Origin of the sequence: Blautia caccae, from assembly GCF_040095955.1 — a bacterium.
Lineage (GTDB): Bacteria > Bacillota > Clostridia > Lachnospirales > Lachnospiraceae > Blautia > Blautia celeris.
In genome coordinates this window covers 1-57,671 of the sequence record NZ_JBBMFP010000011.1, presented here as the reverse complement: position 1 = coordinate 57,671, position 57,671 = coordinate 1, and the positions used below count along the sequence as shown (strand labels likewise).

The window sequence follows — 57,671 nt, the reverse complement described above, 5'->3', positions numbered from 1 at the left end:
AGGATCTTATTACAGGAAAAAAGAAAATAGTTGTAACTATTAAGCAGACAATGTCAATTGCAAATAGTTTCCTCTTGAGCAGATACCATATTTCCCAATGGGTATCTGCTCATTTTCTTTTGGAAAAAAGTTTAAGGTAGCACTCCCCCGCATCCTCCCGTTATAATAACCCCATATCGTAAAAAGGAGGAACTACCATGCTGGAACCCAAGAAAAATGCATAGCAGAGGCTATTGCATATTAACAATTTCATATTGAAATAGCCTTTGCAGATCCTGACCTGATAAAACGCGAAAGGAATATGCATATGAGCTATTTAAAAGAGGAGACCTGGACCATACTCCCTGCCTCCTCCTATAAAATCATCAGAAACTGTCCGAAATGCGGCACAAAATCCCTGTTTCAAAGTACCGGGGATTTCCGCATCAACGCCAATGGAAAATGTGTGGATATCTGGCTGATCTACCAGTGCGAAAAGTGCAGGTCCACCTACAATCTGACTGTTTTTGAGCGCATCAGCCCTCAAAAACTGCCCCGGAATCTGTATCAGAAATTCCAGGAAAACAACAGCAGCCTTGCCCTGAAAATCGGCACTGACAAGAAAATATTTGAGAAAAACCGGGCTGTTGTGAGGGAGGATTCTGTCTCTTACACCGTCTCCAAAAAAGAGGCATTTCCCTCTGTCTCCCGGCAAAATCCGACCGAAAACTGCCGGATGATCCATATCCAGAATCCGCATGACCTGAAAATCAGAACTGATAAATTTCTGGCCGAGCAGCTTTCTGTCTCCCGTTCCAAGATCAAACGCCTGTTTACAGAGGGCCTGCTGCGCGGCAGCAATGATGAGAATCTGGAAAAGATTCATCTCCCCCGCAGTCTGACTGTCCTTCTGGATATCGACCTCTGATACCTGACAAAATAATGAAACGGCAGAGAATGTCCTGACAAAAGACATTCCCTGCCGTATTCTTATTTCTTTCCAGTACCCTGAATCATTCATCCTGCATTTTCTGTTGCCGAAGCCGTATCTTTCTCCATCTTCTCAATGGTCCAACCCGTCTGCGCACAGATCAGAGACACAATGGGATTGATAAAATTCAGGAAACAGAACGGTGCATAAATCCCCGTTGTCACCCCAAGGACCCCTGAAAGAAACGCGGCATCTGTCCCCCATGGAACAAAGGGCGCACACAGGGTTCCTGTATCCTCCAAAGCCCTTGACAGATTCTTTGGATGCAGTCCTCTTTCTTTGTAAATATCCTTGAACATCCTCCCCGGAATAATCAGCGCCACATACTGCACGCCAGTGGCAAAATTGGTGAAAATTGTGGATAAAAGGGTTGCCGTTATGACTGTGGAATCCTTCCTGGCATTCTTCAGCGCCCGCTCAATAACTGTATTCACCATACCGCTCTTTTCCACGATACCTGCAAAGGAAAGTGAAATGAGAATGAGGCAGATGATCTCCATCATACTGGTCATGCCGCCCCGATTCAGCAGTTTGTCCACCTCTGCCACTCCTGTCTCAATGGAAAATCCGGAGAAGGCGGAGGAAATCACGGACTGCAGGTCAGCCCCCTGGAAAACCAATGCAAACACACATCCCAGAAATGCCACTGCGATCAGCCCAGGCAGCGCCGGTATCTTTTTGATCACCATGATAATGACCAGCACAGGCGGTATCAGCATGATTGGAGAGACATAGAAAATATCTTTCAACGTTGAGGTATACAGCTCCACCAGGGAGGAATCAAAATTATTCCCCGCGAATTTGATACCTATGATTCCGTACAGGATAAGTGCGATAATAAAGCTCGGCCCTGTGGTGTAGATCATATGGCGGATATGGGTAAAGATATCCGTCCCTGCCATGGCAGGCGCCAGATTGGTAGTATCGGACAGAGGGGACATCTTGTCACCAAAATACGCTCCTGATATAATGGCACCTGCTGTCATACCCGCGGGCACACCCAGCCCGCTGCCGATTCCCATCAGCGCCACACCGATGGTCCCCACTGTGGACCAAGAGCTTCCTGTGGCAGTAGCAATCACCGCACAGATCAGGCAGCTTGCCAGCAGAAAAACCGACGGGGATAAGATTTTCAGTCCGTAGTAGATCATGGTGGGCACGATTCCGCCCAGCAGCCAGACGCCGATGATAACACCAATTGCCAGAAGAATCAGAATCGCCGGTACAGCCGCCTTAATGGTATCCCCGATACCTTCCTGCAGTTCATCCCAGGAATATCCTGAACTCACAGCCACGATTCCAGCCACAATGGCCGCGATGAGCATTGCCACATGGGCAGGCCCCCCAAGACCGATTGTCACTGTCAGAAGTGCCGCAACTACAAATGCAAACACAAACACTGATTTAGAAAATGTCATATTTTTCTGCCGTTCTTTTTTCCCGCCACTCATAATTTTCCTTCTCCTTTTTTCCCTGTATGGAATGTGCTTTCTCTCTCTATCCAATCTGCCGCATCAAAAACGATTCCTTTTACCGCTCTTTCCTTGTACAGCTTTTCCGCCTCTGTTATCTTTAATTTTGATTCCCTGGTCCTGTTGCTTCTTATGCCTCTTATTTTATCAGCCAGCCACGCAGCGGCCTCCTCCCTGCTTTCCTCTGAATTTTCTCCGAGAAGATATGCCTTTTCAAACTCCACGGGCCTTATATCCACCGCCCCAATGAAGCCTTTCATGTCCTTCTTTTCATTATCCTCCTCTTTCCAGGAAATGCACAGGGAAATCTGCGCGATTGTGACCTCTCTTCGGCTTCCCAGCTTTACAAAACAACTTTTTCTTTCCTCCTCCAGGGGAAGCAGAATGGACGTTATAAGCTCATTTCTGCCCAGTAACGTGCACCCGTTTTCCAAAAGAAAAGATTCCGCATCCACACTGCGAATTCCGTTTTCTCCCAGGATCTCTATCTTCCCTCCGTACAGGAAGATACAGGGTATAATGTCACCGGCAGGTGAGGCATTTGCCAGACTGCCGCCCAGCGTTCCCTTGTTGCGTATCTGCTGGGATCCTACCTGACTGCAGGCCATGGCAAGCGCAGTAAAATATTTCCTGATAAAGGGATCTTCCGAAGCCTGGGTATGGGCAGCCATGGCACCGATTTTCAGCCATTCGCCCTGCCTTTCTATGGCTTTCAGTTCTTCCATCCTGCAAAGGCTTAAATACAGATCCGGCTCCTTTTTTCCTGACCTGATTTTCGGCATCAAGTCTGTACCGCCGGCCAGGATCACAGACTTTTCCGTCAGTCTCTGCAGATCCTCTTTCAGCTCACCCCAGCTTTTGGGCTGTAAATACTCTGTGCTCATACTGCACCTCCGTTCCCGCTGGCGGCCGCCTCATGAATGGCCTCCCGGATTTCCCGGTACCCGGAACATCTGCAGATATTTCCGGCAATGGCACGGTTTATCTCCTCCTGAGTGGGGTTGGGGTTATGAAGAAGAAGCGCCTTGGCGGACATTACCATGCCGCTGGTGCAGAATCCGCATTGAACAGCACTTTTTTTGATAAAAGCCTTCTGGATGGCATCCAGCTCACCGTTCTTTTCCAGTCCTTCAATGGTCAGCAGCTCGCTGTCCTCCAACTGTCCGGCAACAGCAAGGCAGGAATGGATGGCCTGTCCGTTTAAGACCACAGTGCAGGCACCGCACTCCCCCTCCCCGCACCCTTCCTTGGTGCCGGTCAGATGCAGATCCTCCCTGATAAAATCCAGAAGCCGTTTTTCCCCCGGAACCTCCATGGTCTTCTGCTCTCCATTTAATACAAAATTCAATCTCATACTGTTTTTCCCTCCAATGCTTCCAGAATGACCGCAGGTGTCAGGGGAAGCCTGGTCAGATTTGTTCCCAGCGCATCGTTGACCGCTGCCACAATGGCAGGCGCCACAGGCACTACCACAACTTCCCCTATGGATTTCGCCCCAAACGGGCCGCTGTTCTCAGGCTCTTCAATCAGCAGAGTCTGGTAGTCAGGCAGGTCACAGGCATTGGCCACCTCATAATTCTTAAAATTCGTTATGAGTGTCTGCCCTGTCACCGGATGTATTTTGATCTCCTCGCAGAGCGCCATTCCCATTCCCTGCTGAATACCGCTTCCAATCTGCCCTCTGCAGAGGTCAGGATTGATGGCTTTGCCAATATCATGTACAGACAGGCAGTGCATAATCTTTGTCATGCCCGTATAGGTGTCCACCTGTACCTCTGTAAAATGAGCTGCTGCCACGCCGGGATTTTCTCCGGCATTGGTGGTATTGGCATAGTAGATATCCTGTCCCATGGTCTGAATGGAATACCGGATGACTTCCGGCAGAGATATCCGCACGGTCTCCTCCATCTCCTTAAAAAACTCACCTGCCCGGTAGCGAAGAAAGCTTTTGCTGCATCCAAGGGCTGCCGCTGCCGTCTCCCTTGCCATTTCCAAAATGTGCTCACAGCACTGCTTCACAGACTGCCCCAGGGAATATACTGTCCTGCTGGCGTAACAGCCGTAATCGTAAAGGCTGTTCTGTGTATCCGCCTCGTTCAGCTCAATCTTCTCCAGACCGATCTCCATAATTTCGGACGCAATCTTCTTCATAGCCATCACAGTTCCGCAGCCGTGGTCATGGATTCCCACATGGATGATCAGGCTGCCGTCCTCCTGGATTCTGGCGGCTGCTGACGCCACATCCACCCTGTAAGGATAAAAGGAGCTGGTGTGAGATGCCAGCGCCATACCGATTCCGTATCGGTATCTTCTCTGTTCCCTGTTTCTTTTTTTACAGGCTTCTTTCCTTTCTTCCCAGCAAAAGACCTCCCGCCCTTTTAACAGACACTCCTGGAAATGGACATTTCCCACCGGAATCTTATGTACCACTTCTGTCTCATAGGGATAAAGGATGTTCTTCAGCCTGAATTCCACAGGGTCCATTCCCATCTCCCTGCACACCATATTCCAGTGGTTCTCTAAGAGCAGTGCCTCCTCACATGATCCCCAGCTTCGGAAACTTCCGTTTATCGGAGTATTGGTACAGACCACCCGGGCGTCAAAATGTATGTTTGGCATACGGTACACCTTTGCTATCTTCTCCCCAATGGTGGACGCATACCCCCTGGATACCGTAAGGTATGCGCCGGCATCCAGGGTACAGGACATGGACAGCCCCTCTATGGTTCCGTCCTTTCTGATCCTGCTCTTCACGGTTCCGTCCAGGCTATGCTTCATCATGGTATTCACAATCTGCTCTTCTCTTGTATACACCAGCTTTACATCTGCCTCCAGCATTCTGGCAGCATACGCGGTCAGCGGCTCCAGCAGTGTCTCCTGTCTGACTCCAAAGGACCCGCCCATGGGCGCCTTGATCACACGTACTCTTGCGTAGGGCATCCCCAGATACTGCGCCACTGTGCTTCTGACGCCAAACACGGACTGGCAGCCCGACCATATGGTGAGCTTGTCCGACGAGGCATCATACGCAGCCCTGCAGGACTGTGTCTCCATAGCCAGATGCGTCATTCTTCCGATATGGGATCTGCTCTCATGGAAGAACTCTCCCCGGGCTGTCTCAAAGTCCCCGTATTCAAAGGAAGGGACCTCATAGACATTTCCATCTCCGTGCAGGGGCAGTGCCTCCAAAGCTGCTGCCTCCTCCACAGATATGGCTGCCGGAAGTTCCTCGTATTCCACTGTGATCAGCTCACATGCTTTTGCTGCCGTCTCCTCCGAATCCGCCACAACTGCCGCCACCCTTTCACCCAGAAAGCGGACATGCCTGTCAAAGAGCTTTTCCTGGTTAGGTACATTTTCCCAGGCTTCCACTCTGCCCCTGTCGTAACAGATATCCGGGGTGTTTTCACAGGAGTACACTGCCGCCACCCCCGGAAGTGCCAGCGCTTTTTCTGCATCCACCCGGCGGATGATCCCGTGGGCAACCGTCCCTGCCTTCAGCCGCATATGGAGCATACCCAAAGACTGCATGTCACTGCAGTATCTGACCCGCCCGGTCACCTTGCCGTAAGCCTGGTCATTTGACAATTCCTTTCCAATTACTTTGTATTTTTCCATTTTTTCCACCGTTTACTGCCTCTCGGATTTTATTTTTTCAAGCATACAGGCACCGTATCAAAAAAATATCAAAAAAGAAGTGTCAAAAAAAATTATTTTAATTGTAATCTTTTGACGCCTAATTTATAATAAGGAATAACATGATAGTAAAGCTTTTGACAGGAGGTATTTTATGAGTCAGCAACTGGCGGTATCCATGCTGGGCAGCCCTTCCATCCTGCTGGACGGGTCTCCCCTTGTTTTTCCCTATCGGCAGGCAGAAGCCATTCTGTATTACCTTTTTCTGAACAAAGCAGTGAATAAATATACCCTTGCTGACCTTATATGGGAGGATAAATGTTCGGAGGAGAAGACGAACTCCAATCTGAGAAATGCCTTTTATATCATCCGGAAGAATCTCGGGAAGGACTTTCTGGTAAAAGAATCCGGGGATATCATCAGGATCAATCCGGCCCTTTTTCCGATGCTGGACACAGACCTGTTTCTGAAGGATGAAGACAATACAGGACTATACAGAGGTGATTTCCTGGAGGGCTTTTACCTGAAAAATAATGTATCCTTCAATGAGTGGGTAACCAACACCCGGCAGGTCTTCAAGGCCCATTACCTGAAAAAACTGCACCGCGCCATCTCCCGGCACTATGATTCCGGAAATTTTGAGCTTTGTGAGTCCCTCTGCCAAAAACAGATGCAGATAAACGAATTCGATGAAACTGCCTACAAATACCTGATGCAGATCTATCTGTCCAGAAAGGAATACACCCAGGCCCTGCACATCTATAACTGTCTGGAATCCCTGCTGGAACAAGAGCTTTTTGAAACTCCCGCAAAAGAAATACAGGACCTGGCCCTTGCCATCGAGCAGACCTGGAACGAGGAAGTGAACAAGATTCTGGAGGGCAAAAAAGAACTGAAATCCCCCAGACATATTTTCTCTGTCTTCTGTGGAAGGGAAGCAGAACTGGAGCGTATGGAAAAGAACCTGTCCTCTCTCGGTCAGGATGATCCGGTACGGCACATGCTGCTTCTGGGCGAAGCCGGGGTCGGAAAAACGCGGCTGGCAAATCAGGCATTATCCGCCCAAAACCTGCCGGCAGATACCCTTCTGCTCACCTCCCGCTGCTACTGTGCGGAGGAAAAATACATATTAAAACCATGGCAGAAACCTGTGCGGGAGCTCCTGCAGTATCTCACAGACACGGGGAATGCGGCGCAGCATATGTCTCTTGTACAGAGCATACAGGCACTATTCCCCTTCACTCAGGAGCAGTGTCATCCCATGCCGGACGCTGATGACATCTCCACCCTGGATTACAAAAGCATACAGAGTATCTTTGTCAATGGCCTGATCCGTCTGTCCTGCTGCGTGCCTCTTGTTTTCTTTTTTGACGACATACAGTGGGCGGATAAAGTGAGTCTTTCCCTCATGAGGGATATCATCACCAGCCTGAAGGACTACAGCCGGCAGAACCTCCTTTTCCTGTTCGCTGCCCGCAGCGGTCTGGAGGGAGATGCAGAACGTTTTGCCGAGGATATGTGTTCCATCGGCCAGTTGGAATACATCGCTGTGAACCGCTTTGACTACCGGGACACCATATCCCTTGCCTCCTGTCTGCTGCCCGGATATGCTTTCACAGACAGTGTGAAAGAACAGTTATTTCATGAGACAGAGGGCAATGCGCTTTTTATCACAGAGGCTGTCAACACCATAAAATATCACGGCTCCCCTGATGATATCACCCCAAATATGCGCAATATCATCAAGCAGCGTGTGGCTCCCGTACCCCCGGAATACCGTCAGATTCTGAATCTTGTGTCCATATTTTTTGACGGGGTATCCTATGACTGCCTCTCGGTCCTCTCCCGGAAGGAGGACTATGAGCTGGTGGAAATTCTTGAATATCTTCTGAACAAGGATCTGCTGAAAGAGGATATGGACCAGGAAAACACCTTTTTCTCCTTCTCCCATCAGAAGATCATGGAGTATGTATACGACGAAATGTCATGGACGAAAAAGAGAATCCTCCATAATAAAGCTGGCCATTATTTAGAGGGCCGCCTCCTGGGAGGCCCTGCCGATATGGCACTGTATCCCAAGCTGATCTTTCACTTTGAGAGAGGGGCCAACCGGCAGAAATATCTGAAATATGCGGTCAAATATCTATACAATTACCTGAATGTGACCCACGAATTCTTTCCGATCATCGGTCATAACCTGACCCTGTTCACACTGGATATGAGGGAGGAGACAAGTGACCGCCTGTCAGCGGATCTTAGCAGCATTGAGGATCTGCTGTACACGGTGGAGAACAAGGTAAATGAATCTTCTTTTGAATTGTTTGACGGGGAGAATTCCAGGGAGGAACAGCTTGAGATCCTGTCCGATTATCTGCACATGATAGGACGGCATTATATACGGATATGCAGCTATGAGAAAGGCCTGTCCTACATTTTCAAATTAAAGGAACTGAACCGGCAAACACCCACCCCCTTTCAGCTCACCAAGCTTCTGCAAGCGAACCGCCAGTTGATCTGCGTATACATCAACCGATATGAGCCCGATAAAATGGAAGAAATCGTATCCGAATCCCTGCAGCTTCTGGCACACACAGATTTCACGGATGAGGTGGCTATCTGGAAGCGGCTGCAGGGCCTGGGCGATATTATGAAAGGCAGTCTTAAGAAAGGGATTTCCCATCTGCAGGAAGCCATTGCAATCTTCAGCAATTCTCCTGCCAGGGACGAGCATCTGTACAATCTGGCTGCCGCCTATTCCTGGATTGGGGAGGCATTCCGGCATTCCATGGAGTATGAAAAGGCCATGGAGTATTATGAAAAAGCCCTGAAGATCAGCGGAAGCAACTTCCTGGTCAGCGGCGTATCTGTCTTCTACGCCTACGCGGGCATGGCAGCATGCGACAACGGCAGCCTCTGCTCTGCCGAAAAATATCTGACAGAGTCCATCGCGCGCTACGAACAGGGAAACCTTATGTGGGGGCGCAGCCTTCCTTATTCCTATTATTCCCGGATACTTTTGGAAAAAGGAGCGTGCAGTGAAGCCCTGGCGCACCTGAAGACAGCGCTCGGCTATGCGGAAAAACTGGAAAATCCTTATGAAATGGGAATCATATACCGTATTTACGCGCAAATAAAAGCCGGCATCTATTCGGCTTGTGATAACGACATATCTGTACAAAATGCACTGCCCGCGGACGCGGCATATTATTACCATGAGGCGTGCCGTATGCTCAGGGATGTATATTCCCCCGTGGATGAACAATATCTGGATGCGGTCGCGGAAAAAATTTCAGAAAATTAAAAAAGCCTGCCAATCAGATCCGATTCTGATTGGCAGACTTCTTTTTCACGTATCAAGGCCTGTCCTTGGGAATATCAAGCTGTTCGATGGCATGCATCATATGGATCTTCATGGCATACCTGGCGCCCTCTGCATTTCTGCTCTGCAGAAACTGCATAAGCATCCTGTGGTCCGAAACTGTATTTTCCTCCGCCTCACGCTTCTCCCTGGAAAGTGTCACGCCCTTGTCAATGGCAGAAAAAAGGATAGGCATAAGACGGTTCATGAACTCATTATGAGTGGCTCTGGCAATGGCCTTGTGAAATTCCTGCTCCACTGCCCTTCTGTCCCTGCCCTCCAATATCAGCTCCTCTATCTGCTCCCCCAGCTCCAGAATCCGTTCCAGTTCCCTGTCTGTAGCCCGTCTTGCCGCATAGTAGGCAGCCTCCGGCTCGAAGATCAGACGCATCTCATACAGATCTCCTGCATCCACTCTGGCTGCTGTCAGATCAGACAAAGCATCCATGGAGGGGTCCGCAAAATCTTCTCTGACATACGTGCCCCTTCCGCGCCGGATCTCCACCACCCGGCCTGCTGCCAGTATGCGGAATGCCTCGCGCAGCGTGGTGCGGCTCACCTGCAGTATCTCTGAAAATTCATTTTCATTGGGAAGCTTATCCCCTGGTTTAAACTTTTTATCCACCACGATCATGGACAGGATGGTATCCGCCACCCTGTCTGACAGCCTTTTCTGTGCCATTTTCGTTCTCCCTGCTTCTGTACGCGTATTTTCTCCATACATTCTACCATGTCATGCCCCATCGTACAACCGCGGGATATTTCAGATGTGGGAATTACACGCCCTTACCCACGGAAAGCATGTATCAGCCGGAAGACCTGTTCCGCCGTTTCTGCCATATTTGCCCTGGCATTTTGCGGGTCCATGGCCTCATCCAGTGTGGTGACACCCCGCAGAATAGGGAAGAACGCGTCTATCCCTTTTTCATTGCAGGCCCGTGCATCCTTTGTCACACTCCCGGCAAAGGCAATGACAGGTTTTCCGTATTTCTTTGCAAGCTCCGCCACGCCCACAGGAGCTTTTCCCATGGCGGTCTGTCCGTCCAGCCTGCCCTCTCCGGTGATGACCAGGTCTGCCTCTTTTACATAGTCCTCCAGCCTGGTCTCCTCCAGAACAATGCGGATGCCGGACTCCAGAACCGCATTGGTAAAGGTAAGGAATGCGAATCCAAGCCCTCCTGCTGCTCCGGTTCCCGGGTACATGGGGTCTGCCTTCGGAAAACTCTTCTGCGCCAGTGACGCGTATCTGCCCAGCCATTCATCCATCTGGATGATCATAGATGGCGTAGCCCCCTTCTGCGGCCCGTACACCGCACTGCTGCCCTGCTCTCCGCACAGTACATTTGTCACATCACAGGCAACCTTGAACTCACACTCTGCCAGTCCCGGAATCACATGGTCCGCACTTACAGAGACCAGTTCCGAAAGCCCCTCTGCCCCGTATCTCACCTGTTCTCCCGCGGCATTCAGGAAATCGAAGCCCAGAGCCTGCAGCATGCCAATGCCGCCGTCGTTGGTAGCACTGCCCCCAATGCCCACAATAAATCTTCTGCAGCCCTTTTCAATGGCATCCCTTATCACTTCTCCCACACCGTAAGTGGTGGTGTGAAGGGGATTTCTCTCCTTCGGTGCAAGCAGTGTAATGCCCGCTGCCCCTGACATCTCTATAATGGCTGTCTTCGTATCCTCAATGATACCGTATTCACATGTTACCGGTTTTCCGAGGGGACCTGTAACGGTAACGCGCTGAATCTCTCCGTTCATACCGCCCACCAGCGCCTCCACGGTGCCCTCGCCGCCGTCCGCCAGAGGCCGGATTTCCACTTCAGCCTCCGCACACGCCCGTAGAATCCCTTCCCGTACAGCACTGCCCGCCTCCATGGACGACAGACTTCCCTTCAGTGAATCAATGGCTGTCACTACTCTCATATCTTTCTTCCTCCCGTATCTCTTTTTTTCTAATATACCAAAAACCCGGTTTTCCGAAAATGTTATATATAATAATTTTTTTAATCTTTTCTTTAAATTTATGGTATTTATACCAATACCCTGTTATACTTTATCCAGATTCATTTTAGCACGAAAGGGGAAATCTCCTATGGACAATCCTATTGATAAAAAACTGGCGCAGCAGATCGTAGCGACCGTAAAAGACGTGTGCGGACAAAATGTAAATTTTATTGACCATACAGGCATCATCTATGCCAGCACAGATGAAAAGAGAATCGGAAGTTTTCATGAAATCGGAAAACAGGCCGCTGAAAAAGGAGAAATGCTGGAGGCAGATACGGACAGCCAGTTTGCCGGAACCCAGAAGGGTGTCAACCTGCCCATCTTTCATAACGGCTCCCTGGTGGCAGTCATCGGCATCAGCGGGCCTCCGGACCAGGTGCGCAAGTATGCCTATCTGGCGGAACGTATCACCGTTCTTCTGATCCGGGAGAGGGAGCTTAACACCTTCAGCCGCACCCAGGCGGAGAAGATGCACTATGTCATCCACTCTCTGATCAACCGGGAGAACCTGTCCCAGGCTTATCTGCTGGATACCCTGGAACATTTTAAGATCAGCCGAAACGGCAGGTACCGACTGCTGCAGATCCATATCCACTCCGGCAGGTCTCCTATGAATACCGCGGAGGCGGAGCAGAAAATACAACGGCTCTTTACCCGCACCGACATCACGCTTTACACCTTCAACTTTCCCAGTGAATACCTGGCTGTGGCGGACAGCCGCAGGTTTCCTGTGATCTCCCCCATCCTGGAGGAATTTGCCGTCTCCCAGAAAGGGCTGCTGAAAATAGCCGTTGGCAAAAGCTGTCCCATTTTCCAGCTCTCAGAGTCCGGCCATACGGGAACTGCCGCGATGAAAAGCATTGCATCCTCCGATATCCGGCATTATGCGGTCTTTGACGACCTTACTCTGGAACTTGTCCTGGCCTCCGTGGACGAGGGCTGCCGGGCGGAATACCTCAGAAAGACCCTGGACGCGCTGGACGCAGAGGATATTTCCCTGCTGTCAGCCTATTTTGAGGAGGATATGTCTCTGGGGCACACCAGCAGCAGACTGTTTCTTCATAAGAACACGCTCCAATATAAATTAGACCGCATTTACAAAAAATGCGGCCTGAACCCCAGAAGATTCCGCGATGCCACGGTCCTGTATCTGGCCCTGAAGCTGTCCTGATCTTCTCACATTTGACTTTCTCACGCTTGATTTTCTAACAAAGGAATGGCTACCGTAAGTGAGTGGATCACAGTGACCCCCTCACAGGTCTTATCACCCTTTCTGTCAAGCAGCAAAGCCGTGATCCCCGCCGCTGCCGCTCCCGCAACGTCTGAGGTGACAGAATCCCCGATATGGATGACCTCCTCCGGGCCAAGGCCGCTCACCTCCAGAGCTTTTTGGAAGATTTCCCGGTGGGGCTTATATGCCCTCACCATATCCCCGCAGATGATACCGGCCGGGTGCAGGTCCTTGTCCCGCATGCCTTCCTCCACATAGGAAAGGCCATTGTTGCTGATAACATAGATGGGTACCCTGCATTTTTCAAAGAACTCTGCCGAATCGGGAAATGCCGGCGCATACATCCAAAACCGCTGGCAAAGCCTGTGCAGCTCCTCAAAATTCTCTTTGAGATGTATTTTCCGGGCACACTCCTCCAGTGCCCGGTCCACGATCTCATCCTCTGTGATATAGCTGTCTTTATAACTGACGGCTTCAAAATTCTTGATCAGCTTCCACCAGTAGGCCAGCATTGCCTCCATACTCTCCATATCACTATTTCTGTAGCACCGCTTCAGCATCTCCATGCCGTCCGGACCGCCCTCCTCAATGATAGTGCCCGTGTAATCCAAAAATACTGCCTTTATCATCTATCTGTTTCCTGCCTTTCATAAATTCACACCTGCAGTCAGAGGTATATTTTATTTTCCTTTCTGCCGCTGCAGGTCTTTTTCATTTTTACGGAGGCTGCCTTCCGCATGATCCGGTTTACGTCCCTCGCCTTCCGGGGACAGACGGAAATACAGCGCATACAGGAAATACATTTCTCCTTGTCCACCTCCGACGGATTGCTCTTCGGAATTGCGCCTGCCGGACATTTTGCGGCACAAATTCCGCATTTCGTGCAGGATTTGCCGGCTTTTGGCTTCAGGGGAATGCCGCTGTAGCTTCTGTATGGTTTATTTCCCGGCACGCTTACGCTCTTCCCTTCAGCCTGTCCATCCAGCTTTTCCTTTATTTTCTTTGAAAATGCCTGCAGTTCTGCCCTGTCCTTCTCATCCGGCCTTCCTGCACCGAACTGCCTCATAACCGAATGCTCCGCCACAGCCGCAGATGCCGCCGCACAGCGAAACCCAGCATCCGTAAGCGCCTCTTTAAGCTCCAGCAGCGTGTCATCAAAATCCCTATTTCCGTACACTGCCGCAAGGACCGCCCGCGCCCCGCATCCCTTCATCTGCCCAAGCGCGTTAAGAGCTGCCTCCGGCACCCTTCCCCCAAAAGAGGGAACTCCTACAATGCAGATATCTTCCTTTTCAAAGACATACCCTGTATAATCTTTCCCAAAAACCGACAGGTCAATCTCCTGTTTTTCTTCCCTCCAGGCACTGCCCAGCATATCTGCCACCTTTTTCGTCCCGCCTGTGGGGCTGAAATAAATATTATATATTTTCATTCTCTGTCCTCTCCTTTACCTTTTCCGGGCATACATCCATCATTTCCTCTGCATCCCTCCACAGTTCTGCCACCAGCTTCAGGCTGCTGCTTTTCGGATCCAGATAATAAAAATTCATGGTTCCCCGTCTGTTCACCGCAATGATCCCGGCCTCCATCAATATTTTCAGATGGTGGGACACTGCAGTGCGGGAAATGTTGGTGTTCTTCTGAATCTGTCCCACACGCAGTCCTCCCTCCCCGCAGTGCTCGATCAGAGTCCGGATCATATGCTGCCTCGTCTCATCCCCAACCGCAGAGAGCGCAGGCTGGCAGAGGACAAATTTTTCCGCAAACCGTTTTCTGCGCTCCTCCAGCGTGATTTCTTCCATACGAATCCTCCAATGGTCAATATTTATCGACTATTATAGGACATATCCGGCTGTACTTCAACATTGGTAAAGAAAATCGGGTTCATTAAACAGACCGCCGTATAGCCTGTTCCCAAACTGTACGGCGGTCCCTTATTCCTCTGTTCTGTGATTCATTAATGGCATTTGCTCCATCCGCAGCTCTTACAGATGTTGCACCCCTCTTCAAAGACAAGAGCCTCCCCGCACTCCGGGCAGTATATCTTGTCCGTCTCCGGTGCGGTCACTGCTTTGGCTTTTGGAGCCTTCTTGTGGGAACGTCCGCCCAGGTCTTTCTCCTTCTGGGCAAGCTCTGCCTGCATCTCATTATACATATCCATCAGGGCATTGCCCACGGCCATAGGACAGCATGCCCCTTTGCTGGTATCTTTCCTCGTCACCCGGCGCGCCGTGTAGGACGGACAGGAGCCGCTGGAATTGAGCTGGTCCACAATGGTCTCGATGTCAATCCCGCCTCTGGCACTGATGGAGATCATTCTGGAAAGTCCGACCATGAAGTTGTTGCAGCCTCCCGTGGAGCCTTTGCTCAGGTAAGTTTCCAAAAGCGCACCTGTATGGGGATCAAAAAGCGCGATACAGTGAAGACTGCCGCAGCCGGTGATCAGCTTCCGCTTCTTGCCCACCACATCGTCTGTGACCAGAATGATATCGCCTCTCTTCAGTCCCTCTCCTGCTGCCACCTTTTTCGTCTCCTTGGTGTTCAGTATCCCTGTCCGTCTGCAGCCGTCGCGGAAGATAGTGATTCCCTTCAGCCCGCTCTCATAGGCGTACAGATACAGGCTCTCTGTCTCCTCCACGGTAAAGCTGTTCGGCACATTCACAGTGGAGCTGATGGACGCGTCAATATGCTTCTGCCACACAGACTGCATGTCAATCCTCTGTCGGTAGTCCAGTGTCATGGCTGTGACAAAATACTCCGGCAGGGACTTGTCATCCTTTATCTCAAACTGCTTCATATAGTTTTCCACGATTTTTGTGTACACCTTGTAATACACATCCGTCCCGTGCAGGGATTCTGTCTTCCGCTCATAGTAATTGGCATAGACAGGCTCAATGCCGCCGGAAATACCCAGCATGGTGGACAGGGTTCCCGTAGGCGCAATGGTCAGAAGCTGTGAATTGCGAAGGCCGTATTTGCCCACAAGATCTCTCGTCTTCTCCGTGGTATTTGCCATAAAATACGGGGTCTCCATGATTTCCTCCACGCAGCAGGCCGGAAATGCACCTTTGTCCCTGGCAAGTCTGGCGGAAGCCGCAATAGCGGCGTCTGCCATGGCAAAACCGATCTTATCGCACATCTCCACCGCCTCGGTCTCCCCATAGGTGATTCCCAGTTTGATCAGGGCATCTGCAAGCCCCATGATGCCAAGACCGATCTGGCGCCATTTTTCCACGCTCTCCCTCTGCTCGTCCAACGGATGCAGGGGCAGCCCCTCTTCCAGGACTTCATTCAATGCGTTCACGGATGCCTGCACACACTTCTTAAAGCTGTCGAAATCAAAGAACGCCGTATCTGTAAACGCATTCTGCACAAACTCCGCCAGGTTCACACTTCCCAGCAGACAGCTTCCCCCTGCGGGAAGCGGCTCCTCTGCGCATGGATTTACGCCCGCGTAGGCAAAATCCTCTGTATTACTCAGCAGGTTCCACCCTGTGATACGGTCCCAGAACAGGGCGCCCGGCTCTGCAAAATCCCAGTTTGTCTCCGCGATCCTTCTGAACAGTTCCCTGGCATTGACAGTCTTCTCGATCACTTCCCCGGTAACTTCCCGTGTGTAGTGCAGAAGATAGTCCTTATTCTCCTTGACAGCTTCCATAAAATCCTCATGGATGCGGATGGAAATATTGGCCTTTGTCACCTTATCCAGGTCTGTCTTCAGATCAATAAACTCCTGCACATCCGGGTGGGAGCAGTCTATGGAGATCATAAGCGCGCCCCGCCTTCCGTTCTGTCCGATCAGGGAAGTGACAAGGGAGTACAGTTCCATAAAAGATACGGAACCGCTTGTCTCCTTGGCCGCATTGTTGATCTTGGCCCCTCTGGGACTTAATTTTGATATATCAATGCCGCACCCTCCGCCGTAGCTGTAGGTCCGCGCCAGTTTTCTCGCACAGTCAAAAATACTTTCGATCTCATCTTCCGGTGGTGTAATGACATAACAGTTGGAATACGTCACCTTTCTGTTCTGCTTCTGAAGTCCTCTGTTGGAAAGGATCCTGCCGCCGAACAGGAATTTCTTCTGCCGGATATACTCTCCAATCTCCTCATTTCCCCCGCTGATCCTTGTAAGCCAGGCCTCGAAATCCTCATTTTCGCAGCAGTATTTCTTTGCCCAGATATCCATACCAAGCTGGTTCTCCTCTCCCAGCCACTCTTCTATTGTCATGTTATCGCTCCTTATCCAGATTTAGTCAACGATTTTAATATTACCACAATATATAGGGCAAATCAAGGTTTGAATGACATTTCCGAAGCAGCCACACGTCAGACCGGGGATTTTTGCAGTCTGTGTGCATGCTTTTGCTGCTGAGAAGCCGAAAGACTGGATCGTAAAATTCTATTCTACACAGTCATTCTGCGCAGTCGGAAAGGAGGCGGCAGATTCCCTGTAATTTTTCGGGCTGATGCCGTACCGCTGTTTGAATATCTTGGAAAATGTCAGGGGATTTTCATATCCCACCTGGGCCGCGATCTGATTCACAGGTAAATCTGTATTTTTCAGCATTCCCACTGCCTTCTCCATTCGCAGATTCACTAAAAACTGCTGGGGAGAACAGCCCATCAATTTCTTAAAGCTCTTTGCCAGATAGCTTCTGTTGATGCCGATCCGGTCAGCCAGTTCATCTACCCTTACCTTCCGGTTATAATTCTCCACCAGAAACTCCTTGGCGTAGCTGACATAGGCTGCTGCGGAATAGGGGTATGTATCCTGGGTTTTATAAAGCGTCTGATACTCCTCAATAAGCTCTGACAGGAACCACTGCATCATGCTGTTTCTCCGCAGTTCATTCACCAGGGTAAGCTGGGGTATCTCCAGCATCCTTCTGATGATCTCATGGAGACGTTCCGTGCAAGTGACCTGTCTGACCAGCCGCTGCTGCCCGAACCCTGCCTTTGTGAGACATTCATAGGCTTTCAGACCGGAAAAGCCAATCCACATATAGACCCATGGCTCCTCCCGGTCTGCCTGATAGCTGCCCTTCCTGTAGGGCGGGATCAAAAACGCGTCGTTTTCCCCCAGATGAAAGGTCTGGCCCTCAATCTCCAGAGTGCCCTTCCCCCTCAGAATAATATGGATCAGGTAAATGGAACGTTTCGGCGGACTGTGGAAATAACCCGGCCTGCACTCCTCAATGCCGCAGTAGTTCAGCGCCAGTTCTACGGAATCCTGGCTTTCATTGTCCAAAAAAGCTTTGAATCTCAAATTCATCCCCGGGTTATGTTCCATTTTTCCTCCTATCTGTCCAGCCACCATCTGAGCACATCCCGGATCTGCACGTCCCAGCAGTCCCAGCTATGGTTCCCTTCGGATTCCTTCGCAGTCACTTCGATGCCCAGACGCTTCATGTGCTCCCAGGTACGTATATTGTCCTCATAGAGAAAGTCCTGCCTTCCGCACCAGGCATAAAGCCTGGGCATATCCTTCTTGGAAACCTTTCTTCTGCGGGCCAGTTCCCACAGATCATTGTCTGAGCCTCTCACAGGCGCCCCGCTTCCGAAGATTCCGTCCCAGAGCATCTGTGAATCCGGTTCCTCCTCCCTGTGCCTTTGCCGGGCTGCCGCAATATCCAAAGCCCCCGACAGCGCTGCCGCCGCACCGAAATTTTCACTGCCGTCAAGAGCAGACTTCCATGCGCCATAGCCGCCCATGGACACACCGGCTGCCAGAATATCCTCTCTTCTCTCAGAGATATTGGGGAAAAATTCCCGGCAGATACCCGGAAGCTCCCGGCTTATGTAAGTCTGGTAACGCATGCCGTACTTCGTGTCCGTATACCATCCCAAATGTACCTCCGGCATGACCACCGCAATCCCCAGCTCACTGACATAGCGCTCTATGGAAGTTCTCCTGCACCATGTGGTGTGGTCATCCGTCATACCGTGCAGCAGAAACACTGCGGGATACTTTCCCTCCCGCACTGCCCCTGTCATACCAATCTGTCTTCTGGTCCTCTGGGGAAGGATCACAGACATCTGTGTGCACATTCCCAGCACCTCTGAAAAAAAATCAACCTGAAGCAAAGCCATGCATCCTACCTCTTTCCATTCTTATTCTTCCGCAAGGGACTGGTTCATAAACTCTGCGATCTCCGCGCAGGCATCTGCCATGGTCTTATTGCCGGCGTAAACCTCTTTTAATATCTCATTTGCCTTATTCTCCCAGGCAACCGTGGTCTTGGAGTAGGGGCGGATCACCATGTCATCCATCATATTCAGATAAGCCTTGAGATTAAAGTCAGCGGAGTTGGCCCATGCGTCTGAAGTTCCCTTATAGGCCGACATGGTGACACCCAGTTCTGCCTGTTTCAGCTGTGCTTCCTTTGATCCCAGGTACTCGATCAGCTTCCATGCCTCCTCTGTGTGCTCCCCGTTTGCGGCTGCGGCCCATCCCAATCCGTTGTAGATAGAGACACGCTTTCCCGTCTCCGCATTCCTGGGCAGTTCCACACAGTCACAGTTCTCTGCAGTATATTCATTTTCCTTAAAATAAGCAAGCATCCAGGAGCCCTGGAAGGTCATGGCAATCTTCCCGGACTGGAACAGCACATCCTCACCGTTTTCAGACATGGTTTCCAGTGAAGGCATAACCCCTGCCCGGATCCAGCTCTCCAGCATCTCCATGGCCTCGACTGTCTTCCGGTCATCCCAGCCTGACTTTTTCTTGTCCTCTGAGATAATGTAACCGTTATTGTCATAGATCATATTGTAATAGCCTGCCTGGTTGTTGTCATTGCGCATGGCGAGTCCGTACTGGCTGCCATCCTCTTTTGTGAGCTTTTTGGCTGCCTCAAACACATCATCCCAGGTCCACTCCGCTGTGGGATACGCAACCCCTGCCTCGTCAAACATTTTCTTATTGTACCACAGGGCAATGGTATCCACATCCTTTGGCACTGCATACTGCTTGTTGTCATTGTTATATAATTCTACAATATCCTCCGGGTAATTGGCAAGGTCAATCTTATCGCTGCTCTCTATCTCATCTGTCAAGTCCAGAAGCAGTCCGTTGGTCATATAGCGCTCCGCTTCATTGGAGTGCATCCAGAACACATCCGGCAGTGTGCCTCCCCTGGCACCGGCATCCAGCATAGTCCAGTATTCGTCCCATTTGACTACGCCTGTCTCCGCCTTGATTCCCGTCTCCTCTGTAAAATCATCCAGAATCTTCTGAAGCCCCTTCGCCTGATTGTCATCCCATGTCATCACGGACAGCACATCATCGCTTTTTACTTCTGTTTTGCTGCCTGTCTCCTTCTCCTGACTCTCTTTCCCCTGCCCGCAGGCCGTAAGCGCTGCTGCTGCAGCCGCTGCCAGTAACATGACACTTATTCTTTTTAACCTCATACCTGATCTCCTTTTCTGTATTCAACTTACAGGCGTTCCGGAACCCTCTGTTTGTTATATTATAGGAAATCCCAAGCGGTGATAAAATAGAGTAATGTATGAGGCTCATAACCTAATGTGTCTTTTTCTTATCATTTTTCTATGTCATTCTGTGTAATTGATTCTCAGTACAAGAGAATCCCTGTTCTGCATTTTCAGGCAGACATATGTGATCAGCATGGGGATCAGCAGCATGCAGAGCGCATAGATCCCGTATTCCGCAGCCGGGAACTGAAAGTGCATATACGCAGCCCCCGCAAATTTCCGCAGTCCCCACACAGTACCATATCCGGCCAGGCCGCCTGCTGTCAGGGTGATGACCATATTGGGCACTGCCAGGTAAATGTTCTCAAAGAAGAGCATTTTCAATATCTGTCTCTGCTCCATGCCGATGGATTCCAGCATGGCAAATTCCCTCCTTCTGGCTGTCATGCTGCTGATACTGGTGTTGACCATATTAAAAATACTGAAGATGATGATAAAAATGGTCAGGCCGAAAACCTGTGTATTGATCTTTTTTGTCTGCGCTGCATCATCTATTTTTTTCTCTCTCAGGGTCTGCAGGTCCAAATCTTTATAGTCATCCAGTATATTCAGAATGGCTGCTTCGATGGATTTCCCGTTTTTTTCATAATCTTCTGCTGTCACGAGAAAGGATGCTGTTTTATTCATTCCGGGCCACATTTCATCCATCCTTTTTTCCGGGATATAAACGCCGTCATCCAGATTTCTGCCTTCATCCCCACGCTCTTTTACGCCAACTACCTGCACAGTACATTCCTGTGTACTGCCGTTATACCACTCCAGCACAGCCTCCTTTCCTATGTCCAGAGAGATCTGGAAAAGGGATTCCACCAGCCTGGTATTGATGACAATAATGGTATTTTCTTTCAGATCATCGACGCTTCCCTTATCCAGCAGAGCATTTAATCGTTCCCTGTTTTCATCCGTCACAGGGTAAACATTACCCATATATTCTTTGTCACCATCCCTGAGGACCGCGGAAGTAAAAATATCCCTGTTAACCTTTTTTACATTGGGAATGCTCTCCAGCTTCTGTTTTAATGCATCGTTCAGAGTGCCCCCCATCTGTAAGTTTGTGATTCCGTATTTCTGGGCATTGCTGTGTGCATCGTACACATAATCCACAATATATTCCCAGTTCTCAAAATCACCCATTCTGGAATATTCGTCTTCGTCCCAGGCAGACATATAAGAAGCGCCTGTCATAAATAATACGCCTCCGATTGCCAGCGAAGCTGTGGTCAGCATTCCCTTTTTCCGGCTTCTGTTCCGGCTGCTCCCTGCCAGGGTCCGGGCTGTCAGCCTCCTGTGGGGTCTGTCTTTTTCCTCTCCGCTCTCATCCTCTCCCACATATCTCACTGCTTCCACAGGGGAAACGCTTCCTGCCATTTTCGCCGGTTTTCTCACAGAAAAGAGCACCGTGAGAATGCCGAACACAGACGCTCCAAATGCCATCAGAAAAAGGTCCGCCACTGCAAAACCTTCCGGTTTGATCAGATAAGCACACACATTTCCTATGAGAACTCCTGTGGGTACCGCAATGCTGCTGAGCATGAGGCCCTCCCGGAAGATCATCTTGTTTATCTGCTTTTTTGTCATGCCTATGGTTCTGAGCTGCCCGATCTGCTGTATCCTGCCCGTCACAGACAGATAAAATATACTGTAGATGACAACCGCAGCGGCAAATAAGATAATAATCCCTACAATGCCAAGCACAAGTGCGGCACTGTTATTCTGAAGGGAATTTTCAAAGGTCCCGTTTATATTCACCTGATTTCTCTCAATCCCATATTTGACGGCAAGATTATTTACCACTCCGGCAAACTCTGACATCTGCATTTCACCTGCATCCGCGATCCTGATCAGGGCTGTATAGGGGATATCCCTGAGCGCCTTACCTTTTTCCGCAAACGCTTTTGAGACGTAGACGGGATATGTACTCATCTCACGGTCCCGATCCAGTATGCCGCAGACCACAAAGGTTTCCCTTTCCCCTTCTGCAAAAGAAATTTCCAGTTTTGTCCCTGTTTTTTCTTCTTTTCCCAGAGCCTTAAGAAGCTGTCTGTCCACAACGATTTCATTTTCCTGCTCCGGCACGTTTCCCTCTGTCGGAGTATAGGTAACGATGCCGCTGCTGTGGCTTTCTATATAGAAGGGATACATCTTTACCCCTTCCTCCTTGACCTCTCTTCCCTCCTTATATGGCACCATGATCTCTGTCAGCGCATCCTCTGCAAGCCCTTTCCTCTGCTCATCCGTGACGTCCATATACATGACATGCTGCATGGAGTTCAGTATCTGCTGTTTTTCTCTTTCCGTTGATTTCTGCACCATGGCCAGACCGCTGATCAGGCTGACAGCCAGAATGATGGTCAGGACAGTGAAAAAACTGTAGAGTTTATTCCCCAACAGATTGCTACCGGCAACTCTCCATACAACCCCTCTGTTATTATTTCTATCCATGCTCATTAAGACCACCCGCTCTCCGCAATTTTTCCATCCTCTATCCGGATAGTTCTGTCAGCCACCTGGGCGATCTCCTCGTTGTGGGTGATCATCACAAGGGTCTGGTGGAATTTTCTGCTGGCTGCCCGGAACAGCCCCAGTACCTCCTGACTTGTCTGAGAATCCAGGTTTCCTGTGGGTTCATCTGCCAGAATGATAGCCGGCTTTGTGACCAGCGCCCTGGCAATGGCAGCTCTCTGCTGCTGTCCTCCTGACAGCTTTCCCGGCTTTCTCTTCAGCTTATCCTCAAGCCCCAGGACCGTCACGATCTCCTTCACATATTCCTCATCCACACGGCGCCCGTCCAGTTCTACCGGAAGGACAATGTTGTCATAGATATTCAGATTCGGCATCAGATTAAAATTCTGAAAGACAAACCCGATTTTACGCCGCCTGAAAATAGTCAGTTCATTGCTGTCAAGCCCGCTGAGCTCCTGTCCGTCCACCATCACGCTTCCCCCTGTGGGGCAGTCCAGGCCTCCCAGCATATGCAGAAGCGTACTCTTTCCCGAACCGGATCTGCCTACAATGGCTGTAAAGTTCCCCTGCTCAATCTCCATATTGATACCATCAAGAGCCTTCACCAGAAGCGGCTCTTTTCCGTAATACTTTGTAAGATTTCTTGTCTGTAAAATATTCATGATGTATTCCCCTTTCCTGTGATACTCTTATTATAGATGTCCATTCTCTCAATCCTGTATCAGTCTTCGGAATGAATGGTATCAATATTGATACATGTTTTGCACAACGCAAAAAGGCGGCCTCATGCCGCCCTTCTCGGAAGAAATACTTCAAATTCTGTTCCGTATCCCTCTTTTGATCTTACTTTGATGTACCCGCCCTGCAGGGTGATGATCTGCCGTGCCAGATACAGTCCGATGCCAAGCCCCTCTGTTTTCGCAGCCTTTGCCTCCCGGTAAAATCTCTGGAAAATCCGGTTATAATGCCCGGGGTCTATTCCTATTCCATTATCGCTGATGGAAATTACGACATACATTTCCAGATTCCTGGCACTTACGGTTATTTTTCCGCCGCTTTGTGTATATTTCACTGCATTGTCCAGGATATTTCCCAGGGCCTCCGCGGTCCATTTGCTGTCATGGCTGACTTCAATCGTGGGCCTGACATCTACCTGCAGTTCCATCTTTTTCTCATCTGCCCGGGACCTGACCGTATCAAGTGCCCGGGAAACGGTCTGGATCAGCTTACAGTTTTCCGGATGCATATGCAGCATTTTGCTCTCAAGGCGTGACATTTCAGCCAGAGATTCAATGAGAAATTCCAGTTTATCAACCTGCTGCAGAATGATTTGGATAAACTGCCTCTCCTCATTTTTTGACAGATTTTCCTCACAGAGTGTTTCCCCGTACATTTTTATATTCGTTATGGGTGTTTTCAACTGATGTGTAATATCAGATACCATCTGCTGCGTCTCCGCCTTTTCCTTTTCTGCCGCCCTGGCCTTATATTCCAGAATTTCCCCTGTCTTCTGAAGCTCCATGACCATCTTGGAGGTCAATGTCTCCTGATTCTGTACCTCGGCACAGGGATTTCCATTCATAATTTCCTGTGCATAATGGCATACACCCCGGGAATATTTCACATACTGGTTCCTGAAATACAGATAGCTGCCAATCCCGGCAGCCCACAGTCCCCACATGGATACCCACAAAAGTATCTTTATTTCAAATGAAACAGGCTGCAAAAAGAGAAAAAAGCTCCCCCCGCACACAGCCAGGAAATGCACTGCTGTGAGAATGGGCCACACGATTTTTTTCATATTATCTGCTGCCTCCCATCCATTCATAACCCATACCGTACACGGTTTTTATATAGGTGTTCTCCCCGTCTTCCAGTTTTCCTCTCAGTCTGCTGATATTTAAGGTCAGCGCATGGTCATTCACATAGTTTCCTCTGTCATCCCATACCTTTTCCAGCAGGATTTCCTTTGAAAGAATCCTGTTTGGATTTCTGCAGAACAGTTCCAGAAGGTTAAATTCCGTAGGGGTCAGTGTCAGTATCTGCCCGTTTTTGCTGGCTGTTCGCCTCACAAAATCCACTTCCAGTTCCCTGCAGACATATACACCGGAAGTCTCCTCTGACCTGGCGCATCGGCGCAGAATGGTCTGGATCTTTTCTACCACCACGCGGATGCTGAAGGGTTTTGTAATGTAATCATCTGCGCCAAGCTGCAGGCCCTGTATCACATCGTCATCCAGATTGTGGGCTGTGAGGAATACAAAGGCGGCGGACTGTTTGGCAAGCACTTTTCTGGCAAAATCAAAGCCGCTGCCATCCGGCAGATTCACATCCAAAAGGATCAGATCCGGTTCCTGTGATTTTAAATACGAATCTGCTTCCGCCAGGGTATAGGCAGGTTCTGCCTCTATATTCTTTCTCTGGAGGTGAAAGCAGAGACCTGCATTTAATATTTCATCATCCTCAATAATCAATACTTTGCTCATATCTATTTACTGTCCTGTTCTTTTTCTTTGCGGCATGGGGCGCTGTTATGTGTGGTTGTGCGGTAATGGGGTTATGCCGGTGATGGGGTGTGGTTTATTAGAAAGTATACACTATTGTGATTTTTCTGTATATAGATATTCCGGGATTGATGTAGTGGATGTTCATCGTTTTGGAGAAAGCGGACGCCAAACCCAGCCGCAGGCTTCCCCGTATGGCCGAGAGCAGAGAACTTCCAAGCTAATACGCAACCCGCACTAAGTTCATCGCCTTAGGGCTCTTCACTAAGTGCTTGCTAGCGTATGGATCTTGTAAGATTCTCTACCGCTCTGAAACGTCCATACGGGGAAGCCTGCGGCTGGGTTTGGCTGGGACTGGCTGCGGATAGTACCGTGTTGGCTGGGGCAGAATTCAGATATTTGCTCTGCACACGTCCGGTTATAGGGCAGTCTGTGGCTGAATTGGATGATGATCAGCTGCGAATTCTACCAGGTTGGCTTGGAGCAGAATGCAGATAATTGCTCTGTACGTGTCCGAACAGGGGAATCTGTGGCTGAATTGGCTGCGTGGCTGGATGTGATATAGATGGATGGTAAGTTCCACCAAGCGATGAACTTTGTGAAACTTACCATTCACTTCTATATTGTTACAATGTTACCCCTTGCTTGAAAATTGCAATATCATGATAGCCCGCTTTTTCTGCCTTCACCTTCTCACCTGATGCTACCCGTATAATGTACTCAAACAGGGCCTCCGCCAATTCCTCTTTTGTTTTATCTTCCACCATTTTTCCGGCGTCAAAATCTATCCACTTGGATTTATAATCCGCCAGGCCTGAATTAGAAGATATTTTAATGGTGGGTACGAGTGACGCAAACGGTGTACCTCTTCCGGTTGTAAATAAGACGATCTGTGCTCCGGAGATGGCCAGACTGGTGGCTGCTACCAGGTCATTTCCGGGTGCTGACAGAAGGTTTAATCCCTTTTCTTTTACCCTCTCAGCATACCTTAATACATCTGTCACCGGTGCAGAACCTGACTTCTGGGTACACCCCAGAGACTTGTCCTCCAGTGTGGAAATCCCGCCTTTTTTATTGCCGGGAGATGGGTTTTCATAGATTGTCTGGTTATGCCTGGTAAAATAATCTTTAAAATCATTGATCAGATGAACAGTCTTTTCAAATACCTCTCTGTTCTTACACCGGTTCATAAGAATCGTCTCCGCACCAAACATCTCCGGCACTTCCGTGAGAATGGTTGTGCCGCCTTTTGATATGAGAATGTCGGAGAAAGCCCCCACCACCGGATTCGCCGTGATTCCTGACAGGCCGTCAGAACCGCCGCATTTCATGCCGATGATCAGTTCTCCTGCATCACACTCTTCTCTGACACATTTATTCGCATTTTCATAGAGTTTACTCAGAATAGTGAGTGCTTCCTCAATCTCGTCTTCTGTATCCTGGCACTGCAAGAATTTCACCCGTTCTTCCTCGTACTCACCGATGTACTCTTTTAGAACGGGAATATTGCAGTTCTCGCATCCAAGACCCAGCACAAGAACTCCCCCGGCATTTGGATGATGGACCATATCTGCCAGAACTTTTCTCGTGTTTTCCTGGTCCTCGCCCATCTGGGAACACCCGTAGGGATGGGTAAAGGCCACGATCTCCTCCACATTTCCCAGCGGAAATCTTCTTTTCGCCTCCTGCTCAATGGCCTTTGCCACAGAGGAGACACAGCCCACTGTGGGAAGGATCCAAAGCTCATTCCGCACGCCTACCGTACCGTCCGCCCTTCTGTATCCCATAAAAGAAGCCTTTTTACCCGTCAGTTCTTTCAGTGAAACCGGTTCGTATTTATACTCCAGCACATCGCCCAGAGATGTCTTCAGGTTGTGAACATGGATCCAGCTTCCTTTTTGGATGTCTTCTTTTGCATAACCGATCGTCGCGCCGTATTTTATGACGGGAGCACCCTTTTTCATATGGCACAGGGCAAATTTGTGGCCCTGGGGAATGTCCTCAAGAAGTGTGATCTGTGTGTCATCCACGGTAACGGTCATTCCTTTTTTCATTGGTTTTAAGGCAACTGCTGCCATATCTTCTCTGTTGATTTTGATAAAATCCTGCATATTTTCTCCTTTACGCCAGAACCTCGCCGTAAGCTTTCTCCATTCCCTCCGCCTCAATACAGTCATACCATTTCTGCACCACATCCAGCATCGGGCTTAAATCCTGTCCCCAATATTCTTCTTTCTTTAAAATATCCGCAACAGAAGCCTCTTTCATAAATGCCACGATTTCTTCCCCATCGTTAGCCGCATCTGTGCGGTAAAACGCGATCAGGGCAGCCAGTGAGAAGGTAAGCCCCTGCGGATAGGAACCGTATTTTTCTTTATATTCCAAAATGGTAGGCAGCACTCTTGCCTTGAACTTGGACACGGAATTTAAGGCGATGGATAACAACAGATGACGGATAAAGGGATTTGCAAAACGTTCCAAAACTGCTTCTCCGAAATTTCTATTGTCCTGTGTATCCCCAATCGTCGGAATAATCTCCTCAAAAATACATTTTTTAAGAAGTGCCGATACTTTTTCATCTTTCAGGCATTCCCCCACCGTCTCCAAACCGTACAGATGTGCTCCCAGCACCATGGAAGTGTGGGCACCGTTTAAAATTCTGACTTTTCTCTTCTTATAAGGGTCCACATTGTCTGTCCAGATCACATTGTAACCGGCCTTCACCAGAGGCAGTTCGTCCTCATGATCTCCCTGGATCACCCACAGATGGAATATCTCCGCTGTATCCATCATGTTGTCCTGCTCCCCGATTCTTTTACACAGCGCTTCATGCTCTTCACGGGGAAATCCTGTCACGATGCGGTCCACTAAAGTAGAACAGAAGTCATTTTCTGTCTCCATCCAGGTCTTGAATTCTTCTCCCAGATTCCACAGATCCGCATACTTCATACAGCATTTTTTCAATTCCTCTCCGTTATGGTCGATCAGCTCACAGGATAAGATGATAAATCCTTTTAATCCCAGTAAAAAGCGCCTGTACAATAACTGAGTCAGTTTGCCCGGGAAAGATTTTGCCGGCTTATCCTCCAGCTTGTTATCTGAAACGAACTCTATTCCGGCCTCCGTTGTATTGGATACGATAAACCGGAAGTCCGGATTTTCTGCTAATTTTTCATAAGCCTCATATTCTGTGTAGGGGTTGATACACCTTGAAATGACATCAATGTGAGTATGCTCATCCACAACTTCCCCCTTGTCAATTCCTCTTAAAAATAAATTGTACTCACAGTTCTGCTTATTCAGTTCGCCGATCATTCCCTTTTCAATCGGCTGTACCACCACAACAGAACCGTCAAACAATTCTTTTTCTTTTAATTTCTGAAAGAAATAATCTACAAATCCCCGGAGAAATCCTCCTTCTCCAAACTGTATTACTGTCTCTTTTCTCTGCATGCTCATAATAGAAGCCCTTTCTGTACTATTTCATACTGCGGCCTGCACAGTCTGTGCACTGACCTGTTCATTAGTTTCTGTACAACAAGCAATTTCTTTATTGACTGCCCCTATTATAGCTCATATATCCGCTGTTGTATACAACAGTTTTTGATTTTTTACACTTTCGTGCCTTTCCATAAAAAACAATTTTCCATTTTGTGAGTATTTCATAAAAAGGAAATGACCGGTCTTCCTATTTATAAAGACCAGTCATTTCCTTTAAACAATAATTCAAATATGGCATTCTTAGAAAAATGCAGATGCTCTTTCATGGCTTCGGATGCGCCGTCCCAGTCCTGTTTCAGTGCACATTTCGTAATCTTCAGATGTTCCTGGATGGTCTCCTTGCGGCGCTTTTCGGAGCATTCCCCGCTCATGATCCGCATTCGCTTTATCTGGCTGTTGATCAGCTCATAGGTTTTCAGAAAGTATACATTGGATGTGGCGTCAATAAACATCTGATGAAAAAGATCATCCATGTCATCGTAGGAATATGGCAGGTCAGCGCCTTTTAAGTACGCCTGATAATCCTGGTAATATTTCATATACACATCCTGTTCTATCCGGTTCCCATAATGAAGGATGGCGTATGGTTCCAGCATCATCCTGGTCTCATATATCATATTGATCTGGCTTAAAGACAGATCTGAGACCATGATTCCCTTCTTCGGAAGAATTTTCACCAGCCCCTCCTGCTCCAGCCTGCTGATGGCATCCCGGACCGGCGTTCTGCTGGCCGACACCTCTTCCCGCAGCAGTTCTTCATTGATAAAAGTATTTGGTGCATATTCACAATTTAATATTTTCGCTTTTATGGCATTGTAAGCCTGTTGTTTCAAACTCTCTTTCTGCATTCTGCCGCCTTTCTGCAGTGCACTGCGCAACTTGTGTTCTGTTGTAACTGTTCTATTCCCTCACAGTTACAGGCAAAGATCCATGCAAAACCGCCTTTGGCGATGGGATTTTTACTTGGCTGCGAAACGTTTTCTTACGGTCAGCGCAGTAAATGCGCAGACCTGATGAATAGTTATGATCTGTTACATATATTACCACATTTTCTGCAGATTGCAAAGCCTGTCTCCTTTCAATTCCACCGCAGTTGTATACATTGTTATTTTTCTAACTTTTTAACCGCATTTTTCTTTTGGCTATAATGCACATTTTTATCGGTTATTTTTTGTATATAGATAACAAATTATCGAAAATTTCAGTATTTATTTCTTTTTTCTATTGACATCTTTTCTATTTTACCCTATTATCCCTTGTATACAACAAGCAATTTCCTATAACATTTTGGAGGAACAACAATTATGAAAGCAATGTTTATCGATACTCCCGGTCAAGTCTCTATTAAAGAACTCCCTATGCCGGTACCGAAAAAAGGGGAAGCACTGTTAAAAGTATTATACGGCGGCATCTGCGGCAGTGATCTGGGGTCCTACCGCGGAACTTTTGCCTATTTTTCATATCCCAGAACACCGGGCCATGAATTTTCCGCCGAGATCATAGAGATCGAGCCGAATGACAAGGGCCTTGAAAAGGGTATGATAGTAACCTGCAATCCATACTTCAACTGTACGGAATGCTACTCCTGCCAGAGAGGCCTGGTGAACTGCTGCACCACCAACCAGACCATGGGTGTTCAGAGAGAAGGTGCCTTTGCGGAATATATCACAATGCCTATTGAAAGGATCTATGACGGCAAGGGACTCTCCCCGAAAACACTGGCATTGATCGAACCCTTCTGCATCAGCTATCACGGCGTCACAAGGGCAAATGTAACAAAAGATGACAAGGTTCTCATTATCGGTGCCGGAACCATCGGTGTGCTGGCAGCCGTAGCCGCAAAAGCTCTGGGCGCGGATGTGACTATCTGCGATGTAGCTCCCCAAAAACTGGCTTACGCACAGGAGACCTTCGGTATTGACCACATTTTACTAAATGATGATCCGGAAACTTTTATGGATAAAGTGCAGGAAGCCACAGGCGGAAACGGATTTGATGTGGCGATCGAGGCGGTGGGCCTTCCCTCCACATTCCAGAACTGCATAGACGCTGCTGCCTTCGGAGGCCGTGTTGTGCTGATCGGTGTGGGAAAACAGAATCTGGACTTTAACTTTACTTTGATCCAGAAAAAAGAACTTAACATTTTCGGTTCCAGAAACGCACTGAAAAAAGATTTCCTGCAGTTGATTGACCTTGTAAAAGAGGGAAAGGTCGACCTGGATAAAATAGTTACCAATACATATAAATTTGACGATGCAGCCGCTGCTTTTGCAGATTTTGATAAAAACGCAGCCTCTATGCTGAAAGTCATATTTGAATTTTAAAAACGAACGGAGGTATTTGTTATGTCACATTCTGCATGGTTATTCATGTCCTTGATCATTTCCATGGTTGTTATCTTATTTTTAATTCTGAAAGTAAAATTAAATGCTGCCATTTCTTTAGTGTTGGGAAGTATCCTGATGGGCGCATTATCCGGCGTTTCCCTGGTTGAGACCATAGACGGCATCAATGTGGGCTTCGGCAACATGTTAAAGGGTATGGGGCTTCCCATCGGTTTCGGCATTATCCTGGGCGAACTGGTCAGCAGGTCCGGCGGCGCCCAGATCATTGCCTCAAAGATCGTAAAAGCATTCCCCAAAACAAAAGCGATCTACGCCATCGGCCTGGCTGCGTTTATTCTCGCCATCCCGGTATATTTTGATGTGACCTTTGTTATTTTGATCCCGATCGGCATTGCTCTTATGAAAGAGATCAACAAATCCATTGCCCATATTGTAGGCGCCATCACCATAGGCGCTGCCGCTGCCCACACCATGGTGCCCCCTACCCCGGCTCCCCTTGCCGCAGGCGAGATCTTCGGATTTGACACAGGCATTATGATCGCATTCGGCACTGTTTTCGGACTGATCGGCGTATTCCTTGTTATCTTTATCTATACAAAGTTTTTGGACAAAAAGACGGACTTCTGGAATCCTGAAACAGATGAGTCTTCCGCCGGCGTCCATATCGATGCACAGGAGGACAGCTCCATCACACCGCCGTCTTTCGGCTTTGCTTTATTGCCTATTTTTGTACCGATCATTTTGATTCTTTTAAACACAGTTACAGGCAGTGCCATGGGTGATGCACAGCCCGGTATTTTCCTCTTTTTAGGTGACAAAACAGTTGCTCTGCTGGCAGGAGCCATTGTGGCTTATCTGATCGGCGTAAAATGTATGGGCAAAGAGAAAGCGGAAAAGGCTGCTACAGATTCTCTCTCCTCCGCAGGTATCGTATTCCTGATCACAGGTGCGGGCGGTGCTTTCTCCAACATCATCACAATCACAGGCGTCAGCGATGCCATTGCTGATATTGTGAGCGGATTTGCACAGAATGTGTTTGTTGTTCTGATCCTGTCCTACCTGGTCGGCCTGCTGATCAAACAGGTGACCGGCTCAGGTACCGTATCTGCGCTTACCAGTATGACCATTATGTCCGGCGTGGCTTCCGCCATCACACTGCCGCCGGTGTTTGTGGCAATGGCCTGTTTGTCCGGAACACTTTTCGGCGCGACCGTAAACGACAGTGGTTTCTGGATCGTAACCAATATCAGCGGGCTCTCCATCAAGGGAGGCATCAAAACATATACCGTATCAGAAATGATGGAATCTGTCTTTTTCCTTATTTTGCTGTTGCTTGCAGCCAGCGGATATATGATAATATTCTAAGATAACAGGAGGAATTTATTCATGAGAGAAAGACCCTTTGTCGCAGACCTGGTCAGTGACCAGACCATCCCGAAAATGTTTAAAGTAAAACAGGTATTTCCCCGGCCCAAAATTGAGCCGGAGGAAATACCCGGAATCATTGAATCCCTGCTTTCCCAGGAGAAGTTCTCCTCCAAAGTGAAACCCGGCATGCGCATCGCCATCACTGCCGGTTCCCGGGGCATCGCAAACGTAGCACTCACAACAAAATGCATTGCTGACTTTGTAAGATCAAGAGGCGCCCATCCATTCATTGTCCCTGCCATGGGAAGCCACGGCGGAGCCACTGCGGAAGGTCAGCGGGCGATCCTGGAAGGCTACGGAATCACAGAGGACTATGTAGGCTGTCCTATTATCTCTTCCATGGAGGTCAAAAAAATCGGGGTAAATGAGGAAGGCATGGATGTCTTCATTGACAAAAACGCCGCCGAATCCGACGGTATCATCCTTGGATGCCGCATCAAACCCCATACAGCATTTCGCGGCCCCTACGAAAGCGGAATCATGAAGATGATGGCTATCGGCCTTGGAAAACAGCACGGCGCTGAGGTCTGCCATGAAGCGGGCTTCAAGAATATGGCCAAATACGTCCCCATGTTCGGCCGTGCGATCATTAAAAACGCCCCTATTTTATTTGCAGTCCCAACCATTGAAAATGCGTATGACGAAACATGTAAGATCATAGCCGTAAATGCAGATGAGATCATTGAAAAAGAACCGCCTCTCCTGCAGGAAGCCTTTGCCAATATGCCCAGGATCCTGGTTGATTCCTGTGATGTTCTGGTCGTTGACCAGATTGGAAAAAACTTCAGCGGAGATGGTATGGATCCCAATATCACCGGAACCTTCTGTACCCCATACGCAACAGGCGGAATCCGGTCACAGCGCGTCTGTGTCCTGGATCTGAGTCCTGAAACCCATGGAAACGGGATCGGACTTGGCTATTCCAGCGCCACCACAAAACGCGTCTTCGATCAACTGGACTTATCCTCCATGTACCCAAACGCGATCACCTGTACAGTTCTGGGCGGTGTGCGGATTCCCATTGTCATGGAGAGCGACAGGGAAGCCATCCAGGTCTGCATAAGAACCTGCAATGAGATCGATAAAAAGAATCCCAGGGTTGTAAGGATTCCAAACAGCCTCCACATAGAACATATCATGCTCTCAGAATCTTACTATGAGGAAGCAAAAAACAACCCAAATCTGATCATTGAGAGCGAACCGGAATACCTCCCCTTTGATGAGGACGGCAATCTCTGGTAAAAAAACATTCCCCGCTTTTCCCTGAAAAAAAGGAAAGATGCCGCCAGGGCTGTTAATATGCCCCTTCCGGTATCTTTCCTTTCTCTTTGCCAGCTGCAGACATTTTCCTGTATCTGTCATGCGCCCTTGAGACTGCAGAATATCTCATTATAACAGTATCACTGACCGCTTCTTGTTATATCCCTCACCCAATTATACTTTTTGTAATGTATGTATACAGCCGGAAGTTTGATGATCTCATCCAGGTTGATGATAAAGTACACAGCCAATATCGGTATTTTAAAATAAAACGCTGTCAGCAGTCCAAGAGGTACTGTCACCACCCACATAGTCACCGCGTCACAGAAAAGGCCGAACCTGGAATCTCCCCCTGCGCAGAAGATACCTGCGATCACAGTGGAATTCACAGATTTTCCTATGAGGTAATACGTACACATAAACAGCATCCCCTTCAGATATCCATGGGCCGCCGGGCTTAGATTGGAAAAGCCGAGAATCAGAGGACTTAACCCCAGAAGCAGAAGGCCGGACAGAGCGCCCATCAAAATGGAGAGGCGGCACAGCCTGTCTCCGTAATCTTTGGCAGCGTCCAGATTCCTCTTTCCCAGTTCATTTCCCACAATGATTCCGCCGCCGCTTCCCAGCCCCAGACACAGACAGGCGATCAGGTTCTTCACAATATTGGCAATGGAATTGGCAGCCACCGCATCGCTGCCCAAATGTCCCATAATAACGGAATACATGGTAAATCCGCATCCCCATATGAGCTCATTTCCAAGCACAGGAAGGGTATAATGGAAGAAATCCCCTTTCAATTCCCGGTCAGCGCGCACCAGATATTTCACATGCAGCCTGATCCTGCCATGCCGCAGGGATTCTGTAAATGCCCATCCCAGCTCCAGAACCCTTGACAGCACCGTCGCCAGCGCTGCCCCGGCGATCCCCATAGCCGGAACCTTCCAGACGCCGAAAATAAAGACTGCGTTCAGCACAATATTTGTCACCATGGAGACAGAACCTATCACCGTACTTTTTAAGGTATATCCGCTGTTTTTCATGATGCACAGATAAATCTGGGAAATCCCCATGAGCAGGTAAGACACTCCCACGATCCGCAGATACTGCGCCCCCTGCGCGATCAGACCTGTATCCGGGGTAAAGATCCGCATGAGAGTCTCCGGAATCAACAGGGTTCCCAGAAAGAAAACAAGGGATATGGCAGAGGAAAACTTCAGCGCAATGGCAAGTATTTTCTCCACCGACACCTTATCCCCTTTTCCCCAGTATTGGGCTGCCAGGATTGTGGTCCCGATGGTAAGTGCTGCCAGAAACAGGCTCAGAACAAACTGTATCTGACCCGCAAGGGAAACCGCAGACAGGGCCTCCTGGCTGATCACACCCAGCATTATGGCATCGGACGCGCTGACCGCTGCAGTCATAAAATTCTGAAAGGCAATGGGGAGGACCAGGGTAAACAGCTTTTTATAAAATATTTTCTTATCACTCACCGATTTCCACTGCCTCTACCTTTGCCCAGGACTCCGGATCAAATTCCCTGTCTTTGTAATAGTATTTTTTATCCGCATCTGTGATCCGGCGAATCACCCGGCAGGGATTCCCCGCTGCCACCACATTGGCGGGAATGTCTTTTGTCACCACACTGCCTGCCCCGATCACTACATTGTCTCCAATGTGCACACCGGGAGTGATGACTACATTTCCTCCGATCCACACATTGTTTCCGATCGTCACAGGAATCCCGTATTCATATCCTGACTGTCTGGCTGCAGGATGCACCGGATGTCCGGCAGTATAGATTGATACATTTGGCGCAAGCAAAACATTTTCCCCGATGGTAACCTTGCCCACATCCAGTATGGTGCAGTTATAATTGGCAAAAAAGCCTTTTCCCACCTGGATATGAAATCCATAGTCACAGTAAAACGGCGGCATAATGGACACATTCTCCTGTGCACCACTCACTATTTTTCCCGCCAGCCTGCCCAATGTCTCAAAATCCGAGGGGTCCGTAGTATTAAATTCTCTTAAAAGTCTTCTGGTCACCTTCTGCTGGTCAAATACCGCATCATCTGATATATAGGGAAGACCTGCATCCCTGCGCGTAATATTATCCATCTCTTTTCTCCTTCACAAACAAGTATTTTCATGTATAATAATAGTGTATTAATTCCGTATATTCTATCAAAATATGCCATTATATTATAACAATCGTATTTATGAAGGAGGTATTTGTGAACGGAGTAAGCATTTTAAAGGACGCCTCGGAGATCGTCCACTACAACACCCCCAATATTCCCCTGTATCTGAAAGAGCGGTGGCTCTCCTCCTATGCCAATATGGAGGCTCTCTGCCACTGGCACGAGGATATCGAATACATGAAAGCTCTGAAAGGCCACATGGTCTACTATGTGAATGGAGAAAAACTGGCGGTCCGGGAACACGATGCCCTCATAGTAAATGCCCGGCAGATGCATTACGGTTTCTCAGAGGATAAGACAGACTGCTATTTTGCCTGCATTGTCTTTCGTCTCCATCTTCTGTGTACCAATCCTGAGCTTACGGAAAAGTACATCCATCCCATTGCCGGGCATCCGAATCTTCCCTACATTTATCTTCACGCAGACAATCCCGCTGAGGCAGCGGTCATCCGGCATTTCGACGCGGCATGTGAGGACTGCCGAAGGCATTATGAAGGTTATGAGCTGATGATGATCAGCAGGCTGACTGCCGCCTGGGCTGCGCTCTACTCCCTTTTAAGTCCTAATCTATTGTCCTACAGCACTGCCATGGAGGAGGACTTATCCACCCAAAGAAACATGATCTCGTTCATATACCGGAACTATACACAGAAACTCTCCCTGAACGATATTGCAGCCGCGGGCAGTATATGCCGCAGCAAATGCTGCCGGATCTTCAAAAAATACCTGAACAAAACGCCCATAGATTTTCTGAACGCCTACCGCCTGGAGGTCAGTATGCGCCTGCTGACAGATACCGCTATGAGCATCACAGAGATTGCCCTGTCCTGCGGCTTCCAGAGCCCCAGTTACTATGCGGAAATCTTCCAGCAGCACAAAGGCTGTACCCCCAGCCATTACCGTATGCGGCAGACAGAGGGATATGAGGCACGCGGATGCCTCTAATCCCCCGGCCGCTTTGTTTTTCTGACCTTACGGACTTTCCCCTTGATCGGCTTCGTCTGAAGACATTCTATAACCTGATTCCCCTTAAAATTTAAAACCTCCACATAGCTTAAACTGTCCCGGATATCCACAATGCCTATGTCTGAGGCCTCCACGCCGTCAATACTGCAGATGGTTCCCACAATATCCCCAGCCCGCATTTTTGATTTCCGGCCTCCGCCGATGGACAGACGTGTAATTCCCCGGTTCAATACCGCCCCCTTTTCAGGTTTCGCTTCTGCTTTTACGCGCTGGGCTTTCCAGAATGCCTTTTCCTTTTCTTCCTCTGTCTCCGGAATTTCCGCGCCGGGCAGCTCCTGCCCCACAAATGCCTCCACCTGCTTCAGCATCCTTTTGTCCTCTTCTGTTACAAGGCTTATGGCTGTACCGCATTTTCCGTTTCTTCCGGTTCTGCCGATCCGATGGACATACGTTTCCTTCCCCGTAGGAAAATCATAATTCACAACATGGGTGATCTGTTCAAAATCAATCCCCCTTGCAGCCACATCCGTTGCGATCAGAAAGCGAAAGCAGCCTCTCCGAAACGCATCTACCGTCTTAAGCCTCTCCCTCTGCTCCATCTCCCCATGCAGCATCCCGCAGAATATACGCCCTCTGCGCAGCTTCTGAAACAGAACATTTGTCATCTCCCTTGTCCCGCAGAAAATCATACAGCTCTTTGGATTCTCATTTATAAGAACCTTGAGAAAGTCCCCGTACTTTCTCTCCTGATCAGTGATATAGACCTTTTCCGTGATCGCCGCTGTCTGCTCCTTCGTGGGTTCCTGCAGCACAAGTATTCTGTCCGGAATAAACGCATCCGCCAGCTCCCTGATCTCCGGCCCTAATGTGGCGGAGAACAGGGATATTCTGCAGTTTTCCGGAACCAGAGAAAGGATATTTTTCACTTCGTCGATAAAGCCCATATCCAGCATCAGATCTGCCTCATCTATCACCAGCCATTTTACTTTGTCAAGCTTCAGGCTCTCCCTGCCCAGATGGTCCATAATACGTCCCGGTGTACCTGTGACAATATGGGATTTCTGCCGCAGGGTCTGAATCTGCTTATCAATGGGAAACCCGCCGAAAACTGCCGGCACCTTCAAACGTTTCTTTCTTCCTATATGAAACATTTCCTCGCTGACCTGCACTGCCAGTTCCCTGGTAGGCTCCAGTACCAGCGCCTGGGGCGCATTCTCCTCCCACCATACACCTTCACAGATCGGTATGGCAAATGCCGCTGTCTTCCCGCTGCCCGTCGGTGCTTTCACCACCACATTTTTTCCCGCAAGCATGGGTGTAATGACTTCCTGCTGTATGCCTGTAGGTGTCTTATATCCCAAACCTTCCAATGCTTCCAGGATTTCCTGTGAAAGCGGGTATTGGTTAAAATTGTCTGTCATTGTTTTTTACCTTTCTCTAATTCCTCTTCCCCATGGCTTTGCAGAGGGACGCTAACCTGTTATACAGTTTATCAAAACACAGATGAGATTGCCAGACATTATTTGCTTATATTTCCTTCACTACAGACGATGACTCCCTCATAAGCCGAAACTTCCCCGATTATCATAATTCTACCTGAACTTCAAGCAGAAAACTACATACTCCATAACCAAAATTCCAGATAAAAGCCGGAACAAAATTGGATTGCATGTACATATCAATCAAATCCCAATTTAGTTATAATCATTTTATAAAATATTTCGTGAAATTTTATAAAATACCCCATCACAGTACCTCTGTGTCCGGGAAAAAGGGAGGAGCATTGTATGCGTGTCGGATAATTTATGAAAACAACAGCGGAACCTGTTTTGTTTGTATCCGCTGTACAAAATGTGACCCTTCTGCCGAATGCCAGCTTCTTTCTTTGAAAATCGTATCATCTGACCGTAAGTTTCTATGAGATGACATCTTTTCATGAATGCCTGACGGCTCTCTGCAGAAAACAAAATCTACATTACAATAAGAAAGTGAGGAATCAGTATGGAAGTAACAAGTAGTAAAAAAGAGATATGGACAATGGGCAGTTATTCTCTATTGACCCTGGCAATCATGGTCGGATTCATGTACCTGAATACATTCGCCACCGAGGTTCTTGTAATTCCCGCAGGAACTCTGGCTGTGGCACTGGGCGTGGCAAAGTTTCTGGATTTCTGTTTCAGCCTGTTTGCCGGTGCTATCATTGAAAAAGTCAAAATCGGAAAGACCGGAAAGAACCAGTCCTGGCTCTATCTTGGCCGCTGGATCCTGGCCGTTTCAATCATGGCTGAGGTATGTAATACCAGTTCCGCTCCCATGGTAGTCCGTGTGGCAGTCCTTGCTGTATCCTATACAGTTCTGAACTGTCTGATGAACATTCTTCAGACTGCTTACTATGGCGTTCTGGCCGCCGTAGCAGGTCCGAACATGTCCAACCGAAATGCAATGACCGTCAACATGACACGGCAGAGCACGGTTATCACCATCATTTGTTCTTTCATTCCTACCCTTGTTACTGTGCTTCCTTTTGGTAACTGGAACTATTTTATCGTTGCTTTCGTATTTATGATCCCTATGCCTTTTGCTCTGGGAGCAATCGCCAAATGCGCGGACGGCAAGGATGTTCCTGTCGGTGCTACCGCTTCTGTGAACCAGGTCAGCATCGGCGATATGTTCGGTACATTGCTTAAGAATCCCCAGATGCTGGTTCTTTTCCTGGTATTTACGATTCTTTACATTGCGCAGTTTACCTACCAGGCTAACTATACCTATTATTTTATTTATGTTGTCGGTGATTTCACCAAGCTTACATTTGTTACTCTGATCAATGCCATTGTCGGCTTCTTAGCCGCCATGGTTATGCCAAAGCTCGGAGCAAAACTGGGCAAAAAAATGTCCTGTGTATTTGGATTTCTCCTTATGAGCATTGCACTGATCCTGGTATCATTTTTCGGTGCCCCAAATGGTGTTCCCAACCTGACCGCTTATATTATCCTCATGTCTCTGATGATGGCCGGAACCTATACCTGGATGCCCTACATGGTAGTCCTTTACCTGGATGCAGGTGAATATTTCCTGTATAAAACGGGAAAAGATACCCGTGCGATCGCTGCCGGCCTGGCTTCCCCGCCGATGAAGATCGGTATGACCGTGGGCAATACCCTTGGCCTGGCTCTGTTGTCTGCCATCGGTTTTGTTTCCGGAGGCGCCTTTGAGATCAACACTGCATGGATCTCCAATTTCATGCGTGTTACGTTCATGCTCCCCGGGTTAATCTATCTGGCATCCGCCATTATCCTGCTGGTGTTTTACAAGATCAGCGACAAGGATGCTGCCAAGTACGCCCAGGCAAATGCTGAGAAAATGCAGCAGAGCAAGTAACAGAAAATAAAATATTTCAGAAAGAACAGGAGAGAAAATTATGTCAAAAATACCCTTTGATGAAAAAGAAATGACCATCGCTTATACCGTTCCTAATATGCTTGATCCTACCATCCCGGAAAGTCCCGCCTGGACTTATCCCCAGTCCGAAAAAGAGGCAATAAAAGAGCTGTATGCCGGAACACCCACCTGGTGTCCCTCCGGTCTGGAGTCTGGTCTTTTTGCCCCTTCCGTAATCCCGGATAACATTGCACGCGGCTTTGTCATTGAAGGAGTCCCCTTCGATATGGCAAACTACGGCGGCCCTGATATGTTCGGCATCGAATGGGAATACGTTCCTGTAGCAGGCGGTTCCATGGTCCGTCCCGGCACCCCTCTTCTTGAAGATGCCAATGACTGGAACCAAATCCTGAAGTTCCCTGACATCGACGCATGGGACTGGGATGCCAGCGGCAGACAAAACTACGATTTTCTCCACAATGGCAAAGCAAATATGCTCTGGTTCTTAAATGGCTGCTGGTATGAAAGACTGGTTTCCTTCATGGATTTTGAAGGTGCGGTTGTAGCTCTGATCGATGACGAGCAGAAGGATGCCTTAAAAGAATTGTTTGCTAAGACGACGGAACTGTACTGCAGACTCGTTGACCGCTGCGCAGAGACTTACGGAGACGGTATCTCAGGATTTACCGTACACGATGACTGGGGTTCCCAGAGAGCGCCGTTCTTCTCCCCTGCAGTGGGCGAAGAGATGATCGTTCCCTACATGAGAGAGCTGACAGACCACATCAAGTCCAAAGGACTGATCGCTGACCTGCACAGCTGCGGCAGCCTGGAAATGCAGCTTCCCAACTTTATCAAAGCCGGCTGGCAGTCCTGGTGCCCCATGCCGATGAACCCGACCCAGAAAATGTACGAAGAATACGGCGATAAGATTCTTCTCCACGTAGAACCGGACCTGCCCGAAGGCGCTTCCGAAGCAGAACAGGAAAAAGCCGGTGAAGAATTCGTCAGAAAATACTTCAAGCCCGGCAAATACTGCTTCCCCAATTATATGTATTTCCCACAGAAGATGACGCCTGCGTTCCGCAAAGGTATGTACCGTGCATCCAGGCAGTAAACGGTAATTTATTATCATTTTGCTTTTTATTCACAGCGCCCGGAGGAGAACGGTCTTCCGGGCGCTGCTGCTTAGCAGCATACTGTTTCCAATATGTTTTATGAAAGAGAGGAACGCGAATGTCTGATAAAAATCTGGCTCCCGCGGCAGTCCCGCCGGAAGAAAATAACATCATGGGTATTGCTCCCATACCAAAACTCCTTGCGAAATTTGCCATACCTTCCGTCATCTCCATGCTGGTAAACTCCATCTACAATCTGGTGGATCAGATTTTCATCGGCCAGGGTGTCGGTTATCTCGGTAATGCTGCCACCAACGTGGTATTTCCTTTTGTCACCATCGCCATGGCGATCTCACTGATGATCTCCGTGGGTACCGCCGCCAATGTCGGACTGAATCTGGGCGGAAAAGACCAGGACTGTGCCAATCTGACTCTCGGCAACGGCTTTACCCTTGCCCTGTCAAGCGGAATCATCCTCTGTGTCATCGGTGAAATCTTCATGGTTCCCCTGCTGCGCCTCTTTGGTGCCACTGACACAGTGCTGCCCTATGCCATTGATTACGGCCGCATTTATCTTCTTGGCACCATGTTTACCAGCGTGGGCATTATGATCAATGATGAGATCCGTGCCGACGGTAACCCCGGCTATTCCATGAGATCCATGCTGATCGGCGCTGTGCTCAACTGTGTGCTGGACCCGCTGTTTATCTTCGTCTTCCACTGGGGCGTGAAAGGCGCTGCCTTTGCCACCATCATCGGACAGTTCGGCACGCTTGTCTTCAGTCTTCTTTATCTGAAAAAGTTCCGCACACTGACAATGAAAAAGGAAAATATGAGGCTGCGTCTCTCCATCGTAAAGAGCATCCTGGTACTGGGCCTCTCCTCCTTCCTCACACAATGTGCCGCACTGGTCATGCAGATCATTATGAATCAGCAGACAATCAAATACGGTGCGCTGTCTCAGTACGGTGCTGACATTCCTCTGACCGTGTTTGGGATTGTCAATAAGGTAAATGGTTTGATGATGTCTCTGATCATGGGAATCTCCGTTGGCTCACAGCCTCTGTTCAGCTATAATTACGGCGCCAAACTCTTTACACGCGTAAAAAAACTGGCGCAGACCTGTCTGATCGTCTGTGTTACCATCGGCTTTCTCGGTATGCTGTGTCTGCAGATCTTCCCGCAGCAAATCATTTCCATATTTGGTCAGGAAAACGATCTGTATAATGAATTCGCTGTGATGTGTCTGAAAAATATGACCATTTTCATCTTTGTCATGGGCGTTCAGATGGTGGCCAGCGTATACTTCCAGGCAGTCGGAAAGGCAATGGGCGCTACAGTGCTTTCCCTGTCACGCCAGGTATTGTTCATGATTCCCTGTATGCTGATCCTGCCTTACTTCTTCGGGATCATCGGCCTGATGTGGTCCTTCCCGGTGTCGGATGTGTTCTCGGTGGCTATGGCGGCGATCATGCTTTCGATGGAGATGAGGAAGCTGAATCGGTTGATTCGGGTTCCGGCTGCGCAGGCGCAGGCGGAATGATTTATGTGGACATAGATATCTGACAACTACAGTTATAAAATATAACAGCGGATTGGAGAATCCGCTGTTATATTTTATGCTTACCCTCATTTTTGAACTATCCAGCGCTATCCCCGTCTCCTATCTGCGGAAGCTTGATAATGATAGTTTTCCACAGTCTAAACCGCCGGAATCTCTCCCGGCGGTCTTCTTATTTCACCGCAAGATGCGCCACACTGCATGGCGGCAGTGTAAACTTAAAAGCACCATTATCTAAAATAATATTGTGAAATGGTACCGGCTGCACCTTTGTCGGCTCCTCAAAAGTATTCTTTGCATGTATATCTCCAGCCAATAACTCACCCTTCACCTCTTTTACTTCTCTCTCCATGATTTCAGCCTCAATCTCACTGGCTTCATCAGCCGATAAATTAGTAATAGTTATATGCACCTGTCCTATGTCATCAACCGATACGGAATGCGTAAGATTCGGAACCATAAATGCCTCCTCCAGACCAATCCTGGAAATCTCCAGGGTGCTTTCCACAAGAGAAGCTCCCTGATGGCACTTATACATTTGAAACACATGGTATGTAGGCGTTTTTATCATCCGTTCCCCTTCTGTCAGCAGTACAGCCTGAAGCACATTTACCATTTGGGCAAGATTAGCCATTTTCACTCTGTCACAATGTTTATTAAATAAATTAAGGTTGATTCCCGCAACAAGGGCATCACGCATGGTGTTCTGCTGATACAGAAATCCCGGATTTGTACCCGGTTCACAGTCATACCAGGTTCCCCACTCATCTATGATCAGTCCGATCTTCTTATCCGGGTCATACTCATCCATAATCTGACCATGCCGCTCAATCAGTTCTTCCATATACAACGTCTTGCTCAATGTTCTGTACCAGTCCTTTTCATTGAAAAAGACAGCACTTCCCTTTTCCTTCCCATCCCCGGGAACGGTATAATAATGAAGCGATAAGTCATCCATAAACCCGTGATGTTCCGGCGCAGAGCTACGGAAACAGGTGTCCAGAACCGTTCTGGTCCATGTATAATCGTCTGCATTTGGACCGCAGCAGATTTTTTTAATGCCTCCGTCATTTCTATAGTCCCGGATATAGGTCTGATAACGTCTGTATTCATTTGCATAATATTCCGGGTTCATATTGCCGCCGCATCCCCAGTTTTCATTACCCACACCCCAAAACTTTACATCCCAGGCTTCCTCGGAACCATTCGCCTCACGAAGCTGTGCCATAGGTGACAATCCCTTGAAGGTAATATACTCTACCCACTCCGACATTTCCCTTACAGTACCGCTTCCCAGGTTTCCGTTGACATATGCACTGCACCCAAGCTGGCGGCAAAGTTCAAAATACTCGTGTGTTCCAAAGCTGTTGTCTTCCACCACACCGCCCCAGTGTGTATTGATCATCTTCTTTCGTTTCTCTTTCGGGCCGATGCCGTCCATCCAATGATATTCATCCGCGAAGCATCCGCCTGGCCACCTTAATACAGGTACATTTATTTCTTTCAAAGCATTGATTACATCTGTTCTCATTCCGTTTACATTTTCAATGGGTGAATCCTCACCCACATAAATCCCGCCATAAATACAGCGCCCCAGATGTTCCGAAAAATGCCCGTAAATTTCTCTGTTAATCTTTCCTGCTATCTTATTTGGATGAATCCGTAATTTATGCATTCTACCATCCCTCTGCTTCTGAAACTGCAGTATCTCTGTTTTTCAATAATCCAGCACCTTCACATGAAAATTTTCAAATGCGGCACAGCCATTTTCCGCAAACATACCAATGTAAGTGCCTGTAAATGTCATATTTCTCGTACTTTCTGTGCAGAGGCCTACCGTCAGCCCGCTTCCCAGTTCCACAAATGTTTCACCGTCCAGACTATAAGAAAATCTGTAATATGTTTTATCTGATACGATCCGCAGCTTAACATTTTCTGCTGCAGGAATTTCCGCACTTGCTGTAACTGTAAAAATGTCATGAATATGTTTCGCCAAACAAACTTTCCATCTGTCCATTTCTCTGCTCAGATAAATCTCATAGTGATAGGAATCATTATAATAAGCAGTAAGACCTGCACGCATTCCCTGTACTGCATCCAGCAATGAAACATCTGCCACGGATACCGTCTCAAACCCTTTCTGCCGCACACCGATCCAGGTTGGGCTTGCCATCTCATTGATGGTTGTACTGGTTCCTCTAAGAATCAGTTTTCTCTTTGCAGTATCCCTCACATAATTCTCCATAGATGGATTCCTCAGGAAATTATAATGCAGGCTGAACCTATCCTGTGAAAAATCGTCTGCAAAATCACGGTTGACCGGTGCCGGGCTTTCTCCGGGAAGGGGACCTTCCATCTCCGGTGAGATCAAACCGTTTTCCCCTACAATAGGCCATCCGTCTTCTGTCCACACAACCGGCGTCAAAAAAGTCTCACGCCCCAGATTGTGAAGCAGTACCCTGTCTTTTTTCTCCTGACATGGACGGATTGCCAGACAGACCAGCCACCAGTTACCATTGTGGTCCTCTATCATATCTGCATGGCCGGTACAGTAAATCTCCTCCCTCATGTCATCTCTGTGAGTGAGTATCGGATTATGGGGGCACGCCTCAAATGGTCCGTAAGGGCTGTCTGACCGCAGTATGGTTTCCATATGTCCGTATTCCGTGCCGCCTTCAGCCAGCATGAGATAATATTTTCCAAACCATTTATAAAGATGCGGGCCTTCCGCATACCTGCCGCCGCATCCTCTGCTGATCACCACACTTTCCGTGAGCCGCTCCCCTGTAAAAGGATTTACCTGGCAGAGGAAGATCCCGGTTTTTCCTTCACTGTCCATACTGGTGGACGCAAAATACACCGTTCCGTCATCATCAAAAAGCAGGGACGGGTCAATCCCCCCCTGATCTACCCAGGCAGGCTCCGACCATCCTTTTTTCATATCCGTGGTATGTACAATAAAATTCCCTTTACCTGATGTATTCGTTGTCGTCATAAAAAAAATTCCCTGATGATAACGGATTGTAGGTGCATAGATACCTCCCGAAGGCCTGCACCCATGTAAATCAAGCTGAGATTCTTCTGTAAGGCAATACCCTTCAAGCTCCCAGTTCACAAGGTTTCTGCTGTGATAAACGGGAACTCCCGGATAAAATTCAAAAGATGAATTAACAATATAGTAATCCTCTCCTACCCGGCAGATTGACGGGTCAGGATTGTATCCGGAAATAATCGGGTTTCTGTATTTCATTTAAGTTGTCCTCCATTTTGTCTTGTTATAGTTGTGATTGTCAGGAAATGTCTCAGCCTTTCAGACCGGACATTTTTATTCCCTGGATAAAATATTTCTGGCAGGTGGCAAATATCACCAGCACAGGCAGCAGAGAAATCAGTGCCATGGACATCATCTGCCCAACCTGGACATTTCCCTGAGAGCCTTTGAAAAACTGCAGTCCGATGGCAATTGTAAACTTATCATTGGAGTTAAGATAGATTAACGGATTGAAAAAATCATTCCAGTTAAACACCAAAGCCATCACCAGAACAGCCAGCATAACAGGTTTTACTGCCGGAAGCAGAATCCTTGTGAAAACCTGCAGGGAATTTGCACCATCAATTTTTGCCGCCTCATCCAGTTCCTTTGGCAGAGTCCTGAAGAACTGGATAAATAAAAAGATATTGAACGCGCCTCCCCCAAGCCAGCTTGGGATAATAAGCGGCCATATGGTATCCACCATTCCCAGTTTGTAATAAAGCAGATACTGTGGAATCAGTGTGACCTGCGTCGGCAGCATCATGGTACCCAAGAGCACCATAAACAGAATCTTTGATAATCTGGACTGGAACCGTGCAAACCCATAGGCGACTACAGAGGATGACAGTACGGTCCCTACTGTGGCAAGAAAGGTAATCACCGCAGTGTTTTTAAAATAAAGCTGAAAATTGGCCCCTTTCCATCCTTCCACAAAATTCTCGATTGTACCATTCTTGGGAATAAGAGTGGGAGGCATACTATAGATATCCGACATTGGCTTAAAGGATGTGGAAACCATCCATATAAATGGGAAAAGGCAGATAACAGCAGCAATGACCAGCACAAAATATGTCAGTATCCTTGCCATTTGCTTTGTCTTTTTTTGTGATCTTGTACGCATATTTTATCTCTCCTTCTCCTTAATCATCATAAAACACCCAGAATTTAGATGTGGATACAACTACAATTGTGATCAGCATGATCACCGCAAACATACTCCAGGCCATCATGGAAGCATACCCCATCTTCCCATATAAAAATCCGTTGTTATACAAGTGCATAGCCGCCGTATAGGTACTGTTCAGCGGACCGCCGTTGGTGAGGATCAGCGGCTGCTGGAATACCTGAAACGCTGCGATCACTGTAACAATAAGATTAAAATATATGGTGGGCGTACACAAAGGCAGCGTAATATAAAACGTCTGCCGCAGGGAGCCGGCCCCGTCAATCTGTGCGCTTTCATAATAAGACTGCGGAATATCCTGTATACCTGCCAGCATAATGATAATGTTATTTCCTATGGTCCACAGCGACAGGATCACTATGGAAATCATGGCTACATTTTTATCCCCCAGCCAGTTTGGCCCCTTAATCCCCACAAGGGATAGTATGTAATTGATAATTCCGAAATCCTTCTGGAAAATCCATCCCCAAAGGATTGTCACCGCAACCCCTGAGGTAATGTATGGGATATAAAATGCAGTACGGAAAAATCCCAGACCTTTTACTTTCTTGCTCAGAAGCAGTGCAACAAAAAAGGCAAGTATAATGCTGCACGGAACGAACATAAATACATATTTCAGGGTATTCAAAAAAGCTCTCCTGAATAAAGTGTCATCCGTAAATGCATATTTCCAGTTATCCAGCCCCACAAATTCCCCGATTCCCGTAAGATTCATATTTGTAAACATCAAATAAAAAGAATACAAGATCGGATACAATGTAAGTACAAGGAATCCGATCAGCCAGGGAGCTGTATAAATATAAAAATTCCTGGCTTCTCTTTTTTTCATGGTTGTATATTTTTTTTGTTTTCCCGGTTTCCTCAAAATTCCCATGCCTCCAATCGACCATAGAAAGTACACACTGTGAACCCGCTATTGTCATGAATTGTCAGAGGTTACCCCCGGTTCAAAACAACCCGGCGGATAACCTCTGCTTCTGTGTCATCCTGACTGTCAGTTGCCGTTTGCCTCGTTAAATGCCTTTTCCAGAGCCGGATAGTATTCTTCCATAGCTTCCTCTGCAGTCTTGCCGTCTATGGTTACTGACTGCCAAATCTGTGTATACACATCGCCGGCTGCTGAAAATGCACCGCCCCATATATTCAGTTTCGCACCGGACAGACCGTCAAGAAAAGCGCTGTTTTTAATCGGTCCATACTCTAAATCTTTGTAATAGGTCTCTGCAATATTTTTGCAGGATGTAAGACCGATCTTACTGGTTTCTTTCGCCATATCTTCATTTGCATACGCTGCTTCTTTCAGGAAAGTCCAGGCTGCATCTTTGTTCTTTGAAGTTTTCAGCATGGCATAGCCTGTGGCGTACATGAGATTGTTCTTTCCATTTTCCACTTTAGGCATAGAGACAGCATCCCATGAAAAATTATCTCCCACTTCCTCTGCGATCAGCTTTGTCTCAAATCCGCCCAGCGTATACATGGCCGCGTGTCCAGATACAAATAACTGTTCCTTCGGGAGGCTCTTTGCTGCTGTGTCATCCGGCATTGCCTTGCTCTGAACCAAATCTCCGAATAAATTCAGTCCGTCTTTTACTTCCTGGCTGTTAACTTCACATGTCTTTAAGTCATCTGAGTATGCACTTCCGCCTTTACAGATCACAGACAATCCTGCATCAATCCAATGGTTTACTATTCCGTAGGTAGCATCCGCTCCTTCTCCTCCGGCAAACTTTTTAGCGTTCTCTGCCAGGTCGTCCCATGTCCAGTCATTGGTAGGATACTCTACACCAAACTTGTCAAACATATCTTTGTTATAAGCCAGGACAAAAACATTCTCCAATAAAGGCATAGCCTCAAGTTTACCATCCGGGCGGTAATACGGTTCGATCATTCCCTCTGTTATTACAGATTTGAGGTCAACGCCTTCTTTTTCCACATAAGGATTCAGGTCTTCATAATATTCCGTATATAACCCATAATAATCCGGGGACATCTGGATAACATCCGGGCCGGTACCTGCCGACAATGCTGCTGTCATCTTCTGATCCCATACATGGTCAGCGGTAGGAATCACAGAATGTTCCACCTCTATTTCCGGATGTGCCTTCTGAAATGCCTCCACCATTGTCTCTCTTGATTTCTTCTCCTCATCTGCTCCCCAAGACCAGATTACCAGTTTTTCCTTTACCTTGCCGTCTGCTGTTTTTGCGTTTGCCTTTTCTGAATTGCCGCCGCAGGCTGTCAAACCTGCAAGCATGACTCCAACCAGTCCCACAGCTGCCAATTTTTTTAATTTCATCATTCTTCCTCCATCCATTTTCAATAAATTTATATATACATCAAAGCTGCGCGCTGTACTTTGATATATGTTCCTGATTATGTAAAAACCTGCTAAACAGATTCTATATTTTTTACGGTCTCTCCCTCCAGAATTTCAAACGGAGAGTAATTCATGTATTTATATTTGTTTCCTTCTAATACATTTATTAAAACATCTACGCATTCAGCACCCTGGCGTTCCGGGTAGATGGCTATTGTTGTCAACTTCGGCTCATATCTTTCTCTTGTAAAAAGCCCGTCAATTCCTATAACAGAAACATCTTCCGGCACACTGTATCCCAAAGACTTTAACTCTTCCATCATTCCAAATGCCATATCATCATTAAAACAAATGATGGCCGTGGGCTTATGTGCAGATGCCTTATACATCCTCGCTGCCCTTCTGCCTATGAAAAACAAATCCAGGTATACAAACCCTTCCGCTTCGCAGCTAAAGTCCTTCTGGCTGCTGTTCTTTGGTTTTTCTGTCTTATTCAAATCTCCCTGTACATCCAGGATATATTTCCTGTAATCTTTCCCTATTTCCTGCATCATCCGCTCTTTCCAGTAGCGGTAGCGGAGATTTGCGTAGCCCTCGTTAAAAGGAAGCGCCATACCAATTTTTCGATGGCCCTTTTTCCGGAGATAGTCAATCGCCGTATTGATAACTTTTCTATTATCAATAATAACTGCCGGCATAGGTTTGGCAAAAACAACTGATGGATCAAAACTCGCCGTAACTGTCGGCAGATAATAGTTTTTTCCGATACTTTCCGCATATGCCTGTGCCACTGTCTCTGTAGGAAAAAGCGCACCGTCTGCCAATGTCTTTTTCACCATCTCGAAATCCCGTTCATTCATGATAGCCATAACATGGTATCCCTTTTTTTCAGCTTCCCTGGCCATGCCATGATACATCTGGTTATAGTATGTTCCTGTAAGGTCTCCGCAGAAAAATAACAGCTGGTATGTCTTCCTCTGCTGCAATGCCATTGCAACAGGATTTGGCATATACCCTACGCGGTTCGCAATCTCCAGAATTCGTCTCTTTTTTTCATTGTCAACGTATCCGCTGTTGTTAAGTGCTCTCGAGACCACAGACACCGAAACACCGGCCTCTTTCGCTATATCTTTTCTGGTAACATTTTTTTCCATGATTTACTCGATTTTTCCTTTTGTGTAATATGCACTATTTGTATAGTCACAATACTATATGATATGGCCGAAATCTTCAATATACAGAAACATGGTCACGCGTCCACTTAGGCAAGTTGGTTACTTACACTCTGTTCTTAACAGCACCTTATGCATTTTGCAAAATACTGCCAATCCGAAAGACTATGATTCTCGCTACCCGTAAGCCCATGTGGCAGACTGCAAAGGTATTTGCATACCTAAAAGGCCGTCCAGAATCTGCCCCAAATAAAACAGCACGTCCCGATACATCTCCATGTCATCTCCCATATACACAGACAGCATCTCCAAACCGTTTAGCATGGCCGCCCTCTTCACCTGGATATGGGTTACTTTCACCCCGACCTCCGTGTTAATCCTCCCGGGCCTGTAATACCTTCCGGTGTTCTCCTGCACCGCCTGTCGGAATGCCTTGCTCATCGGATACAAAAACGACACCTCCTTTTATGACACACAAAAAGCACCAATCATTCATGACTGATGCTTTAAAATAATCTTATACTGTTGAAAAGTAATTCACTGCAAACTATTTTTTCTATTTTCTTTCTATCTCATCCTCACTAAAATGACTGGCAATTTCAAAAGCCTTTACACGCCTCTTAGCCAATGTGATCTGAGATTTATACCGGAAAGCATTTTCTTTTGCTTCAAACGTTTTTATCGTTTCTCTCAGCTTGTGCAAAGTTGAATCAATCTGTCTTTTCGCTTCCATTAATTCATCCATCGAATAATCCATACTCGTATTCCCCATTATCTCTATTCTTCCGAACTGACAATCTAATATTTATAAAAAACACAAAATATAAACTTGTAACTACTGAAAAAATTCAACTTGTAATCATGATTTCTAAAACACTGCTTACCGCATATATACCAGTACCGCCGGATTACTTTGTTGTTTTTACATCTGTATACTTTATGATTTTAATATTTTTTTGTTTGGCAAGTGAAATTGTTTTTTCCTTACTCCCCTTAGAATTTCCGCTTCCCGATGTCAGAATCAGTTCAATTTCTTTTCCTTCAGGGAGCAGTTCCAGAATATTATTAAAAGGTGTGGAGGGAAAGCCTGCCCAAATCGGAACCGCTACAATCACTTTTGCATACTCAGATAAATCAAACGTAACTTCTTTAATTTCTGTTTTCTTCTGCCTTCTGGCGGCAAGAGACCCACAGACATAAGCATTGAAAGTGGAACGATTCCTTTTTTCCTTTACCTCAATCAAATCGGCATCTATATCCCGTGCCGTTTTTTCAGCCAGTTCCCTCGTTTTTCCTGTATAAGAATAATAAATAATTACAGATTTCATCCCTATCTCTCCCTTGCGCGAATATTTTTTCTGCCCCCCCTCAAATGACCGGAGGGCTTTCCCACGACAGTGGCATATTTTTTTGAATTTACATTCTGATTTCCCGATTCTTTTTCATCGTTCCGATTCCTTTTGCACAGGCGGGAACGGATTCTCCGCTGATGTATATGCATCAGGGATTGCTTCCCCTTTAAACAGAGCATCCCCATTGCGCACTAAAATATCTTTTCCTGACTCTGTCCCCCAAACGCTGTGCCCGGAGCCGGGTGCAATTACAAATCTGACATCGTCAAAATATTCCCTGTACTGGTAATGCATCTGCCATGGCACAACACCGTATTCCGGCTGCACAACCAAAACCGGAGGTGTATTCTTTTCCTTTAAGGCAGCTGTGAAATCAGGGGATTTTTCAAGTGATTCTGTATTCAGTGCATTGGAAAGATAATTCATATGTCTCATCGGTCTTCCATCTTCTGTAATTCTGCAATCCCTACTAAAATCAAGATTTCCTTATGAGAAGCACGACGGTTTCAACGTGCGGTGAAAGTTGTCTTTTATACTACATGGCAAAAGAATTTATTATAAAAGTGCGGTGGGTAAGTTTAGTCTGTCCATTCACCCCACTTACCCCTTTTTAATTAAAATCACCCCTTTATGAAGTAATTTCCCCCTTTAATTTATCACATAAATTTTGTGATATTTAAATATGATACTATTTTTCATAGGTTATTTACTTACCGACATCAATATTTGTTCAACTTTATCTAAAAGGTAATCCGATGGTTCCTCACCATTTTCCTTCATATATATCATTTTTATTAAATCATTATCATCCAAGCTAATAATTAATTTTCCACTTTCTTTTAAACACCCTAAAGATGCTTTCTGGGCATTTGAATCAAAACCTTTTCGTGAAATAATAAAAGCCACATTCCTTAGCGCGACAGGAAACAAGTATTTTTCTGTAATATATATTAAGTTTTGCGAAATGTAATCCGAATAATTTTTATATTCAAAAACAACAAATTTTGTATGATAAAATGTTATAAGAAATTTCCAAAACTCCGTTGTCCCTTTTAACGAGCACAACAGATCCATACGGAACATCTCATCATCTGTTTTATGCTGTTCTGAAATTTTAAAAAACTCTGTGTCAAATAGATATTTTATTATTTCTGTGCAAATTATTTCATACTTCTTATCTGCATTATCCAACCTACCCAATCTACACTTTTCCAGCTTCTCTTGAAAAACTTCTACATAAGATATTGTCTCTTCATCTATTGTAATATCATTTGTTTCTACTTTTATATTTATTGGTTTTTTTGCTTCTACTTCCAAAGTGGAGTATGGAATGCAACTTGTCAATAATTGCAATAGCTCCTTATTTTCCTCACATAAATATATCAGATTACGTATATCCCATATTTCTACATCAAATCTATCAAAAATTTCTCTTTGTGAATCTTCATCGATTTCGCATGGCATGACAATAACAAAAGAGATTTTTTCAGCTAGATTATTAGAAAGCATAATCTGTTTATATTGTAAAATTTGCTTTAAAGCATTATTAAGAATAATCTTTGAATTATATAAATTTCTGTAAGACTTCACTTCTAAAACTATTTTTTTATCTTTTTCCGCAACTATATCTGCTCGCATACTACTTTTAGGCTCGTTGGATATACTAACTTCTCTTAATATATTTTTATATCCTTGATAATCTAATAATTTTATTAAAAAGCGCTCTATAAATTCTCTTTCAGTTATATACCCACTATAACCATCTTTTACTGCATCTTTGGTCGTATATGTATATAAACATTCTGCATCATAAAACCAATCTTCAGATGATTCTAAATTTTGCAGCACACCCAAAGCCTTTATATGTTCTATATTCAACAGTTTAAGGCAACTTTCTTTTTTTAAAAATTGAGCCTCATCACAAATCATAAAATCAAATCGACTAAAGTTCAATCTGTTTTTAATAACATCTTGATATGTCGTAATTAGAATTTTTTGTTCTTTTAGTTCACGTACATGTGTTGCTATATTCACATATTCAATCATTTGAAATACTGCAGCTTTTATCTGCTTACACAGCATAGACCTCGATGAAAGAATTAGTATAGATGCATTATTATTTTTTAATATTGTTTGTATTGCAACCGCAATAATTAACGTTTTACCAAGCCCTGTTGATATATACATTTTGGCTTTACATTTATCAGATTTGAAAAATTCATATATATTTTCAACCGCCTCTTTTTGATAATATCGAAGATTTTCCAAATATGTCACTTCCCTTCTACTGCCATCCTCATGTATCTTTACCTTACTAATTATTATCCCTTACTGTCCCTATCTAATTGCTTTAATAAGGCGATATGCCAAGATATTCACGTTTTGCTAAAGGGTATGGGTTTTGCCGGATTGTATCTTTTGCCCAACGAAACCCTCATTTTCAAACTATCCGGCGTTAACCCCGTCTCCTTATCTGCGGAAACTTATCCATCTCACCTTCCGCAAAAACACAACTCCATTTTCTCCAAACAATCCCACACCCCCGCCTAAAATCAAGGTTTCCGCACGAGAAGCACGGCGGTTTCCACATGCACCGTCTGACAAAACTGATCCACACAACACACCCTCTCCACCCGATACCCTTCCCTCAAAAACACTTCCAAATCCCTACTCAAACTACTGGGCTTACAAGATATATAAACCATCTTCTCCACCCCATACTCCACAATCTTAATAAATGATGCACTTAGGTGTCTAAGTATATTTTCATTTTTCATATTTGCTAACTCCTTGTAAGTAATTTACCATACAAAAGAAGGGTTGTGAAGTCAAATGACCAAAGTAAAACATGAAATCCATATTAGCAATCTCAAAAGAATCCGTGTTTCAAAGCGTATGACCCAGGAAATGTTATCTTCCAGATCCGGCGTGCCAATTAAAACTATTGGAAATCTGGAACAGCTGCGCCGCGATATCAACCATTGTCGTGTTGATATTATATACAGACTTGCCCAGGCCCTTGATTGTGATATGCTGGAGATTTTAGATCAAGACAAATTACGCGCACAATTACCCCACACCCTTAGTAGTTATAGCATAACAAACAGCTCTTTAGAAGTCGAATAGGCCAGCATATCAAACGCCGGCCTACCCTGTCATACCTACTCGGCTTGTTGGAATGCAAACTCATCTTCACAGCAGTTCCCTGATCACATCTTAATCCTCCGCACATTCTTTTCCTGTGCCGGCAGTTTCTCTGCTTCTATGGATGATGGTATATGGAGAGCTGCATCTTCCTGAAATCCTTCGATCATATTCACTGGGACCTTTTCTATCAGCCCCGGGGACAAGTCCTGCATCTCACAGATCTCTTTACGGGCCTCCTCCATAGAAAGCGCTGGGGCATCTAATTGTCCGCCATCTATCAGCTCACCCGTATGAGCAAACAGTGTATAATCATATCCCGTGTCACAGACCTGGATATAAAGGTATTGATCATTATCCAGGCAATAAGCGGCCTCCCGTTCAGGTCCGGGCAGGAATGTATGGGTGATATCCGCAAAGCCCAGGCTGTCCACATAATACGCTGTCTCCTGCCCTTCCTGGTGTATGACCACTACATCCGATACAGAAAGGCTGTGACCCTTAAAATCCATCGGATGGTCCAGGTTAAAGCGGATATACAGATCTTCTAATGTCTCCCCTTCTTTTAGTTCCCCGGAGTAAACCTGTTCATAATTATCACTCTCCACATTTTTCCCATTTCGCTGTAGCTCAGAATAGGGTGTAAATAAGTAGTCAATCAACTTTTCAACCATTCTCAGCTGATAGATAGAATAAGTGTCTTCGCTTGAAGGCTGGCTGTCTTTAGCCGGCTGCTCCAATCCGGCTGAATCCACTGCCGGCAATGGTTCCGGATTCTCCGCCGTCTGCCCCTGCATTTCCAGCTGGTTTTCTTCCAGCATTTCTTTTTCCAAAACTATTTCCAGGCGGCCCTTTATGTGTTCTGATATCTTCTCTGCATCTGCGCAGGCCCGGAACAGCTCATTGGGATCATCACGCAGCGCTCCGATCCAGGACTTTAAATAGTCACTGTGGTCCTCCAGCACTTCTGCGGACGGATCCACACCCAGGTCTGTCTCTGTAAAAAGGGCACCCAGCTCTGCCCGCAGCTCCTCCTTCGCATAGTCCGGATCACCAAAACGCATTCCAAAGGTCCGGTTCAGGCGTGACGCATGGCCTGTGCTGTGTCCCATTTCGTGGATCAGGGTAGCGATAAAGGATCCCGCATCCTTGAACATGCCTCTCAGCGGCAGCACGATGTGGTCTTGGCCCTTTTGGTAAAACGCATTGTCCTGTACAAGCTCATATACCGGGCATTCACTGCTCCTGATCAGGTCATCTGCCAGTTTTGTAAGGTCCGGATCCAGATCATTCTTTTTCAGTTCTGGATAATCCTGCACCTGTTCCGCATTGTAAACATAAAAAAAAGCCACTTTTGGCTTTTCCAGTTCTACCTCTACCGTTTTTTGTGTCCCGTCCTCCTGCTCTGCTTTCCTTTTCTCCTTAAAGATCCATTTCTCACACATCACGCCGTGCTGCCCTGTTTTCAGGTGGTATCCTGCTTTCTCCATCTGCTTGAAGGTCATCCAGCGGGGATCCGCATAGCCGGCTTCCATCCCGGCCACCATCAGGCGCAGCCTGTTACCGCCTTTATAGACGGATCCGGATTCCGGATTGTGCGGGTAAAATGCGAGACGGTCCCAGGCAGGGCGGTTATTATGGTATCCTTCCTCCATCAGCCGGATGACTTTCTCTACAAGCTCTTTCCGGCCGTCCATCACCTTTTCAAATGCTGTCGCCATCCTCTCTCCTCCATTCTTCATCTACAGATTCATCCTTGATCTCCGCCGTTTCCTCCAGGTCATCCATATCGATCATCCCCGGCTCCTCTACCACGCCATATCGTTCTTTCCACTCTTCGATATTCACCTTGTTCTCTCCTTTCTGCTGAGCATGAGCAGTCTCCGCATCTGATTCATCTGTTTCGCTGTCAGATTCGGGTCATAAAATGTCCTGATCTCCTCATCGGTCATCCCATCCTCCAGGGCCTGGATGATCTCCTCCATCTGCTCCGGATCAAGGGGATACCGGTTGATCCAGTCATATGCTGTGCCAACAGATAGATCAAGTGTAGCACCGCCTTGTTCTTCTTCGATTTCTCGTATCCGTTCCTGGCTTTGCTCCATGAGCTCCCGGATTTCTTCCTCGTCCATGGGCTCCTCATCGAAACGCATCTGCAGTAAACTGTCTTCATCCAGGATGATATATTGCGGACTCGCGCCGGATTCTTTTTGTTTCCGGTAATAGTCGATCTCCTCCTCTTTAAGGGGTTCCAGGGATACCTGTTCCAGGTCCTGAAAGTGCATCCCGTTCCTGACGGCACGGTTAGGGAGATCATAGCAGCCCAGCTCAACCGCCTTTTTGTAACGCTCACAATTTCCTGTCTGGTATTTCTTATCCATTACCGGGTTCTCCCCTGCAAGGAGGACAATGCATTTTTCTTTGTCCATTTTCCGAAGTTCATCCTCGGTCATGAGTTTCCGACCGAGGGAATCCACATTGCTGCTGGTGGACCCGTGCGACCCGTAGGTCTTACCGCTGCTCCTTTTATTCAGTGTGAACTCTCCCAGCAGGCCGCTCACATACTCATAAGA

Annotated in this window: 49 protein-coding genes and 1 pseudogene (1 of these 50 running past the window's edge); 12 read left to right on the top strand and 38 right to left on the bottom strand. The window is 47.2% G+C overall.

Annotated elements, in window-relative coordinates:
- Together WMO65_RS13635 and WMO65_RS13630 are read left to right on the top strand one after the other, a co-directional pair.
- Nucleotides 1-30 carry the 3' portion of a CD3324 family protein gene (locus tag WMO65_RS13635; RefSeq protein ID WP_033139018.1) on the top strand. 243 nt of this gene lie to the left of the window's left edge, so only the last 30 of its 273 coding nucleotides appear in the window; its start codon lies off the left edge, out of view; it ends in the stop codon at nt 28-30.
- Between the two features lie 277 nt (nt 31-307).
- Nucleotides 308-907 carry a DUF1062 domain-containing protein gene (locus WMO65_RS13630; RefSeq protein ID WP_187370645.1) on the top strand — a complete coding sequence of 200 codons (600 nt, stop codon included), beginning with the start codon at nt 308-310 and terminating at the stop codon, nt 905-907.
- Nucleotides 908-996: 89 nt separating this feature from the next.
- Here WMO65_RS13630 and nhaC read toward each other — a convergent pair whose 3' ends face one another.
- The 4 genes from nhaC to WMO65_RS13610 are packed head-to-tail and all read right to left on the bottom strand — an operon-like array spanning nt 997 to nt 6,060.
- The gene (gene nhaC, locus WMO65_RS13625; protein WP_148393201.1) at nt 997-2,421 is read right to left on the bottom strand and encodes a Na+/H+ antiporter NhaC; all 1,425 of its coding nucleotides are present in this window, start codon (nt 2,419-2,421) and stop codon (nt 997-999) included.
- Nucleotides 2,418-3,326 carry an FAD binding domain-containing protein gene (locus tag WMO65_RS13620; protein WP_148393202.1) on the bottom strand — a complete coding sequence of 303 codons (909 nt, stop codon included), beginning with the start codon at nt 3,324-3,326 and terminating at the stop codon, nt 2,418-2,420. Before WMO65_RS13620 ends, nhaC begins: the two co-directional genes overlap by 4 nt.
- On the bottom strand, nt 3,323-3,796 hold the full coding sequence (locus tag WMO65_RS13615) for a (2Fe-2S)-binding protein (RefSeq protein WP_148393203.1): 474 nt from the start codon (nt 3,794-3,796) through the stop codon (nt 3,323-3,325). The genes WMO65_RS13620 and WMO65_RS13615 overlap by 4 nt, the downstream gene beginning before the upstream one ends.
- A complete protein-coding gene (locus WMO65_RS13610; RefSeq protein ID WP_148393204.1) occupies nt 3,793-6,060 on the bottom strand; it encodes a xanthine dehydrogenase family protein molybdopterin-binding subunit in 2,268 nt (755 codons plus the stop codon). The genes WMO65_RS13615 and WMO65_RS13610 overlap by 4 nt, the downstream gene beginning before the upstream one ends.
- A gap of 172 nt (nt 6,061-6,232) precedes the next feature.
- Here WMO65_RS13610 and WMO65_RS13605 point away from each other — a divergent pair, with 172 nt between their 5' ends.
- Nucleotides 6,233-9,379 carry an ATP-binding protein gene (locus tag WMO65_RS13605; RefSeq protein WP_148393205.1) on the top strand — a complete coding sequence of 1,049 codons (3,147 nt, stop codon included), beginning with the start codon at nt 6,233-6,235 and terminating at the stop codon, nt 9,377-9,379.
- Between the two features lie 52 nt (nt 9,380-9,431).
- On the opposite strand, the gene WMO65_RS13600 is transcribed toward WMO65_RS13605, so the two are convergent.
- Nucleotides 9,432-10,118, bottom strand: coding sequence for a FadR/GntR family transcriptional regulator (locus WMO65_RS13600; RefSeq protein ID WP_148393206.1), 687 nt, complete (start codon nt 10,116-10,118; stop codon nt 9,432-9,434).
- A 104-nt stretch (nt 10,119-10,222) separates the two neighbouring features.
- Nucleotides 10,223-11,365: a glycerate kinase family protein gene (locus WMO65_RS13595; RefSeq protein ID WP_148393207.1), complete on the bottom strand. Its 1,143-nt coding sequence runs from the start codon at nt 11,363-11,365 to the stop codon at nt 10,223-10,225.
- Between the two features lie 169 nt (nt 11,366-11,534).
- Between WMO65_RS13595 and WMO65_RS13590 the strand changes: the two genes are divergently transcribed.
- A complete protein-coding gene (locus WMO65_RS13590) occupies nt 11,535-12,620 on the top strand; it encodes a CdaR family transcriptional regulator (RefSeq protein ID WP_148393208.1) in 1,086 nt (361 codons plus the stop codon).
- A gap of 20 nt (nt 12,621-12,640) precedes the next feature.
- Here WMO65_RS13590 and WMO65_RS13585 read toward each other — a convergent pair whose 3' ends face one another.
- From WMO65_RS13585 to WMO65_RS13520, 14 genes are all read right to left on the bottom strand, one after another.
- Nucleotides 12,641-13,309 (bottom strand): HAD family hydrolase, encoded by a 669-nt coding sequence (locus tag WMO65_RS13585; protein WP_148393209.1) that lies wholly within the window; start codon nt 13,307-13,309, stop codon nt 12,641-12,643.
- 38 nt (nt 13,310-13,347) lie between these two features.
- Complete coding sequence (locus WMO65_RS13580; RefSeq protein ID WP_148393210.1) at nt 13,348-14,112, bottom strand: EFR1 family ferrodoxin; 765 nt, start codon at nt 14,110-14,112, stop codon at nt 13,348-13,350.
- Nucleotides 14,099-14,482 carry an ArsR/SmtB family transcription factor gene (locus WMO65_RS13575; protein ID WP_033139011.1) on the bottom strand — a complete coding sequence of 128 codons (384 nt, stop codon included), beginning with the start codon at nt 14,480-14,482 and terminating at the stop codon, nt 14,099-14,101. Before WMO65_RS13575 ends, WMO65_RS13580 begins: the two co-directional genes overlap by 14 nt.
- A gap of 155 nt (nt 14,483-14,637) precedes the next feature.
- Nucleotides 14,638-16,908 (bottom strand): adenosylcobalamin-dependent ribonucleoside-diphosphate reductase, encoded by a 2,271-nt coding sequence (locus WMO65_RS13570; protein WP_033139010.1) that lies wholly within the window; start codon nt 16,906-16,908, stop codon nt 14,638-14,640.
- A gap of 171 nt (nt 16,909-17,079) precedes the next feature.
- Complete coding sequence (locus WMO65_RS13565) at nt 17,080-17,970, bottom strand: AraC family transcriptional regulator (RefSeq protein ID WP_054351886.1); 891 nt, start codon at nt 17,968-17,970, stop codon at nt 17,080-17,082.
- 8 nt (nt 17,971-17,978) lie between these two features.
- The gene (locus tag WMO65_RS13560; RefSeq protein WP_148393211.1) at nt 17,979-18,770 is read right to left on the bottom strand and encodes an alpha/beta hydrolase; all 792 of its coding nucleotides are present in this window, start codon (nt 18,768-18,770) and stop codon (nt 17,979-17,981) included.
- Between the two features lie 21 nt (nt 18,771-18,791).
- Nucleotides 18,792-20,087 (bottom strand): ABC transporter substrate-binding protein, encoded by a 1,296-nt coding sequence (locus WMO65_RS13555; protein WP_033139008.1) that lies wholly within the window; start codon nt 20,085-20,087, stop codon nt 18,792-18,794.
- A gap of 144 nt (nt 20,088-20,231) precedes the next feature.
- Complete coding sequence (locus WMO65_RS13550) at nt 20,232-22,613, bottom strand: ABC transporter permease (protein WP_187370646.1); 2,382 nt, start codon at nt 22,611-22,613, stop codon at nt 20,232-20,234.
- A 5-nt stretch (nt 22,614-22,618) separates the two neighbouring features.
- On the bottom strand, nt 22,619-23,296 hold the full coding sequence (locus tag WMO65_RS13545; protein ID WP_148393213.1) for an ABC transporter ATP-binding protein: 678 nt from the start codon (nt 23,294-23,296) through the stop codon (nt 22,619-22,621).
- 122 nt (nt 23,297-23,418) lie between these two features.
- Complete coding sequence (locus tag WMO65_RS13540; protein WP_187370647.1) at nt 23,419-24,435, bottom strand: sensor histidine kinase; 1,017 nt, start codon at nt 24,433-24,435, stop codon at nt 23,419-23,421.
- Between the two features lies 1 nt (nt 24,436).
- Nucleotides 24,437-25,120 carry a response regulator transcription factor gene (locus WMO65_RS13535; RefSeq protein ID WP_033139004.1) on the bottom strand — a complete coding sequence of 228 codons (684 nt, stop codon included), beginning with the start codon at nt 25,118-25,120 and terminating at the stop codon, nt 24,437-24,439.
- Between the two features lie 644 nt (nt 25,121-25,764).
- Entirely contained in the window at nt 25,765-27,249 is a 1,485-nt protein-coding gene (locus tag WMO65_RS13530; protein WP_148393215.1) for a UxaA family hydrolase, read from the bottom strand.
- Nucleotides 27,250-27,259: 10 nt separating this feature from the next.
- Entirely contained in the window at nt 27,260-28,600 is a 1,341-nt protein-coding gene (locus WMO65_RS13525) for a tagaturonate reductase (RefSeq protein WP_302759446.1), read from the bottom strand.
- Nucleotides 28,601-28,830: 230 nt separating this feature from the next.
- A complete protein-coding gene (locus WMO65_RS13520; protein ID WP_054351815.1) occupies nt 28,831-29,487 on the bottom strand; it encodes a GntR family transcriptional regulator in 657 nt (218 codons plus the stop codon).
- A gap of 456 nt (nt 29,488-29,943) precedes the next feature.
- On the opposite strand from WMO65_RS13520, the gene WMO65_RS13515 reads away from it, so the two are divergent.
- Genes WMO65_RS13515 through WMO65_RS13505 form a run of 3 tightly spaced genes read left to right on the top strand, consistent with a single transcriptional unit; the run spans nt 29,944 to nt 33,654 of the window.
- The gene (locus WMO65_RS13515) at nt 29,944-30,963 is read left to right on the top strand and encodes a zinc-binding alcohol dehydrogenase family protein (RefSeq protein ID WP_033139002.1); all 1,020 of its coding nucleotides are present in this window, start codon (nt 29,944-29,946) and stop codon (nt 30,961-30,963) included.
- 21 nt (nt 30,964-30,984) lie between these two features.
- Entirely contained in the window at nt 30,985-32,349 is a 1,365-nt protein-coding gene (locus WMO65_RS13510) for a GntP family permease (protein ID WP_148393216.1), read from the top strand.
- Nucleotides 32,350-32,370: 21 nt separating this feature from the next.
- Nucleotides 32,371-33,654, top strand: a complete 1,284-nt coding sequence (locus WMO65_RS13505) for a nickel pincer cofactor-dependent isomerase, group 22 (protein ID WP_148393217.1) — start codon at nt 32,371-32,373, stop codon at nt 33,652-33,654.
- Nucleotides 33,655-33,812: 158 nt separating this feature from the next.
- On the opposite strand, the gene WMO65_RS13500 is transcribed toward WMO65_RS13505, so the two are convergent.
- Together WMO65_RS13500 and WMO65_RS13495 are read right to left on the bottom strand one after the other, a co-directional pair.
- The gene (locus WMO65_RS13500) at nt 33,813-35,162 is read right to left on the bottom strand and encodes an MATE family efflux transporter (protein WP_148393218.1); all 1,350 of its coding nucleotides are present in this window, start codon (nt 35,160-35,162) and stop codon (nt 33,813-33,815) included.
- A complete protein-coding gene (locus WMO65_RS13495) occupies nt 35,155-35,790 on the bottom strand; it encodes a sugar O-acetyltransferase (protein ID WP_103732620.1) in 636 nt (211 codons plus the stop codon). The genes WMO65_RS13500 and WMO65_RS13495 overlap by 8 nt, the downstream gene beginning before the upstream one ends.
- Before the next feature lie 116 nt (nt 35,791-35,906).
- Here WMO65_RS13495 and WMO65_RS13490 point away from each other — a divergent pair, with 116 nt between their 5' ends.
- Entirely contained in the window at nt 35,907-36,818 is a 912-nt protein-coding gene (locus WMO65_RS13490) for a helix-turn-helix transcriptional regulator (RefSeq protein ID WP_187370648.1), read from the top strand.
- Here WMO65_RS13490 and WMO65_RS13485 read toward each other — a convergent pair.
- Nucleotides 36,815-38,260, bottom strand: a complete 1,446-nt coding sequence (locus WMO65_RS13485; protein ID WP_148393220.1) for a DEAD/DEAH box helicase — start codon at nt 38,258-38,260, stop codon at nt 36,815-36,817. The genes WMO65_RS13490 and WMO65_RS13485 overlap by 4 nt on opposite strands.
- Before the next feature lie 580 nt (nt 38,261-38,840).
- Between WMO65_RS13485 and WMO65_RS13480 the strand changes: the two genes are divergently transcribed.
- The 3 genes from WMO65_RS13480 (at nt 38,841) to WMO65_RS13470 (ending at nt 42,878) form a co-directional block, all read left to right on the top strand.
- Nucleotides 38,841-40,217, top strand: coding sequence for an MFS transporter (locus WMO65_RS13480; protein ID WP_081960088.1), 1,377 nt, complete (start codon nt 38,841-38,843; stop codon nt 40,215-40,217).
- A gap of 40 nt (nt 40,218-40,257) precedes the next feature.
- Nucleotides 40,258-41,334 carry a uroporphyrinogen decarboxylase/cobalamine-independent methonine synthase family protein gene (locus WMO65_RS13475; protein WP_033138994.1) on the top strand — a complete coding sequence of 359 codons (1,077 nt, stop codon included), beginning with the start codon at nt 40,258-40,260 and terminating at the stop codon, nt 41,332-41,334.
- Between the two features lie 119 nt (nt 41,335-41,453).
- Nucleotides 41,454-42,878 carry an MATE family efflux transporter gene (locus tag WMO65_RS13470; RefSeq protein WP_052098726.1) on the top strand — a complete coding sequence of 475 codons (1,425 nt, stop codon included), beginning with the start codon at nt 41,454-41,456 and terminating at the stop codon, nt 42,876-42,878.
- A gap of 190 nt (nt 42,879-43,068) precedes the next feature.
- Here WMO65_RS13470 and WMO65_RS13465 read toward each other — a convergent pair whose 3' ends face one another.
- The 12 genes and pseudogenes from WMO65_RS13465 to WMO65_RS13410 all read right to left on the bottom strand — a co-directional run.
- Nucleotides 43,069-44,571 carry an alpha-N-arabinofuranosidase gene (locus WMO65_RS13465; RefSeq protein ID WP_148393221.1) on the bottom strand — a complete coding sequence of 501 codons (1,503 nt, stop codon included), beginning with the start codon at nt 44,569-44,571 and terminating at the stop codon, nt 43,069-43,071.
- A 42-nt stretch (nt 44,572-44,613) separates the two neighbouring features.
- The gene (locus tag WMO65_RS13460; RefSeq protein WP_148393222.1) at nt 44,614-46,146 is read right to left on the bottom strand and encodes a glycoside hydrolase family 43 protein; all 1,533 of its coding nucleotides are present in this window, start codon (nt 46,144-46,146) and stop codon (nt 44,614-44,616) included.
- 52 nt (nt 46,147-46,198) lie between these two features.
- Complete coding sequence (locus tag WMO65_RS13455) at nt 46,199-47,050, bottom strand: carbohydrate ABC transporter permease (RefSeq protein WP_103732457.1); 852 nt, start codon at nt 47,048-47,050, stop codon at nt 46,199-46,201.
- Nucleotides 47,051-47,069: 19 nt separating this feature from the next.
- Nucleotides 47,070-47,987, bottom strand: coding sequence for a carbohydrate ABC transporter permease (locus WMO65_RS13450; RefSeq protein ID WP_054351808.1), 918 nt, complete (start codon nt 47,985-47,987; stop codon nt 47,070-47,072).
- 120 nt (nt 47,988-48,107) lie between these two features.
- Nucleotides 48,108-49,412 (bottom strand): ABC transporter substrate-binding protein, encoded by a 1,305-nt coding sequence (locus tag WMO65_RS13445; protein ID WP_187370649.1) that lies wholly within the window; start codon nt 49,410-49,412, stop codon nt 48,108-48,110.
- 89 nt (nt 49,413-49,501) lie between these two features.
- Nucleotides 49,502-50,584 (bottom strand): LacI family DNA-binding transcriptional regulator, encoded by a 1,083-nt coding sequence (locus tag WMO65_RS13440; RefSeq protein ID WP_054351806.1) that lies wholly within the window; start codon nt 50,582-50,584, stop codon nt 49,502-49,504.
- A 195-nt stretch (nt 50,585-50,779) separates the two neighbouring features.
- On the bottom strand, nt 50,780-51,052 hold the full coding sequence (locus WMO65_RS13435) for a hypothetical protein (RefSeq protein WP_148393224.1): 273 nt from the start codon (nt 51,050-51,052) through the stop codon (nt 50,780-50,782).
- A 106-nt stretch (nt 51,053-51,158) separates the two neighbouring features.
- The gene (locus WMO65_RS13430; RefSeq protein ID WP_148393225.1) at nt 51,159-51,359 is read right to left on the bottom strand and encodes a hypothetical protein; all 201 of its coding nucleotides are present in this window, start codon (nt 51,357-51,359) and stop codon (nt 51,159-51,161) included.
- A gap of 151 nt (nt 51,360-51,510) precedes the next feature.
- Nucleotides 51,511-51,930, bottom strand: a complete 420-nt coding sequence (locus WMO65_RS13425; RefSeq protein WP_187370650.1) for a flavodoxin family protein — start codon at nt 51,928-51,930, stop codon at nt 51,511-51,513.
- Between the two features lie 114 nt (nt 51,931-52,044).
- Nucleotides 52,045-52,389, bottom strand: coding sequence for an alpha/beta fold hydrolase (locus WMO65_RS13420; protein ID WP_054351803.1), 345 nt, complete (start codon nt 52,387-52,389; stop codon nt 52,045-52,047).
- Nucleotides 52,390-52,656: 267 nt separating this feature from the next.
- Nucleotides 52,657-54,222 carry a DEAD/DEAH box helicase family protein gene (locus WMO65_RS13415; protein ID WP_187370651.1) on the bottom strand — a complete coding sequence of 522 codons (1,566 nt, stop codon included), beginning with the start codon at nt 54,220-54,222 and terminating at the stop codon, nt 52,657-52,659.
- A 284-nt stretch (nt 54,223-54,506) separates the two neighbouring features.
- Nucleotides 54,507-54,686, bottom strand: a pseudogene (locus WMO65_RS13410) (23S rRNA (uracil-5-)-methyltransferase RumA); the annotation flags it as partial.
- A gap of 100 nt (nt 54,687-54,786) precedes the next feature.
- Here WMO65_RS13410 and WMO65_RS13405 point away from each other — a divergent pair.
- The gene (locus WMO65_RS13405; RefSeq protein ID WP_118594014.1) at nt 54,787-55,080 is read left to right on the top strand and encodes a helix-turn-helix domain-containing protein; all 294 of its coding nucleotides are present in this window, start codon (nt 54,787-54,789) and stop codon (nt 55,078-55,080) included.
- Nucleotides 55,081-55,163: 83 nt separating this feature from the next.
- On the opposite strand, the gene WMO65_RS13400 is transcribed toward WMO65_RS13405, so the two are convergent.
- The 3 genes from WMO65_RS13400 to WMO65_RS13390 form a co-directional block, all read right to left on the bottom strand.
- Nucleotides 55,164-56,819 (bottom strand): zincin-like metallopeptidase domain-containing protein, encoded by a 1,656-nt coding sequence (locus WMO65_RS13400; RefSeq protein ID WP_187370652.1) that lies wholly within the window; start codon nt 56,817-56,819, stop codon nt 55,164-55,166.
- Nucleotides 56,803-56,946 carry a hypothetical protein gene (locus WMO65_RS13395; RefSeq protein ID WP_158587290.1) on the bottom strand — a complete coding sequence of 48 codons (144 nt, stop codon included), beginning with the start codon at nt 56,944-56,946 and terminating at the stop codon, nt 56,803-56,805. The genes WMO65_RS13400 and WMO65_RS13395 overlap by 17 nt, the downstream gene beginning before the upstream one ends.
- The coding region (locus WMO65_RS13390) for a type IV secretory system conjugative DNA transfer family protein (protein WP_349064266.1) at nt 56,943-57,671 on the bottom strand (729 nt) is incomplete at its 5' end. The genes WMO65_RS13390 and WMO65_RS13395, both read right to left, overlap by 4 nt.

What these genes read in the sequence shown, in the direction of transcription:
- WMO65_RS13630 (WP_187370645.1), top strand. Translation starts at nt 308, where the DNA reads ATGAGCTATTTAAAAGAGGAGACCTGGACCATACTCCCTGCCTCCTCC.
- nhaC (WP_148393201.1), bottom strand. Translation starts at nt 2,421, where the DNA reads ATGAGTGGCGGGAAAAAAGAACGGCAGAAAAATATGACATTTTCTAAA.
- WMO65_RS13620 (WP_148393202.1), bottom strand. Translation starts at nt 3,326, where the DNA reads ATGAGCACAGAGTATTTACAGCCCAAAAGCTGGGGTGAGCTGAAAGAG.
- WMO65_RS13615 (WP_148393203.1), bottom strand. Translation starts at nt 3,796, where the DNA reads ATGAGATTGAATTTTGTATTAAATGGAGAGCAGAAGACCATGGAGGTT.
- WMO65_RS13610 (WP_148393204.1), bottom strand. Translation starts at nt 6,060, where the DNA reads ATGGAAAAATACAAAGTAATTGGAAAGGAATTGTCAAATGACCAGGCT.
- WMO65_RS13605 (WP_148393205.1), top strand. Translation starts at nt 6,233, where the DNA reads ATGAGTCAGCAACTGGCGGTATCCATGCTGGGCAGCCCTTCCATCCTG.
- WMO65_RS13600 (WP_148393206.1), bottom strand. Translation starts at nt 10,118, where the DNA reads ATGGCACAGAAAAGGCTGTCAGACAGGGTGGCGGATACCATCCTGTCC.
- WMO65_RS13595 (WP_148393207.1), bottom strand. Translation starts at nt 11,365, where the DNA reads ATGAGAGTAGTGACAGCCATTGATTCACTGAAGGGAAGTCTGTCGTCC.
- WMO65_RS13590 (WP_148393208.1), top strand. Translation starts at nt 11,535, where the DNA reads ATGGACAATCCTATTGATAAAAAACTGGCGCAGCAGATCGTAGCGACC.
- WMO65_RS13585 (WP_148393209.1), bottom strand. Translation starts at nt 13,309, where the DNA reads ATGATAAAGGCAGTATTTTTGGATTACACGGGCACTATCATTGAGGAG.
- WMO65_RS13580 (WP_148393210.1), bottom strand. Translation starts at nt 14,112, where the DNA reads ATGAAAATATATAATATTTATTTCAGCCCCACAGGCGGGACGAAAAAG.
- WMO65_RS13575 (WP_033139011.1), bottom strand. Translation starts at nt 14,482, where the DNA reads ATGGAAGAAATCACGCTGGAGGAGCGCAGAAAACGGTTTGCGGAAAAA.
- WMO65_RS13570 (WP_033139010.1), bottom strand. Translation starts at nt 16,908, where the DNA reads ATGACAATAGAAGAGTGGCTGGGAGAGGAGAACCAGCTTGGTATGGAT.
- WMO65_RS13565 (WP_054351886.1), bottom strand. Translation starts at nt 17,970, where the DNA reads ATGGAACATAACCCGGGGATGAATTTGAGATTCAAAGCTTTTTTGGAC.
- WMO65_RS13560 (WP_148393211.1), bottom strand. Translation starts at nt 18,770, where the DNA reads ATGGCTTTGCTTCAGGTTGATTTTTTTTCAGAGGTGCTGGGAATGTGC.
- WMO65_RS13555 (WP_033139008.1), bottom strand. Translation starts at nt 20,087, where the DNA reads ATGAGGTTAAAAAGAATAAGTGTCATGTTACTGGCAGCGGCTGCAGCA.
- WMO65_RS13550 (WP_187370646.1), bottom strand. Translation starts at nt 22,613, where the DNA reads ATGGATAGAAATAATAACAGAGGGGTTGTATGGAGAGTTGCCGGTAGC.
- WMO65_RS13545 (WP_148393213.1), bottom strand. Translation starts at nt 23,296, where the DNA reads ATGAATATTTTACAGACAAGAAATCTTACAAAGTATTACGGAAAAGAG.
- WMO65_RS13540 (WP_187370647.1), bottom strand. Translation starts at nt 24,435, where the DNA reads ATGAAAAAAATCGTGTGGCCCATTCTCACAGCAGTGCATTTCCTGGCT.
- WMO65_RS13535 (WP_033139004.1), bottom strand. Translation starts at nt 25,120, where the DNA reads ATGAGCAAAGTATTGATTATTGAGGATGATGAAATATTAAATGCAGGT.
- WMO65_RS13530 (WP_148393215.1), bottom strand. Translation starts at nt 27,249, where the DNA reads ATGCAGGATTTTATCAAAATCAACAGAGAAGATATGGCAGCAGTTGCC.
- WMO65_RS13520 (WP_054351815.1), bottom strand. Translation starts at nt 29,487, where the DNA reads ATGCAGAAAGAGAGTTTGAAACAACAGGCTTACAATGCCATAAAAGCG.
- WMO65_RS13515 (WP_033139002.1), top strand. Translation starts at nt 29,944, where the DNA reads ATGAAAGCAATGTTTATCGATACTCCCGGTCAAGTCTCTATTAAAGAA.
- WMO65_RS13510 (WP_148393216.1), top strand. Translation starts at nt 30,985, where the DNA reads ATGTCACATTCTGCATGGTTATTCATGTCCTTGATCATTTCCATGGTT.
- WMO65_RS13505 (WP_148393217.1), top strand. Translation starts at nt 32,371, where the DNA reads ATGAGAGAAAGACCCTTTGTCGCAGACCTGGTCAGTGACCAGACCATC.
- WMO65_RS13495 (WP_103732620.1), bottom strand. Translation starts at nt 35,790, where the DNA reads ATGGATAATATTACGCGCAGGGATGCAGGTCTTCCCTATATATCAGAT.
- WMO65_RS13485 (WP_148393220.1), bottom strand. Translation starts at nt 38,260, where the DNA reads ATGACAGACAATTTTAACCAATACCCGCTTTCACAGGAAATCCTGGAA.
- WMO65_RS13480 (WP_081960088.1), top strand. Translation starts at nt 38,841, where the DNA reads ATGGAAGTAACAAGTAGTAAAAAAGAGATATGGACAATGGGCAGTTAT.
- WMO65_RS13475 (WP_033138994.1), top strand. Translation starts at nt 40,258, where the DNA reads ATGTCAAAAATACCCTTTGATGAAAAAGAAATGACCATCGCTTATACC.
- WMO65_RS13470 (WP_052098726.1), top strand. Translation starts at nt 41,454, where the DNA reads ATGTCTGATAAAAATCTGGCTCCCGCGGCAGTCCCGCCGGAAGAAAAT.
- WMO65_RS13465 (WP_148393221.1), bottom strand. Translation starts at nt 44,571, where the DNA reads ATGCATAAATTACGGATTCATCCAAATAAGATAGCAGGAAAGATTAAC.
- WMO65_RS13460 (WP_148393222.1), bottom strand. Translation starts at nt 46,146, where the DNA reads ATGAAATACAGAAACCCGATTATTTCCGGATACAATCCTGACCCGTCA.
- WMO65_RS13455 (WP_103732457.1), bottom strand. Translation starts at nt 47,050, where the DNA reads ATGCGTACAAGATCACAAAAAAAGACAAAGCAAATGGCAAGGATACTG.
- WMO65_RS13450 (WP_054351808.1), bottom strand. Translation starts at nt 47,987, where the DNA reads ATGGGAATTTTGAGGAAACCGGGAAAACAAAAAAAATATACAACCATG.
- WMO65_RS13445 (WP_187370649.1), bottom strand. Translation starts at nt 49,412, where the DNA reads ATGATGAAATTAAAAAAATTGGCAGCTGTGGGACTGGTTGGAGTCATG.
- WMO65_RS13440 (WP_054351806.1), bottom strand. Translation starts at nt 50,584, where the DNA reads ATGGAAAAAAATGTTACCAGAAAAGATATAGCGAAAGAGGCCGGTGTT.
- WMO65_RS13430 (WP_148393225.1), bottom strand. Translation starts at nt 51,359, where the DNA reads ATGGATTATTCGATGGATGAATTAATGGAAGCGAAAAGACAGATTGAT.
- WMO65_RS13425 (WP_187370650.1), bottom strand. Translation starts at nt 51,930, where the DNA reads ATGAAATCTGTAATTATTTATTATTCTTATACAGGAAAAACGAGGGAA.
- WMO65_RS13420 (WP_054351803.1), bottom strand. Translation starts at nt 52,389, where the DNA reads ATGAGACATATGAATTATCTTTCCAATGCACTGAATACAGAATCACTT.
- WMO65_RS13405 (WP_118594014.1), top strand. Translation starts at nt 54,787, where the DNA reads ATGACCAAAGTAAAACATGAAATCCATATTAGCAATCTCAAAAGAATC.
- WMO65_RS13400 (WP_187370652.1), bottom strand. Translation starts at nt 56,819, where the DNA reads ATGGCGACAGCATTTGAAAAGGTGATGGACGGCCGGAAAGAGCTTGTA.